This is a genomic window from Phenylobacterium sp., from assembly GCF_030654915.1.
Classification (GTDB): Bacteria; Pseudomonadota; Alphaproteobacteria; order Caulobacterales; family Caulobacteraceae; genus Phenylobacterium.
Genome location: NZ_JAURWM010000388.1, coordinates 1 through 57671 on the forward strand (window position 1 = coordinate 1; position 57671 = coordinate 57671).

At 64.5% G+C, this 57671-nt stretch carries 44 protein-coding genes and 1 pseudogene; 26 read left to right on the forward strand and 19 right to left on the reverse strand.

The window, feature by feature from the left end:
• The coding region (locus Q7T84_RS20165) for a LysR family transcriptional regulator (protein WP_304812692.1) at positions 1-656 on the reverse strand (656 nt) is incomplete at its 3' end.
• A 115-nt stretch (positions 657-771) separates the two neighbouring features.
• Between Q7T84_RS20165 and Q7T84_RS20170 the strand changes: the two genes are divergently transcribed.
• The 3 genes from Q7T84_RS20170 to Q7T84_RS20180 all read left to right on the forward strand — a co-directional run bounded on the left by Q7T84_RS20170 (position 772) and on the right by Q7T84_RS20180 (position 5247).
• A complete protein-coding gene (locus tag Q7T84_RS20170) occupies positions 772-1101 on the forward strand; it encodes a nuclear transport factor 2 family protein (protein WP_304812695.1) in 330 nt (109 codons plus the stop codon).
• Positions 1098-1886, forward strand: coding sequence for an SDR family oxidoreductase (locus tag Q7T84_RS20175; protein WP_304812698.1), 789 nt, complete (start codon positions 1098-1100; stop codon positions 1884-1886). Before Q7T84_RS20170 ends, Q7T84_RS20175 begins: the two co-directional genes overlap by 4 nt.
• Positions 1887-2997: 1111 nt before the next feature.
• Entirely contained in the window at positions 2998-5247 is a 2250-nt protein-coding gene (locus tag Q7T84_RS20180) for an S-layer family protein (protein WP_304812701.1), read from the forward strand.
• 201 nt (positions 5248-5448) lie between these two features.
• Here the strand turns inward: Q7T84_RS20180 and Q7T84_RS20185 are convergent, their stop codons facing one another.
• The gene (locus Q7T84_RS20185; protein WP_304812704.1) at positions 5449-6411 is read right to left on the reverse strand and encodes a class 1 fructose-bisphosphatase; all 963 of its coding nucleotides are present in this window, start codon (positions 6409-6411) and stop codon (positions 5449-5451) included.
• A gap of 279 nt (positions 6412-6690) precedes the next feature.
• Here Q7T84_RS20185 and Q7T84_RS20190 point away from each other — a divergent pair, with 279 nt between their 5' ends.
• The gene (locus Q7T84_RS20190) at positions 6691-7584 is read left to right on the forward strand and encodes a lipopolysaccharide assembly protein LapB (protein WP_304812707.1); all 894 of its coding nucleotides are present in this window, start codon (positions 6691-6693) and stop codon (positions 7582-7584) included.
• 116 nt (positions 7585-7700) lie between these two features.
• On the opposite strand, the gene Q7T84_RS20195 is transcribed toward Q7T84_RS20190, so the two are convergent.
• The 4 genes from Q7T84_RS20195 to Q7T84_RS20210 are packed head-to-tail and all read right to left on the reverse strand — an operon-like array spanning position 7701 to position 13983.
• Complete coding sequence (locus Q7T84_RS20195; protein WP_304812710.1) at positions 7701-8354, reverse strand: N-acetyltransferase; 654 nt, start codon at positions 8352-8354, stop codon at positions 7701-7703.
• Positions 8354-9796, reverse strand: coding sequence for an efflux transporter outer membrane subunit (locus tag Q7T84_RS20200; RefSeq protein ID WP_304812711.1), 1443 nt, complete (start codon positions 9794-9796; stop codon positions 8354-8356). Before Q7T84_RS20200 ends, Q7T84_RS20195 begins: the two co-directional genes overlap by 1 nt.
• Entirely contained in the window at positions 9793-12945 is a 3153-nt protein-coding gene (locus tag Q7T84_RS20205; protein ID WP_304812714.1) for a multidrug efflux RND transporter permease subunit, read from the reverse strand. Before Q7T84_RS20205 ends, Q7T84_RS20200 begins: the two co-directional genes overlap by 4 nt.
• 18 nt (positions 12946-12963) lie before the next feature.
• Positions 12964-13983 (reverse strand): efflux RND transporter periplasmic adaptor subunit, encoded by a 1020-nt coding sequence (locus tag Q7T84_RS20210; protein ID WP_304812717.1) that lies wholly within the window; start codon positions 13981-13983, stop codon positions 12964-12966.
• A gap of 255 nt (positions 13984-14238) precedes the next feature.
• On the opposite strand from Q7T84_RS20210, the gene Q7T84_RS20215 reads away from it, so the two are divergent.
• Positions 14239-14928, forward strand: a complete 690-nt coding sequence (locus Q7T84_RS20215) for a response regulator (RefSeq protein WP_304812720.1) — start codon at positions 14239-14241, stop codon at positions 14926-14928.
• A complete protein-coding gene (locus Q7T84_RS20220; RefSeq protein WP_304812723.1) occupies positions 14925-15980 on the forward strand; it encodes an ATP-binding protein in 1056 nt (351 codons plus the stop codon). Before Q7T84_RS20215 ends, Q7T84_RS20220 begins: the two co-directional genes overlap by 4 nt.
• A gap of 460 nt (positions 15981-16440) precedes the next feature.
• On the opposite strand, the gene Q7T84_RS20225 is transcribed toward Q7T84_RS20220, so the two are convergent.
• On the reverse strand, positions 16441-17007 hold the full coding sequence (locus Q7T84_RS20225) for a PEPxxWA-CTERM sorting domain-containing protein (protein WP_304812725.1): 567 nt from the start codon (positions 17005-17007) through the stop codon (positions 16441-16443).
• 402 nt (positions 17008-17409) lie between these two features.
• On the opposite strand from Q7T84_RS20225, the pseudogene Q7T84_RS20230 reads away from it, so the two are divergent.
• Positions 17410-18357 (forward strand): annotated as a pseudogene (locus Q7T84_RS20230) (rhodanese-related sulfurtransferase); the annotation flags it as partial.
• Between the two features lie 122 nt (positions 18358-18479).
• On the opposite strand, the gene Q7T84_RS20235 reads toward Q7T84_RS20230, so the two are convergent.
• Genes Q7T84_RS20235 through Q7T84_RS20255 form a run of 5 tightly spaced genes read right to left on the reverse strand, consistent with a single transcriptional unit; the run spans position 18480 to position 22760 of the window.
• Complete coding sequence (locus Q7T84_RS20235) at positions 18480-19370, reverse strand: transporter (protein ID WP_304812728.1); 891 nt, start codon at positions 19368-19370, stop codon at positions 18480-18482.
• 9 nt (positions 19371-19379) lie between these two features.
• Positions 19380-19817 carry a hypothetical protein gene (locus Q7T84_RS20240; RefSeq protein WP_304812838.1) on the reverse strand — a complete coding sequence of 146 codons (438 nt, stop codon included), beginning with the start codon at positions 19815-19817 and terminating at the stop codon, positions 19380-19382.
• Positions 19818-19822: 5 nt separating this feature from the next.
• On the reverse strand, positions 19823-21178 hold the full coding sequence (locus Q7T84_RS20245) for a Dyp-type peroxidase (protein WP_304812734.1): 1356 nt from the start codon (positions 21176-21178) through the stop codon (positions 19823-19825).
• Positions 21179-21187: 9 nt separating this feature from the next.
• Complete coding sequence (locus Q7T84_RS20250) at positions 21188-22195, reverse strand: hypothetical protein (protein ID WP_304812737.1); 1008 nt, start codon at positions 22193-22195, stop codon at positions 21188-21190.
• 7 nt (positions 22196-22202) lie between these two features.
• Positions 22203-22760 (reverse strand): hypothetical protein, encoded by a 558-nt coding sequence (locus tag Q7T84_RS20255; RefSeq protein ID WP_304812740.1) that lies wholly within the window; start codon positions 22758-22760, stop codon positions 22203-22205.
• Positions 22761-23109: 349 nt separating this feature from the next.
• On the opposite strand from Q7T84_RS20255, the gene Q7T84_RS20260 reads away from it, so the two are divergent.
• Complete coding sequence (locus Q7T84_RS20260; protein ID WP_304812743.1) at positions 23110-23949, forward strand: hypothetical protein; 840 nt, start codon at positions 23110-23112, stop codon at positions 23947-23949.
• A 33-nt stretch (positions 23950-23982) separates the two neighbouring features.
• Here Q7T84_RS20260 and Q7T84_RS20265 read toward each other — a convergent pair whose 3' ends face one another.
• Positions 23983-24840 carry a bile acid:sodium symporter family protein gene (locus tag Q7T84_RS20265; protein ID WP_304812746.1) on the reverse strand — a complete coding sequence of 286 codons (858 nt, stop codon included), beginning with the start codon at positions 24838-24840 and terminating at the stop codon, positions 23983-23985.
• A gap of 255 nt (positions 24841-25095) precedes the next feature.
• Between Q7T84_RS20265 and Q7T84_RS20270 the strand changes: the two genes are divergently transcribed.
• Positions 25096-26520, forward strand: coding sequence for an OprO/OprP family phosphate-selective porin (locus Q7T84_RS20270; protein ID WP_304812748.1), 1425 nt, complete (start codon positions 25096-25098; stop codon positions 26518-26520).
• 25 nt (positions 26521-26545) lie between these two features.
• On the opposite strand, the gene Q7T84_RS20275 is transcribed toward Q7T84_RS20270, so the two are convergent.
• The 3 genes from Q7T84_RS20275 to Q7T84_RS20285 all read right to left on the reverse strand — a co-directional run bounded on the left by Q7T84_RS20275 (position 26546) and on the right by Q7T84_RS20285 (position 29998).
• Positions 26546-27439, reverse strand: a complete 894-nt coding sequence (locus Q7T84_RS20275; RefSeq protein ID WP_304812750.1) for a hypothetical protein — start codon at positions 27437-27439, stop codon at positions 26546-26548.
• 12 nt (positions 27440-27451) lie between these two features.
• Entirely contained in the window at positions 27452-28240 is a 789-nt protein-coding gene (locus Q7T84_RS20280; protein WP_304812752.1) for a DUF2092 domain-containing protein, read from the reverse strand.
• A gap of 180 nt (positions 28241-28420) precedes the next feature.
• Positions 28421-29998: a hypothetical protein gene (locus Q7T84_RS20285; RefSeq protein ID WP_304812755.1), complete on the reverse strand. Its 1578-nt coding sequence runs from the start codon at positions 29996-29998 to the stop codon at positions 28421-28423.
• A gap of 476 nt (positions 29999-30474) precedes the next feature.
• Between Q7T84_RS20285 and Q7T84_RS20290 the strand changes: the two genes are divergently transcribed.
• The 4 genes from Q7T84_RS20290 (at position 30475) to Q7T84_RS20305 (ending at position 34478) form a co-directional block, all read left to right on the forward strand.
• Positions 30475-31776: a DcaP family trimeric outer membrane transporter gene (locus Q7T84_RS20290; protein WP_304812757.1), complete on the forward strand. Its 1302-nt coding sequence runs from the start codon at positions 30475-30477 to the stop codon at positions 31774-31776.
• A 23-nt stretch (positions 31777-31799) separates the two neighbouring features.
• Positions 31800-32834 carry a glutaminase A gene (glsA, locus tag Q7T84_RS20295; protein ID WP_304812759.1) on the forward strand — a complete coding sequence of 345 codons (1035 nt, stop codon included), beginning with the start codon at positions 31800-31802 and terminating at the stop codon, positions 32832-32834.
• A gap of 32 nt (positions 32835-32866) precedes the next feature.
• On the forward strand, positions 32867-33946 hold the full coding sequence (locus Q7T84_RS20300; RefSeq protein ID WP_304812761.1) for an amidohydrolase family protein: 1080 nt from the start codon (positions 32867-32869) through the stop codon (positions 33944-33946).
• Positions 33947-34064: 118 nt separating this feature from the next.
• Positions 34065-34478: a hypothetical protein gene (locus Q7T84_RS20305; protein WP_304812764.1), complete on the forward strand. Its 414-nt coding sequence runs from the start codon at positions 34065-34067 to the stop codon at positions 34476-34478.
• A gap of 180 nt (positions 34479-34658) precedes the next feature.
• Here the strand turns inward: Q7T84_RS20305 and Q7T84_RS20310 are convergent, their stop codons facing one another.
• Positions 34659-34991, reverse strand: coding sequence for a hypothetical protein (locus Q7T84_RS20310; RefSeq protein ID WP_304812767.1), 333 nt, complete (start codon positions 34989-34991; stop codon positions 34659-34661).
• A 168-nt stretch (positions 34992-35159) separates the two neighbouring features.
• On the opposite strand from Q7T84_RS20310, the gene Q7T84_RS20315 reads away from it, so the two are divergent.
• The 9 genes from Q7T84_RS20315 to Q7T84_RS20355 all read left to right on the forward strand — a co-directional run bounded on the left by Q7T84_RS20315 (position 35160) and on the right by Q7T84_RS20355 (position 45977).
• Positions 35160-35837 (forward strand): helix-turn-helix domain-containing protein, encoded by a 678-nt coding sequence (locus tag Q7T84_RS20315; protein WP_304812775.1) that lies wholly within the window; start codon positions 35160-35162, stop codon positions 35835-35837.
• Between the two features lie 189 nt (positions 35838-36026).
• Complete coding sequence (locus Q7T84_RS20320) at positions 36027-38156, forward strand: TonB-dependent siderophore receptor (protein WP_304812778.1); 2130 nt, start codon at positions 36027-36029, stop codon at positions 38154-38156.
• Positions 38066-39247 carry a PepSY domain-containing protein gene (locus Q7T84_RS20325; protein WP_304812780.1) on the forward strand — a complete coding sequence of 394 codons (1182 nt, stop codon included), beginning with the start codon at positions 38066-38068 and terminating at the stop codon, positions 39245-39247. The genes Q7T84_RS20320 and Q7T84_RS20325 overlap by 91 nt, the downstream gene beginning before the upstream one ends.
• Positions 39244-39429: a hypothetical protein gene (locus Q7T84_RS20330; protein WP_304812783.1), complete on the forward strand. Its 186-nt coding sequence runs from the start codon at positions 39244-39246 to the stop codon at positions 39427-39429. The genes Q7T84_RS20325 and Q7T84_RS20330 overlap by 4 nt, the downstream gene beginning before the upstream one ends.
• Before the next feature lie 293 nt (positions 39430-39722).
• Positions 39723-40442 (forward strand): IclR family transcriptional regulator, encoded by a 720-nt coding sequence (locus tag Q7T84_RS20335; RefSeq protein ID WP_304812786.1) that lies wholly within the window; start codon positions 39723-39725, stop codon positions 40440-40442.
• The gene (locus Q7T84_RS20340; RefSeq protein WP_304812789.1) at positions 40439-41830 is read left to right on the forward strand and encodes an MmgE/PrpD family protein; all 1392 of its coding nucleotides are present in this window, start codon (positions 40439-40441) and stop codon (positions 41828-41830) included. The genes Q7T84_RS20335 and Q7T84_RS20340 overlap by 4 nt, the downstream gene beginning before the upstream one ends.
• Before the next feature lie 22 nt (positions 41831-41852).
• Positions 41853-43391, forward strand: coding sequence for a carboxylesterase/lipase family protein (locus tag Q7T84_RS20345; RefSeq protein ID WP_304812791.1), 1539 nt, complete (start codon positions 41853-41855; stop codon positions 43389-43391).
• 27 nt (positions 43392-43418) lie between these two features.
• Positions 43419-44861: a serine hydrolase gene (locus tag Q7T84_RS20350; protein ID WP_304812792.1), complete on the forward strand. Its 1443-nt coding sequence runs from the start codon at positions 43419-43421 to the stop codon at positions 44859-44861.
• Positions 44862-44930: 69 nt separating this feature from the next.
• Positions 44931-45977: a serine hydrolase gene (locus Q7T84_RS20355; protein WP_304812794.1), complete on the forward strand. Its 1047-nt coding sequence runs from the start codon at positions 44931-44933 to the stop codon at positions 45975-45977.
• A 13-nt stretch (positions 45978-45990) separates the two neighbouring features.
• Here the strand turns inward: Q7T84_RS20355 and Q7T84_RS20360 are convergent, their stop codons facing one another.
• Positions 45991-46725 (reverse strand): IclR family transcriptional regulator, encoded by a 735-nt coding sequence (locus Q7T84_RS20360; protein WP_304812797.1) that lies wholly within the window; start codon positions 46723-46725, stop codon positions 45991-45993.
• Between the two features lie 165 nt (positions 46726-46890).
• On the opposite strand from Q7T84_RS20360, the gene Q7T84_RS20365 reads away from it, so the two are divergent.
• Together Q7T84_RS20365 and Q7T84_RS20370 are read left to right on the forward strand one after the other, a co-directional pair.
• On the forward strand, positions 46891-49866 hold the full coding sequence (locus Q7T84_RS20365; RefSeq protein ID WP_304812799.1) for a TonB-dependent siderophore receptor: 2976 nt from the start codon (positions 46891-46893) through the stop codon (positions 49864-49866).
• Between the two features lie 89 nt (positions 49867-49955).
• Positions 49956-51416 carry an MFS transporter gene (locus Q7T84_RS20370; protein WP_304812801.1) on the forward strand — a complete coding sequence of 487 codons (1461 nt, stop codon included), beginning with the start codon at positions 49956-49958 and terminating at the stop codon, positions 51414-51416.
• Positions 51417-52221: 805 nt separating this feature from the next.
• Here Q7T84_RS20370 and Q7T84_RS20375 read toward each other — a convergent pair.
• On the reverse strand, positions 52222-54708 hold the full coding sequence (locus Q7T84_RS20375) for a TonB-dependent siderophore receptor (protein ID WP_304812803.1): 2487 nt from the start codon (positions 54706-54708) through the stop codon (positions 52222-52224).
• A 715-nt stretch (positions 54709-55423) separates the two neighbouring features.
• Between Q7T84_RS20375 and Q7T84_RS20380 the strand changes: the two genes are divergently transcribed.
• On the forward strand, positions 55424-56983 hold the full coding sequence (locus tag Q7T84_RS20380) for a flavin monoamine oxidase family protein (RefSeq protein ID WP_304812806.1): 1560 nt from the start codon (positions 55424-55426) through the stop codon (positions 56981-56983).
• 54 nt (positions 56984-57037) lie between these two features.
• On the forward strand, positions 57038-57529 hold the full coding sequence (locus Q7T84_RS20385) for a RidA family protein (RefSeq protein ID WP_304812808.1): 492 nt from the start codon (positions 57038-57040) through the stop codon (positions 57527-57529).
• Positions 57530-57671 lie beyond the last annotated feature (142 nt).

Consider the following 57671-nt stretch of genomic DNA (forward strand, 5'->3'; position numbering starts at 1 on the left):
CCTGCGACGTCGATGTGCGCCGAACGCCCAGCCTTCTCGAAGGGCCAGCGATAGATCGCACCGTTGGGAAGCCGAACGCGGAGACAGACGTGGTGTGCGAGGTCCTCGGGCGTCTCGGGCGTCCCATGCGCTTTCAGATAGTCCGGCGCGCCGACCACGACGTTACGTCGCGCCATTCCCAGAGGCAGGGCGATCATGTCGATCGGCACGAGGTCGGCGCTGCGGACGCCGAAGTCGAAACCGCCTGCGACGATGTCGACCAGTCGACCCTCTGTGACGATGTCGATTTGAACCTGGGGATGGGCGCGCAAGAAAGGCAGGACGAGCCAGGAGAAGATCTCGCGCGCCGCCGTTGGAAAGGCGTTGATGCGCAAGTTGCCCGAAGGCGTGGCCTGCTGTGAGCGGGCAATGTTCATCGCCTCATGAATTTCGCCGACGGCCGGCGCCACCTTGGTGATGAACAGCTCGCCCGCCTCGGTCAGCGAAACGCTGCGCGTCGTCCGATTGAAGAGCCTTACGCCAAGCTGGCGCTCAAGCTTTCCCACGGCGTTGCTGAGCGCAGTCGTCGACATTCCCAGCTCCAGCGCCGCCGCGCGAAATTTCCCCCGCCGCGCGACCATCAGGACCGCGTCCAATTCAGTAATTCCAGCCGACATTGTCCCGAATCCCGTGATGTAACATCCTCAAGTGTCCTGATTATCGCGTGGCCCGTCCATCGCTACCTTGACTGGTGACGCAGCTGACAGCTGCACGCAGCAAGCAGGACAAACCATGTCGCTAGACCTTCCACCTCCCATCGCCGCCTATGTGGCCGCCAACGCCCGCCTCGACGTCGAGGCCATGCTTCAGACCTTCGCGCCGGACGCTATCTTCCGTGACAACGGCGCCGTCTTTCAGGGGCGCTCGGAAATCCGAGGGCTGCTGGAAAAGGAAGTGGTTCCCGTGAGGGCGATCTTCACGCCCGACTCCCTTCGGCGCCAAGGCGGCGAGGTAGTCGTCGAAGGCCCCGCCCATGGCGACTTTCCGGGCAGCCCGATCCGTTTCACCTATCGCTTCACCCTTGAAAGCGACGCGATCAAGACGCTGGAGGTCACGGCATGACGAGCAAGGCTGATCCGACCGAGTTTGCCGGCAAGCGCGTGCTCATCAGCGGCGGCACCAAGGGTCTTGGCCGCGCCACCGTCGACCGGTTCCTGGCCGGCGGCGCCCGCGTGATCACCTCCGCCCGCGGCGCCCTGGAGCCCATCGGCGGCGTCGAGTTCGTCCAGGCGGACCTGACGACGGCCGAGGGCGGGGAAGCCCTGGCGAAGGCGGCGATCGACCGCCTAGGCGGAGTTGATATTCTGGCTCACGTCCTCGGCGGCTCGACGACGCCAGGTGGCGGCTTCGCAATGCTGACGGACGATTACTGGCTATCCGAGCTGAACCTCAACCTTCTCGCCACGGTTCGCCTTGACCGCCTCCTGATCCCGCAGATGATCGAGCGGGGCGCTGGCGCGGTGGTGCATGTCACGTCCATCCAGTCGGTCCTGCCTCTCCCGGATGCGACCACGGCCTACGCCGCCGCCAAGGCTGCGCTCCGAACATACAGCAAGTCGATCTCCAAGGAGCTGGGTCCGAAAGGCGTGCGGGTCAACGCCGTCTCCCCCGGCTGGATCATGACCGAGGGGACGGATGTGTTCCTGAAGCGTCTGCAGGACGCCAACGGCGGCATGCTGGAGGACGCGCGTCAGCTCGTCCTGAAAGGCCTCGGCGGAATTTCAATCGGTCGCGGCGCCGAACCCCTCGAAGTCGCCGAAGCCATCGCCTTCTTAGCCTCGGACCGGGCTTCCTCAATCCATGGCGCCGAGCTGGTCGTTGACGGTGGGACCGTCCCGACAGTGTGATCGTAGGCAGTCCACGCCATGCCGGAGTTCGGTTGAACGTGGACAAGCGCCTGACCCCGCCGCGCCGAGCTTCACGCCTACTTTCGCTAAGAACGCGACTGTCCGGTCCCACCCTCCCCTGACATTTGGCGGGTCCGCTATGGGCGGTCCCGCCAAATCGTTCAGAGCTCCACCTGCTCTGAGATCGACAATGCGCCCTCTGCTTCGATCCCAAGGTAGCGCACCGTACTCTCCAAATTCCGATGCCCCAGGAGCAGCTGACAGGCGTCGGCCGGTCTTCTGCTGAATGACGGTAGAACGAGCCCGCAAGACTCCACCTGGCGCCACGTCGCTGACCCTCAGACGTACGAGATCGCAAGCTCGCAGCTTGGAATCGAGCGCGCAGTTGAACAGCGCCAAGTCGCGGCGACGCCGCGAGGTCTTCAGCTCCCGTCGGATAGCCCAGACGTGTTTCGGCTTGAGGGGCGCCTTTGGGCCGATCAGCCTGCCAGCGTTCCAAGGTCTGTTTGGAGTTCGAAAGAGATCAGGTTGGCTCATGGCCACCTCCTCTTGAGACAGCCCCACCATCCAAACGGCTGGAATTGGGTCAGTTGGGCGCCCCAAGGAGACCAAGGCTGCCGAGCGGCAAGCAGATCGCCGCGGTAGGCGTGGTCCTCACGCAGCGCTGAGGCGCGAGCCTGCGGCCTAGGCCGTTGGTTAGACACAGATTTGTTGCTTAGGATCGCGCCGTTTTGCTGCGAGATACTCGAGCAACGGGCTCGCTGGCGGCGGCCACGCTGGTCTTCCCTGCCGCCAAGCTTCCTTCAATACCCTTCAGCGCTCACACAGACAATACTTCTGTAAAGTATTCGGGATGAACATCTATCGCCATATAATTGTACTATTTGGGTAAATTTAATCAGTTCGTCATTCACGATATGTATTTCGGATAATCCACATCTAAACTAAATAATAAACCTACGCCGATCGATGCAAAATAATTCTCAAAATGAATTCGTAGAACGATTTCTAAAGTATTTTGAACCTATCAAATATTTCAATCCCAGATTTTGCGAGCGTGACGATGACTGTATTCTCCGTGTATTCCGCAAGCGCTTCTGGCATTGGGACCTTGGGCCAAGCGCTCAACGACTCCTTCAATGACGCCAATGGCGACGCCGACACCATCGGCTTGGACCCTAGCGTCGTCACAAGCATATCCGATTTGGGCGGAGCCACGCTCAGGAGCGCCGTCACCCTCGACGCTAGCACGGCCCAGTCCATCTCGGCCGACATCGCCGGAAGCGGCAGCCTTGCAAAGGCTGGGCAGGGAACCCTGACGCTATCCGGGGACAATACCTATGCCGGGACGACCACGGTGGCCGCGGGCGTGCTGCAGGTCTCTTCCGACGGCAATCTCGGCGCCGGGACCGTGACGATAGCCAGCGGCGCGACACTGCTCTTCGAGATCAGCGGCGGCGTCACGTTCGATAACACCCTAGCCGGAACCGGCACGCTGGAAGTCCTGGGGGCCTTTTCCCAATTGAGCCTGACGGGCGCGAACGGCAGCTCGCAGGTGGCGATCTACGCCAACTACGGCGCCAATATCGAGGCGGGCGACCAAGCGGATCTAGGTCACGGCGCGATCACGCTGCACGGCGGCTCCCTGAGCGTCACGAGCGGCTCCTTCGACAACAGCCTTACCGTGATCGACAACGGCGGGTTCAGCGCGATCATCTATGTTCAGGGCGACGTCGAGTTGGCCGGCGACATCATAGGTTCTGGCCTGCTGGCCGTTCGCGGGTCCGGAGCCCGGATCCTCAGCGGCGACAACTCCGCTTTCACCGGCCTCCTTCAGCTGCAGGACGGCGTCACGATCCTCGCCAATAACACCGCTGTAGGCGCTGGTACGCAGGCGGCCTCCATGTCGGACGCCACCTTGCGCCTGACCGACGGCATCGCCCTGACGCGAGCCATCGAGATCGATAGTCGCGGCGGAGCGATCGAGCTCCTCTCAGGGCAGGCCTCTTCGAGCGGCGCCATAGATATTCAGAGCTCGGCCACTATCACAGTGGATACCGGCGCGAGCTTGACGCTGAGCGGTGCTTTAAGCGGCGCCGGCATGCCTTCAATGTTCAGCTCCGGCGACCCTGTGGTGGACAAAACGGGCGCCGGCACACTGACGCTTTCGGGGATTTCGACCTACACCGTAGACACGCACGTCCTGGCGGGAACCCTGGTCGTCAATGGAACCATCGTCTCGGCGGTCAGCGTGGACAGCGGCGCCACTCTGGGCGGAACGGGAACGATCAACGCCGACGTGAGCGTCAATGGCACGCTGGCGGCGGGCCAATCGCCGGGGGTGCTGCACACGGGAAACCTCCTGCTGAATGGCGGCGCGACCTTCGCGGTTGAGATGGGCGGAACCGTCGTGGGCAACTATGACCAGATCGACGTCGCCGGGACCGTGACGGTGGGTGGAGCGCTCAGCCTCAGCCTAGTTAACAGCTTCAGTCCCACAAGCTCCGCCAGCTTCATCATCATCGACAATGATGGGACGACGGATCTGGTGACGGGAACCTTCACCAGCCTGGCGGAGGGCGCTACCGTCTCGGCGGGCGGCGTCAACTTTAAGATCAGCTATGTTGGCGGGGACGGCAATGACGTCGCGTTGACCTTTACAGGAACCCCAACGCCGCCGACACCCGAACCCGAACAGCCCGTCAACCTGCCGACCGACGCATCCGACGTTCTGACGACACCGGCCTGGGGCGGAATCGTCGCCGCCGGGCTGGGCGACGACAGAGTGACCGGAGACATCGGCGCCGACGACCTTCAAGGTAATCAGGGCAATGACACCCTGCATGCCGGCGGTGGCGCGGACACGGTGAGGGGCGGCCAGGGCGAGGATTTCGTCCACGGCAATCAAGGTGAGGACAAGCTGTTCGGTGACCTCGGCGGCGACACCCTTAGCGGGGGCAAAGGCCAGGATTGGCTGCAAGGCAACCAAGGCGACGATCTACTGCTCGGCGACCTGGGCGACGACACCATCCTTGGCGGCCAAGGCCATGATGTGATTCATGGAGGCGACGGGATCGACTACTTGTCGGGCGACCTAGGCAGTGACGTCCTGACCGGCGGCGCGGGCGCCGACATCTTCAACTTCTCGGGTGGGGCCGGTCATGACGTGATCACCGACTTCTCCCGCTCCCAAGGCGATCTAATACGCCTGTCGGCCGCCGACGCCGCCGACTTCGCCGCACTGGTGAACAAGATCAGCGCTCAGGGCGTCGACACCGTTATCACCCTGGGCGCGGAGGTCATCGTCATGACTGGAGTCGCCTCCAGCAGCCTGACGGCCTCAGACTTTGTATTCGTCTAGTTTCGAGGAAGCGACACCGGTCCAGGCGGCGGGGCGGCAGAAGGTCTCGCTCGTCCCGATTGCGCCATTTCCGGACATCGAGGAAGAGGCGAGAAGCGGACTCCCATCAAGGTCTGCTTGCTGCCGCCTCAAGGTCGACCGGAACCGACCCTTAGCGGACCTTCCGATTGTCCCGAGGTAGGATCTCCCTCGAACTCTCGGCTATGCGGCCAAGCGGGAAACCTCGGCCGCAGAGCCAAGCACCACACCGACGCGCTGGTGCAGGCTAGTCGGCTCGACATCCAAAAGCGGTCGCTGGCCGTCGCTGGCCGCCCCGCCCGCGCGCTCAACCAACAGCGCCATCGGGGCGCCCTCGTACAGAAGGCGCAGCTTTCCTGGCCGCGAGGGTTCGCGTGCGTCCCATGGATAGAGGAAGACGCCACCTCGCATCAGGATGCGGTGGACGTCTGCCACCATGGAACCCACCCAGCGCATATTGAAGTCCTTGCCCCGGGAGCCATCGCGCCCCTGCAGGCACTCGGCGATGTATTGTCGGACCGGCTCCGCCCAATGCCGCTGGTTCGACATGTTGATCGCGAACTCGCGCGTCTCGGTTGGCACGCGCAGGCGCTCGTGGGTAAGCCTCCATACGCCTTCCGCATCGAGCGTGAACGCCGCCACCTCGGCCGAGACCGTGATCACTAGAACCGTCTGCGGCCCATACACCGCGTAGCCAGCGGCGAGCTGATGACGCCCGGAGCGAAGGAAACTCTCCGTCGTCGGCGTCCCGTTGTCGGGCGCAGGGAGGATCGAGAATATGGTGCCGATCGACACGTTCACGTCGATGTTGCTGGACCCGTCCAGGGGATCGAACAGCACCAGCACGCCGCCGGATCGGCCGGTGAGTTCGACGTGCTCGCGTTCTTCGGACGCGTAGCCCGCGACGGACGCGCACCGTTCGAGAACTTGGCCCAGGATGTCGTCGGCGAGCACGTCCAGCTTCTTTTGCTCCTCGTCTTGGACGTTGGTCGCGCCGGCCGCGCCCAGATGATCGCCTACTGCGCCAAGCTGCACGGCCCTACTGATCTCCACACATGCCCGTCCAATGTGGAGTAGCGCTTCAGCGGTCGCCGGACTGCCCGGATGGGTGGCGAGGTAGGTTTCCAGTGTCGGGAGATCGGTCATTTGGCTGTTATACCGACCATGGTGCCGGAGACCACATTCCGCTTTCCACCCCGCACAGCCGTTCGGCGCGTCCGCTTCGGGGCGACCTGCCCGATGAGCCGCGAAGTGTCGGCTGGGCGCCAAGTCCTGACATCGGCTGCACGCCAACTTCCTAACTTCGAGCGCATCGGCAGCGCCGCTTCTTTCCAACGTTCTACAGCCCGGGGTTTGCGCGAAACTCCACCGCAACCCAAATCAAGATCAACTCAGGTCAGCCCTGCGCCCCCAAGGCACTGACAAATGAAAACGATCCGACTTGCCAGTCGCGGTCGCAACCGCTCCACTGCTCGCATGACAGTTGACAGTATTCGCGAACGCTCCAAACGCACGCTTGATCGTGCTCGTTCAAACTACGAGACGTCCCCGTCGTTGCCCAACACAGTTTGGTACGGACGGGTGCTGGCTTTCCGCTATGGGATAGACGACGCCATCGCTGTGTTCAGCGAGGGACTTCAGCGATATCCCGACTCCTTCGAGCTTCTTCGCCAGCGCGGACATCGCTTCCTGTCAGCTCGGCGGTTCGTCGAGGGGCGGGCTGACTTAGCGCGCGCTGCGGAACTCATCGAGGGACTACCGGAGTGGATCGAGCCGGACGGCGAGGGCAACGAGCTTCCAGTTCCCGCCACCAGCATCCAGTTCAACACCTTGTATCATCTGGCCCTGGCGCACTATCTCCTCAGAGAGTGGGACGCCGCCGAAGCCACGTATCGGCGGTGCCTTGGATGGGTGCGCCCCCAAGACTACGACGGGCTGACCGCCTGCAACGACTGGCTTTACATGACCCTCCGCCGCAAAGGCGATGTGGCTGCGGCAGCCGATGTGCTCACCGGCATCCCCGAAAACCTGCCGGACGAGGCGTTCGTGGAAGGCCCCTCCTATTACCGCCGCCTGCGCATGTATCGCGGCGAGCTTGAGCCTGAGGACCTGCTTAACCCGGAAAAGGGCTCTCAAGAAATCCATGATCGGGAAACTCTCTACGCGACCCAGGGGTACGGCGTAGGCAATTGGTATCTCTACAACCGCGAGACAGGCGCGGCTCAGGCGGTCTTTGAACAGATCCTCCATGGTCGCAGTCGCTTTGCATTCGGCTACATCGCGGCGGAGCGCGACCTGCGCGAAATAGCTGGCGCCTAGGAAGCGCGGGCGCGGTCAGGTCCACCACCGGCATGCCCGCCGCCTGCTCGCGCGGGATCCCGATGATCTGCTCTTCCGTGAACCTTGATCGTCACGGAGCAGTCGCTGGACGGCGGTCATTCCGCTTCGTCAAAGCCCTGCCTGGAGGGCCTCATAACCTTCTCGAACTGAAAAGCATCCCCGTCGCCGGGCAGATCGTCCTGTCCTCCCGGTTGGTTCGGGTCAGGGTGGTGCTTGTTGAAGAACTCGATGATCTTGAAGCCGCATTTGTTGACATAGAAATGGATGTTGCGCCTCTCGAAGTATGGCGTGTGCGTCTGCCACGTTATCGTCTCGGGAAATCGCTTCTCGATGGCGAGCCAAGCCTTGAGGCCGAGACCACGACCATGCTCACCGACCTTCAGGAAAAATAGATCAAGTGAGTTGTGATGGGTCTTGGCGTTGATCGTAACGACCGCCCCGCCCACCTTCTTGCCATCGCAGAGAATACGCAGCGTCACGGCGCCAGGTGCGTTGACTGCTCCATCCAAGACCTCGTCTGGCGGAATCGGCCCATCGTCCAGGCCGCCAAATTCGTCGACAACCGCCAGAGCGAAAGCTTCCTGTAGCTCCTTTTTGAAGGCCGCGATGTCGTTTGGGTGAGTGTCTTCGAGAGTTATCAATGCGTTTGTCATGCGGGGTTTCTTTCCCATCCTGAGGGAGATTTCGAGGGGGGGGCGGGTGCACGCATCGGGCGGAGGGTGATTGATCGGCGCGCCGCGATCGAACATCAGCTTTGATCGTTGATCGCAGCCTCGCGCAGTCCTCCACCAAGGGCTCTGAACAAGACGATGGCGCTCGCGTAGCGAGACTGCCTGAGCGTGACCAACGACTGGCGCGCCGCGTACAATTGCCGTTGCGCATCGAGCAGCTCAAGTCGGCTGTCGACGCCGGCCCTGAAGCGCTGGTCCGATAGGCTCAGACGTCGCTCCGCCGCCTCGACCGCAGCCGACTGACTAGCCACCTGACGCTCATAAGTCTCCCGTTGAGCCAGCCCGTCGGCGACTTCACGGAACGCCACCTGGATTGAGCGCTCATAGTTCGCCACAGCACTGTCGCCGCGGATCCGCGCTAGATCGAGCGAACCTTTCAAGCGTCCACCTTGGAAAATCGGCAGCGTGATTTGCGGCGTGTATGACCAGACGCCGCTCGTGGACTTGAGCAGTTGATTGAGTTCAGGGTGACCAAAGCCAAGCGCGCCCGTCAGAGTTAGCCGTGGGAAAAACGCCGCCCGCGCCGCTTCGATGTCCGCGTTCGCCCCACTGAGGCGGTGCTCGGCCTGTCGGATGTCCGGGCGTGCCTCAAGCAGGTCCGATGGCAATCCTACCGGAAGTATGGTGACGACGGGCGCCGCATCCAGCGGCAGTCCGGCCGGAAGATCGGCTGGAATCGGGCGACCGATCGCGAGGGTCAGCGCATTGGTGCTGGTGCTGAGCGTGCGCTGGGCCGCGGCCAAGTCGGCCTCCGCCGTGCGGACCTGCCCTAGCGCTTGAGCGACATCCAAGGCGCTGCCGCGACCCGCAGCCTTCAGCTGCTCGGCCATCGCAAGCGAACGGCGCCAGTCATCCAGCGTCGCTTCTGTCAGCGAAAGATTCTCCTGAGCAGCGCGCTGAGCGATGTAGGCGTCAGCCACCGTCGAGATCAGCGCGATGCGCGCGGCATCACGGCCCGCACCCGCCGCAAGATAGGCGGCGGATGCGCTTTCCGACTCGGCGCGTAGCCTGCCAAAGAGGTCGATCTCGAACGCGGTCAGATTCAGGCCAATTTGGGTTTGACCCAAGGTCCGAGCTTGTTGGCCTTCCTCGCTCCCGCCAATGCGACCAGCGGACTGCCCAGCGTCACGGTTCTTCGTGGCCTGAGCCTGAGCCTCAATCTGCGGCCAAAACACCGCGCGCTGCACACGGAGTTGCGCGCGGGCCGCCTCCGCATCCAGCACGGCGATACGTAGGTCGCGACTGTCGCTGAGTGCGATCTGGACCAGCGCCTGGAGACGCGGATCGATCAGTACGTCACGCCAGTCCAGCGCCGCTGCCGAGGTCCCATCAAACGTTGGCGACGCTAGCGGGAAGCTTGAGGCGACAATCCCGCTTTGCGCGGCTTTCGGCGCGGTCTGGCAAGCCGTGAGGAGCAGGGCGAGCGCCGAGATGCTCACGGTGATGATCCGGGGGTTCATGATGGCGGATCTCCCTTGGAAACATTTGCTAGCACCGGAGCTGAGCGGCCGATCCGCTGGCCAAGATGGTCGATGGCGGTGAGGGTGAAGACGAAGAAGACAGGGACGAAGAAGACGGCCAGCACGGTGGCGGTGATCATGCCGCCGAAGACGCCGGTCCCGATCGCTTGCTGCGTCGCGGCGCTTGCGCCGCTCGCGACCATGAGCGGCACGACGCCCAGGGTGAACGCCAGCGAGGTCATGATGATCGGCCGCAGTCTTCGGCGGCAGGCTTCGATGGTGGCCTCGATCAGGCCCTTGCCCTCTTCGAGCCGCAGCTTGCGGGCGAACTCCACGATGAGGATCGCATTCTTCGCGGACAGGCCGATGATCGTGATCAGGCCTACCTTGAAGAAAACGTCGTTGGGCATGCCGCGCAAGGTCACCGCCAACACCGCGCCGATGACACCGAGGGGTACGACCATCATCACCGATAGCGGGATGGACCAACTCTCATAGAGCGCCGCCAGCACGAGGAAGACGACGAGCATGGAGAAGGCGAGCAGCATGGGCGCCTGGTTGCCGCTCTGCTGCTCCTGCAACGAGGCCCCGGTCCAGGCGACGTTGAAGCCCTGCGGCAGCTGAGCGACCAAGCGCTCCATCTCCGCCATGGCCTGACCGCTTGAGACGCCCGCCGCCGGGCCGCCCGAAATGCTGGCTGCTGGGAAGCCATTATAGCGGACCAGTTGCATCGGCATGGTGCGCCATTGCGGCTGGACCACCTCGGCCAACGGCACCATGCCCCCTGCGCGGTTGCGGACGTAAAGGGCGAGCACGTCACTAACCTGCATGCGGGCCTTGGCGTCCGCCTGAACGATGACCTGTTGCATGCGGCCGTTGTTGGGGAAGTCATTGACGTAGCTGGAACCGAGCGCAGCGCTGATTGTGTTGTTGATCGCGTCGAACGACACGCCTAGCGCCTCCGCCTTGGCGCGGTCGATCCTTAGATCAACCGACGCACCCTCGGGCAGGCCGTCCGGATAGACACCGGCGAGCTTGGGGCTCTGGGCCGCCAGGGTCAGCAGCTTGTTGGTCGCTGTATTCAGCTCTTGGATGCTCTGGCCGCGCACCGCCTGAAGGCGCAGCTCGAAGCCCGCCGAGCTGCCAAGGGAGTCGATGGCCGGCGGCAGCAACGTCATCACCGTGCCGTCGCGGACGCTGGCCATGGCCTCAGCCGCAGCCGCCGCTTCGCCTTGAGACGTCGCGCCATTGCGCTTGTCCCAGTCCACGAGGTTGGTGAAGATCATCGCCGCATTTGGACCGGAGCCGCCGAACCCGAAACCCATCACGCTGGTGATGCCTTCGATGCCAGGACGCTTGCTCATCTCCCTCTCGTACTGAAGCGTAACGTGACGTGTCCGCTCCGCCGTCGCATCGGACGGCAGGGTGATCGACGTCATGAGCTGACCCTGATCCTCGTCCGGCAGGAAGGCAGACGGCAGCCGGATGAACGTGAACACAGTGAAGCCAAGGATGACGAGGAAGATCGCCATCACCGTGCCGGTCCGGCCAAGCAGCCGGGTAACGCAGCCCGTGTAACCGTAGGTTAGGCGATCAAAGCGACGGTTGAACCAGCCGAAGAAGCCCTTCTTATCCTGATGATGACCCGCGGTGATCGGCTTGAGCAGCATCGCGCACAGCGCCGGCGTCAGCGACAGCGCCAGAAACGCCGAGAACAGGATCGAGACGGCCATCGACAGAGTGAACTGTCGATAGATCACGCCGACCGTCCCGGCGGAGAACGCCATTGGGATGAAGACAGCGGCGAGTACGAGGGTGATGCCGATCACCGGGCTGGTGATCTCATTCATCGCCTTGATCGTGGCGTCCTTGGGCGAAAGGCCCTCACTCGCCATGATCCGCTCGACGTTCTCGACCACGACAATGGCGTCGTCGACGATGATGCCGATCGCCAGCACCATGCCGAACATGGTCAGGACGTTGATGGAGAAGCCGGTCAAGGTCATGATCGCCAGCGTCCCAAGTAGCGCGATCGGTGCAACGATGGCCGGGATCAGCGTGTAGCGGATGTTCTGCAGGAAGAGGAACATCACGAGGAACACGAGCACCATCGCCTCGATCAAGGTGTGCACCACCTTCTCAATGGAGACCTTCACGAACGGCGCATTGTTGAAAGGCACCGAGTAGCTCATGCCCGGCGGCATCGCCTTCTTCAGTTGCTCCATCCGGGCGATGACGCCATCGGAGACCGCCACCGAGTTCGCGCCGGGGCTCAGCTGGATCGCGGCCACCGCCGACGGCTTGCCGTTGTAATAGCTGGCGAACGCGTAGCTCTGCTGGCCAAGTTCGACGCGCGCGACATCGCCCAGGGTCAGCCGAGAACCATCGGGATTGGCGCGCAGGGTGATCGCGCGGAACTGGTCAGACGTTTCAAGTTGGCCCGAAGCGGTCAGCGGCACCGTCACCATCTGACCTACGGTTGTTGGCGCCTCGCCGACCTTGCCCGGCGAGATCGCCATGTTCTGCGCCGCGATCGCCGCCGTCAGATCGTCGATGGCGATGTTGTAAGCCGCCATCTTCTGCGGATCGATCCAGATACGCATCGCCCGTTCGGAGGCGAAGTTCTGTACCTTGCCGACACCAGGTACGCGCTTCAGTTCTTCGACGAGATTGCGACTGAGATAGTCGCCGAGCTCCTGCTCGTCGAAGGGGCCGTCAGAGTTGAGCGCGACCATCAGGAGGAAGTTCGACGATGCAGCGTCGACCATCAGTCCGTTCTGACGAACGACCTGCGGCAAACCCGCCTCGACGTTCTTCAGGCGGTTCTGTACGTCCACTTGCGCCAATTCGGGGTCGGTCCCCGGCTTGAAGGTGGCGGTGATCGAGGCCGAGCCCGAGGTATCGCTCGAACTTTCGAAGTAGAGCAGGTTCTTGACGCTCGACAGCTCGCGCTCGATCGGCGCGATCACGCTGTCGGACAAGGTCTGGGGCGTTGCGCCCGGGAAGGTCGCGCTAATGCTGACGCTGGGCGGAGCCACCGTTGGGAAGCGTTCGACCGGCAGTCGCGGCAGCGCCAGAAGACCGCCGATGATGATGAAGATCGACAGCACCCAGGCAAAGACCGGGCGCTCGATGAAGAAGCGAGCCATGGGACGATACCTCTGAAGTCAGCGATCGGTGATCGGCGGGGTCTTCCAGACGACGAGCTTGACCGGTGCGCCTGGAGCCATCTTGTCGCGGCCCTCGACCACGACACGCTCGCCGGCCTTGATGCCGGACAGCACGACGTAGCTGTTATCGACAACGTCACCGACCTGAACCGAGCGCGTTTCAGAGCTTCCGTCGCCGCGAATAACGACGAGCTGCGCTTGCTCACCCTGACGGAACACAGCCTGCTGCGGCACCTGTGGTAGGCTCGTCGCCGGACCGCGCGGCAGCCGCGCACGCACGAACATGCCCGGCAGCAAGCGGCCGGAGCGATTGTCGACCAGCACACGCGCCACGGCTTCGCCTGTGCTGGGATCGACCTGCAGGTCTGAGAAAAGCAGCCGCCCCCGTAGGTTCATCGGCGCGCCGTCCGCATCGAGGATTTCAACCGGCGCTTGGCTCTCACCGGCCGCGCGCAGCGCCAGAAGGCGCGCCACCGGCTGGCGTACGTCGATGTAGACCTGATCGATTTGATTGACCGTCGCCAACGGAGTGGTGTCGCCTGTGCCGACGAGCGCGCCCTCCGTGACCGACGCCGCGCCGATCCTCCCGGCGATCGGAGAGGTGATGGTGGCGAACGCAACGTCTAAGCGGCGACGCGCGGCTGTAGCCCGGCTGGCCGCGACATCGGCCTCGGCCTGCGCCAGATCCGCGGCGGCGTCGTCATAGACCTGCTGGCTCACCGCCTCGGTGGCCAGCAGCCCCCTCAAGCGGTCGACCTGAATCTCGGCGCGGGCGCGAACGGCCTGCGCGCGCTGAACCGCAGCGTCGGCGCTGTCGAGATCGGCTTGGAACGGTGAGGCGTTGATCTGGAAGAGCGGCTGGCCGGCGCGGACCTGACCGCCCTCGGTGAAAAGGCGACGCTGAACGATTCCGGCGACCTGCGGACGGATTTGCGCGGATCGGAACGCCACCACGCGCCCGGGAAGGTCGTCGGACAGCTGCAACGGAGAGGCCTTGACATAGGTGACCGAGACCACGGCCTCGGCGACGGGCGCCTCAGCCTTCTTACCGCAGCCCGCCAAGGCGACGGCCGCTAACGCCAACCCGACGGCCGGCGCCCAACCTAGATACCGTGCCATCATCGTCCTCCGACCCCATTGCGCTGGTGAGCGATGGCGTCTCGCATCCCTCGCTTGCCAGTCGGTGGGGGTTTGGTGGAGGCTTGGTGGAGATGACGGCCAGGGCTTCTAAAGCCACGCGAGCCGTGAGACGTCCTTGGCCAGGAGGCCACGATGAGCGCACTAGTCTTGATTGCGGAGGACGAGCCGAAGATCGCCCAGGTCCTCGATCTCTATCTCGTTCGAGAAGGGTTTCGAACCGTCGCAGCACATGATGGTCAAACTGCGCTCGACCTGCACCAGGCGCTCAAGCCAGACTTGATTTTGCTCGATGTGGGCCTGCCCAAGAAGAGCGGCTGGGAAGTGCTCGGCGAAGTGCGTCGCCGGGGGCCCACGCCGGTGATCATCATCACCGCGCTCGATCAGGACATCGACAAAGTGCAGGCCCTGCGCACCGGCGCGGACGACTACGTCGTCAAACCCTTCAACCCCGTGGAAGTCGTCGCCCGGGCGCATGCGCTGCTCCGCCGCAGCCACGGCGCGCCTACGCCGAACGTGCTCCGTGTCGGCCCCCTTGAAATTGATCTGGAGGGGCACCGTGTCCGAGCGCTGGTCGAGGGCGCATGGCGCACGCTTGACCTGACTCTCACCGAGTATCGGCTGCTGACACACCTGGCTCGGCCACCCGGCCGCGTCGCCTCGCGCAGCACGCTCGTGGATGCCTGTCTTATGGGACAGGACGTGCTTGAGAAGACCGTCGATAGCCATATGAGCAAGCTTCGAAACAAGCTGCGCGATGTCGGATGTGAGGCGCTGATCACCGGGGTGCGAAGCGTCGGCTATCGGATGGAGTCGCAGGTTTGAAGCGGCATGGCCTGAGCGGCAAGATCGGCCTCTACATGGCTGGCGTATCCATCGTCGGCGGGCTGCTGTCGACGATCGGCGCCTATTACGCCTACGCGTCTGTGGTCACCTTTTACCCATCATGGGCGCCAACGGAAGACCCCTGGGTTTGGACCTCTGTCGACTTCGCAATCCTGGGTGGAATACTGTTCGCCGGTCTCGTTGTGTCCAGCTCGGTCTCGGCCCTGCTGGCGCGCCGCTTGCTGGCGCCGCTCTCCGCGCTGGCTGACACTGCGCGCCAAATCACGAGAGGCGATCTTTCCGCGCGCGCATCGACGTCACGAATCGTTGTCGCGGAGACCGACCAACTGATCGATGACTTCAATGCGATGGCTGCCCGTATCGAGGCGAGCGCGAAGGAGCTAACCCTCTGGAATGCGTCGATCGCGCATGAACTGCGTACGCCGGTGACGATCCTGATCGGGCAGCTCAGCGCCGCGTCCGATGGCCTTCTCAAACTCGAACCGCCGTTGCTCGCCAGTCTCCTAGAGACCGCGGAGGGGCTCGCGCGCCTGATCGAAGACTTACGCGTCGTCAGCCTCGCCGACAGCCGGCAACTCGTTCTTCGGCAGGAAGATTGCGACCTCGCCGACGTGCTGGAAAGGCTGCGTCCACTCGTTGAACCTGCCTTGATCCAGGCGGGGTTCACCGCGCGTTGGCGCCTTCAATCAGCGGAGGTTCGCTGCGATCCCGCCCGTTTGCGCCAGGCGGCGCTGGCTCTGATCGACAACGCCAAAAAACATGCCACTCCAGGTCCTCTCGACATCATCACGGAGCGTGTCGGGTCGTCCGTCATCCTTCAGGTCAAAGATATCGGTCCGGGTCTGACGCCGGACCTCGCGTCGAAGATCTTCGATCCATTCTACCGCGCGGGGCCAGGACGCGAAGGCAGCGGCCTCGGCCTCGCCGTCGTTCGCACCATCGCCGAAGCCCATGGCGGCGGCGCGTCCTGCCGTATCGCGCCCGATGGCGGCGCTGAGTTCTCAATTACCCTTCATGCCAAATCTCACTAGCCAGCAACCGCGCGAGCGATCCACCCGTGGAGCGAAAGAATAGTAGTGGCCGGCCGCGCATTCAGCCGCCCGGAGCCCGGCTAACCTGGCGGGCAAGGGCTCTGCGGCGGGACATGCCGTTGAAACGGCATCAAGGTTCTACATGCAGACGTTCTGGATGTCTGACGTGGGTCGGCCGCTTCTTCATCAGCTAAAGTCTCGATCGAAGTCGTTGGCCCGCTGTTCCGCGTGAGCCCTGTTGGCGCCGTTTAGAAGCCGAATTTCCCCACTCGGAAGCAGCACGACCTCGACGATGTTCATTCCCGCCGCCTGATCGATGTTCGCACCCGCTACGTCGTCGGGTTTCTGATTACGTTGGAGCAAAACGGCTCGATCCTGGTCGACGCCGCGGATCTCTAGGCAGCAAAAAGGCCCGCCCCCGGTGAAGGGAGCGGGCCAATTCGTGGATGTCGAATCCCGGCTAGGCCGCGGTGAAAGCGGTCCGGCGGCGCGAGGTGCGAACTATCGAGCCGACGGCGCCAAAGCCGATGATCATCATCGCCCAGGTGGCCGGCTCGGGAACAGCGGCCCCGATCTCGAACGTCAAGTTGTCGATGCCAAAGTCGCCGCCGTTTCGGATGAACTCAATCGAGCGGATCCCAAAGCCCGAAAGGACATGCGGTCCCGTGATGGAGGATCCCGAAAAATCGCTCAGCGTCGCAATCAGATTGTGCGCGGCGTCATATGCATTGGCGGTCACGCTGGAGGAGCTGACATTGATAAAGCTAACTTGCGACTGCAACTGATCAAACGTCACACTCATCGACGAGCCGGTTAGCGAACCCGCAAAGGCGCCATAGTTCGGCGCTGGGCAACCGCCTCCGCAGCTCCGGAACGCTCCTCCGTTGAAGGTGACTCCCGCATAGCTCGTGGCGATGTCCGACGAGATTGGAAATCCTTCGAAATCCAGCGTGACCGTCGCCGCATGCGCGGCGTTGGCTGAAAGGAAGGCAGCACCGACCGCGCCGGCAATAGTATTGAGCTTCATGTTTCCCCCGCCGCGTGAGCGGCTCCACCTCTCCTGTCCCAAGTTGACACAGGAGCCTGACGCCTAGATCGCTTTGCAATCAATGGTCCACCCAATTCGCGCCTAAGATGAACAACGCTCTCTCGCGGTCCTTCTAACTATCAGGCGGCGGGCAGCGCCCAGAAGAGCGCCGCCCAACTCCAACCTAAGACTGTCGCAGGCGCGACACGCTCATATGAGCGTGTCGCTGCCATCACCCGGAGCAGGCGAAAGGACAGGTTTCGAATCCCAGGATTCTTTCCCGATCACACGCAAGGCGTTTCGCGCGACGGCTCGCGATAGGTCTCGCAGACGACCTCTGACCAAATTTTCCGGTCGGCGTTGCTTCCCCTTGAGCTGCTAACCTGACAACGCTGTCGCGAAATGACCGAGCACCACCAGCCTGTATGTGTCGCCGCCCTTTACCGGTTCTCGCCGTTCAGCGACTGCGAGCGGCTGCGCGATGGACTGGCGGTCGTCTGCGCCGACCACGGGATCAAAGGCACGCTGCTGCTGGCCCCGGAGGGGATCAACGGCACCATCGCGGGAACGCCAGACGGGATCGATGCGGCGCTGGCCTATATCCGCACCCTGCCCGGCTGCGAGCACCTATCGGTAAAGATCTCCCGCGCCGCGGTCATGCCATTCTACAGAATGAAGGTCCGCATCAAGCGCGAGATCGTCACCATGGGGCAGCCGCACATCGATCCCCTGGAAGCCGGACACTATTTATCGGCCGACGACTGGAACACCCTGATCAGCGATCCGGACACGCTCGTCATCGATACGCGAAATGATTACGAAGTCAGGATCGGCACCTTCGCAGGCGCCGTGAACCCAGGCACGCGTAGTTTTCGGGAGTTTCCAGACTGGTTCCGCGCTAACCGCGAGGCCCTGCTGGGTCAGCGGGCGTCGCCGAAAATCGCCATGTTCTGCACCGGTGGAATCCGCTGCGAGAAGGCGACCGCCTTCCTGAAGTCGGAAGGGTTGGACGCCGTCTATCACCTCGACGGCGGCATCTTGAAATACCTGGAGACGGCGAGCGAACCGACCAGCCTTTGGCAGGGCGAGTGCTTCGTCTTTGACCAGCGCGTTGCGCTCGGCCCTGGTCTTGCGCCGGGAAGCCATGTGCTGTGCCGCGCCTGCCGCATGCCTGTAACGCCGGAGGAGCGCGCCTCGCCGCTCTTTGAAGACGGCGTCAGCTGCCCCGCCTGCCATGGTGAGCGGGACGCGCAACAACGGACGGGTTACGCGGAGCGTCAGCGCCAGGTCGCTCTGGCCGCTTCACGCGGGCTCGACCACTTCGCCAGCGGGCCGCCGGCCAAGCCAGATCGCGAACTTCCGTCTGGCGCCAGCGGCGGAAGTGAAGCTCGGCGCCAAAGCGGACTCGGTTGGTCGACGCAGAGATGTGGTCGGGGATTACGACGGGCCTAGCGGTCGATAGCGACGGCATCTCAGAACGGCGCCACGAGCGCCGTGCGGAAAAACCAGCCGTCCGGGCCGCTGTCGCTGCGCTCGATCACATGCTGGTAGGTGAAGATCAGGCTCGTCCTCGACACGAACGGCAAGGCTGCGCTTAGTCCGGCCGACCAACCGTGCATGCCGTTGTCATCTGACCGTCCATCCGTCGAGGTTTCGCCGCCGAGGCGGTACAGCATGTCGGCCGACACCCAGACACGACGACTGAGATTGTGCGTCAGATGAGCCTCAACGCTGAACAGGGCGTTCTTGCCGCTGCGCTGGGCGCCGAACGGGTCGTTGTTGGTCCCGTAAAACGTAAGGGTTGGCAGAACTTCCAGGCTGGTCAGCGAAGGGTCGCGATACGACTTTCCCGCCGCGAACACGGTTGGCAGACCCAGCTGATAGGCCACGCGGTTCGAGCCGAGATTCACCGGCTTGCCGGCGCTATAGACGCCCGTTGGAAGATAGACGCGACCCAGTAGACCCATCCCGAAGCCTGGCTTGAACGCGGCGAAGTCCTCCGGCGACAAGGCCGGAGCCCCTATCAGCCCGATTGTCCCGCCAAGCTGCATGTCGCCAAAGCCGGTGCTCTTGGGCGCCTCGGTCGAGCGAACTTCGCCCATCGGCAAAATGAGAAACGGCGTCACAGGGCGGCTGGCCATCTCAAACGTCCGGGCGTAGCGGAAAACCAGAAGGTCGGTGTCGATGTCCGAGCCGGGGTCGATCGACCCCGGCTCTGGTTTCTCATTACCCCTTTTGTTGACGAGGAACGCCGTGAGGTTCTGGGCCCCCACCGGCGCGAGTTGGTAGACGCGGGGACCATCATCCTGCGCCGAGGCGGGGCCAGAGAGGCTGAGCAGGGCCAGCGCCGCCAAGCGCCTCATGGCCCAATCTCAGGCATAGTCGGGAGCGCCCCACGTCGAAACGCCGGGATCGCGATCCACAGCGCGCGCCGCAACGACCGCCGCTCCACCCAGCACACCGGCATAGGTGGGGAAGCTGAGGGGGACCCGCGCCAGTTGGTCCACGGTCACTCCACCGGCCATCGAGGTGACCTGCGCGCCCATGGCGCTAGATCCGATGACCCGCATCGAGGCGGGGAGCGACCAGGCGTCGCTGTCAACCCGAAACACGGAATCGGCGCCTTTCGGCTCACGCCGCCGGTGCACAGGATGAATTTGTCGACCCGGATGCGTCGTCCAGATGTGGTCTCCATCGCGGGCCGCCATGCCGCCGAACGCTCCGCTTGCCAGCAGTGTCGTTCGCGCGCCGAGCTCGGCGGCCCGAATTGACGCCGTGGCCCCGGCCGGGCCAGCGCCGATGACCGCCACGTCGGTCAAGCTGCACCTCCTGGTTCGCCCGGCAGGTCGGCGAGCCAGCGCAGGGCCTTGAGCCCGGGCATGAACCCGTACTCGCCTCCGCGCATGGTCACGAAGCTCGGCAGGCCCTTCATCCGCCTGGGGATTGGTCGGCGCGGGATCGAGTACGTCGCGGTTCCTTCGGCGGCGGCGACGGGATCCCTGGCGTCACCGAGGCCGAGAAACTCGCCGCCATTGACCCACTCGGACTGCACGAATTCGAACTGCCGCTTCAGATGAGAGCCGACGAAGGCGAACATCAGTCCTCGGTCGGCGCCGTCGTCCTCAAGGACGCCTTCCGGCAACAGCGGACCATAAGCCGTGCCCCGACGGATCATGCGGTGCAAGCGAACGACGCCGGCGACCTCCGCGTCCCGAGGGTTGCAGCGCCGGATATGGGAACCGGGCGGCGTGCGGTAGCCAGCCGCGTCGTCGCCGCGAAACATGAAGGTATTGTTGCGCGCGCCGTCTTGCCCCAACGCCGGGTCGTCATGCAGCGGACAAAGCGCCAACGGAGCGCCGCTGCGCCAACGCCCCATCATCTTGGCCGCCAGCAGGTCCTCCTCCTCGGGTCCATTCGCAGCGTCGCGCACATAGGTCCGGAACTGGGCCACCTTCTGATGCAGCTTGCGGAACGCGACATATGTGCCGTTGCGCCCCAGCAATTCGGGCGTCGGGGCGGGCGGCAAGCCGCCCATCTCGTCTGGATAGCCCAGCACCAGTTCGCCGGCCTTCAGGGGGCGTTCCAGCGGGTTGGAGCCGGGCACGCCGCTACCTTCGATGGCCGGATGGCTGATCCCGTCCTTGAAGCCGAATGGTTCCTTCTCATCCGGCGGCGCATAGCAATCTTGACGCCAGATCGGCGTCACCCCGGCCAGGTCGGCGAAGGCGTCGCGCGCGCGAACGAGCGCGGCTTCCAGCGCCTCTGAATCAGGGGCCACTCCCACCAGGATGACGTGAACGCCGGCGGTTCCAAACGGAGCTTCCCAATGTTCCGGCGCGCTTTCGCCGACGTCGCCCAGCGCGGCCGCCCGCGCCGCCATCCCCTGGCGAAACTCCCAGGCGAAGCTGTCCAAGGACGCCTGAGGGACACCCAGGGCCTTCAGACCCTCGAACGTGAGCGCAACGCTGACGAACGTATCGCGCCCCGGTCGGCCTGGCTCGGCCGCCGAGGTCACGATGTCGCTCAACCGCCGCAGCAACTCGCGCCCAGCGCGCGCCTCGTCAATTCGAAGCAGAATATAGGTCGCCGCATAGGGAGAGGGTCGCGGCCGCAGAACCCCGCTCTGGATATCGGCTAGGTCAAGCACCGGAACGTTCGGGTGATCAGCCATAGGCGCGCCTCACGACACCAGGTTCCTCCAGAACCGCTCCAGGCTCTCGTCAGCGCCGAAGAGGGTGCTGAAAACGGTGGAATCGCAAACCACCACGTCGCCGGCCCGGTCGCCCGCCGGGGGCGCCCAGACCAGGGTGTTGAACTCTGTCTCGCCGCTCAGCGTCATCGGGTGGGGCCGGGATAGATCGATGGCTTGCTTGGCCAAGACCCGCGCCGCGCCGTCGTCGCGCGTCAGGGCGTAGTGCGGCAAGTGCATGTGGAAGTTCAGGCTTTCGACGCCATCCAGAATACCCTTGGTGTCCAAGTCGCGGAACGCGTTGAGGGGTTTGATTTTGTCCCGGGTTCCTGCACGCACCGCCGGGCGCATGGCGTAGCGGTTCTCCACCGGGATACCGAGCGCATGCAGGATGGCCAGCGCATAGGCGCCGAACCGCTGCTGGCGGGGCACCAGCAGGTCGCCGTGGTGGGCGTACTCCATCGCCCTTTGCTCCATATCGTCCGTCGCGCCGACATCGTGATGAGGACCGATCACGAGACGCGTGCCCTCACGGCCGAGCCAGGCGCGAACCGCCTCGATTTCGGCGTCCGTCGGCATCTGGCCGGTCACGTTATGATCCAGGCCGAACACGAAAAGCGTGTCGGCGTCGTCCAGCACCCGACCGTCCAGCGGCTGGGCGAAGCCGGCCTGATCGACCCGCTGGAACACCGGTACGGCGTGGCCCGTGACCTCCCCCACCAGCTTTTGGAAAGGGACCCAGGCCCAGAAGAACAGCTCCAGAGCTCCTGCGACGCCCTGCTGAAACTGCAGCGGATCTGCGAAGCGCGGAACCTCGTAGGCCGGCCACAGCACCCGCCGCACCTCCGTCATCGTCGAGAAGCGGTTGTCCAGTTCGGTGATGTCGCGGTTGGCCTCGGCCGGATAGCTCCAGGCGATATAGACGCTCGCGCGCCGACGGCCGGGCGTCGGCGGCCGCGGCACATGGGTTTGATTGTAGGTGCGGGCGGGCTCGCTCATGGCTGGCCTACTGCAACTGATCGAGGGCGTCGGTCAGCGACGCCTTCAGCCTCAGGGCCTTCTTGATCTCGTCGGTCGGGACGTAGGGATACTCGGCGTATTCCATGAAGCTGGAAACCTGATGCGCCCGCACAAATTTGATGAACGAGGCGGGATTGGTTTTCCAGTCGGCGGGAAATCCCTCAAGATTTTCAAAGATCGTATCGACCCCGACCAACTTGAACAGTTCGACCGCATCGTCGGTGTACTTGTCGAAATCAGTGTCGAATATGCCCTGATACATGAAGTAGGTGTCGGTCCCGATCGGGAACAACAGCCAACGCAGATAGTGCAATTTCAAAGGCGCGAGCAGCGTTGGGTTGTCACGGATCGCCGCCTCGATCGTCGGCCCATACGCGCGGATCGTCGCCTCGCGGCCTGGTATGATCTTGGCCAGGATCGAGAAGCCGTAGTTGGCCGGGGTTTTTGGAAACAAGGGGCCATAGGGCCCGTCAATTTTCTCGAAGTATCCCTCCGGCGGAAGGGCCATCGCCGCTGGCGTCAGGAAGTCCTCGGAAGCAGTCATGACACCCTCGTCCGCACCGCGCGCCTGATCGGCTACATGGCCCTGACCTTACGGCGCGGCTTTGGGCTAGGCCCTCCAGCAAAACCCTCACCGGGTCAAACCAACCACCCGATATCGTCAGCCGCACCCTGCGGGCACATGCCCGCGTCCAGGGCCTTCAGGGTGGTGAAGCCGCGGCGCGACATCGGCCTTCGAAGAGCCCACTCTACGGAATCGCAACCCGCCGCCGGAGGGTTTCTCCCTATTGGTCTAGGGTGCGGCGACGCTAGCTTGCGATGAGCCATGGCCCCGTTCGGGCGCGCGCCAGTCGGCGAGGGCTCAAGACAAGCAAGGTCGAAAGAGCAAAACGATGGGGGACCGAGGCGGCCTGCTCGATCCGTTGTTCCACAACATGCCCCTGTGGCTGCTGGGGCTCGCCTGGTTCGGAGTTTGCTTGCTAGCGCGCGAAGCGGGCGTTCAGCTTTATCGCTGGCGCAAGGCGCGCAACCCGGCGATCGGAGAGAACAGCATCGCCGCACAGGCGCATATCGTCGCGGCGATCTTCGGCCTCCTGGCCTTCGTCATCGGCCTGACCTTCTCGATCGCCCTAGAGCGTTTCGACACCCGCCGGGGACTGGTGATCGAAGAGGCGAACGCGATCAGCACCGCCTACCTGCGTTCCAGCCTCCTCGACGATCCAAATCGCTCGCTCATGCAGAAGACGCTTCGGGACTATGCACAAACCCGCATCGCTCCTGAAGGAATATGGGATGAGCAGGCGGAAGCTCAGATGAAGCTCTCCCTGGCCCTGCGAACACAGCTCTGGGACCAGACTCGCACTGCGGTTTTCCCCGTCCGGGAAACGGACATGGCCTCCTACTTCCTTGAGACGATCAATGAAGTGCTCAATGTCGGCACACGTCGGCAAGTGGCCGCACGCGCGCATATTCCGACACGCATCATGGACGTGCTGTTCCTCTACATCGCGGTCGCGGCTTCGGTGTTGGGCTACATGCTGGGCGATCAACCCGGCGGCAACCGAGAGGCGACCGCGGTCCTGCTCTTTCTGTTCAGCATGATGATTATTACCATCGTCGATCTGGACCGTCCGCAGGCCGGGGCGCTGCAGGTGCCTCAGGTAGCGATGGAGGAGCTCGTGGCCACGCTACAGCGAGACGCACCGCCAGCCGCGGCGCGCCCGCCGCCCTAGTGGCCCCGCCCCCCGGGCATGAGGCCCACGTCGTTAGGCCTCCGCCCGCCCGACGCGCTTCCGCCAGAAGACATATGGCGCGGTCAGGGCGGCGTTGGTCAGCAAGAAGATCAGCACAGCGGCTGCGAGGTGCTTTTCCTCGGGGTAGTTGATATGCGCGATCGCCAGGGCGATGCCGGGATGGCGCGAGGCGGTGGCTATGGCCAGCACAGTGCGGTCGTCGGGCTCCGGGCCGCCCAGCAGATGCCCCACGATCAAGCCACAGACGACGAAGATCGCCATGGCGAGCAACGTGCCGTCACCTATCAGCTCAAACATGGCCCTCCATTGGGTGACCAGGATCAACGCCATCGCCGTCAGCAGCAGCCACCCGCCGATTTTCGAGAATAGGGGACGCAGTCGCGACGCCAGGCCCGGCGCCAGGCGCGCGATCAACGCCCCGGCCACCAGCGGAGCAAGGATGGACGTGGCGACGAGCCTGGCGACGAGGCCAGGGGGAGCACCAACTCGCATACCGAACGTCAGCTGGATCAGCTCCAATTCAAGTGGAATGGTGATGATGGCGACGAGCCCCATGGCGGCCAGCAGGCGGACGGCGTAGGCGGCGTCTCCACCTGCCTTGGTCTGCTTGCCCGGCAAGATCGGTGGCAGCGGGGCCAAGGCCAGCGCGACTAGCATCACGCCCACCGGCGATGGCAGATCGAACGCCAACACCAGCATCACCGCCACGAGCGGCATGACGACAATCATCGCCAGGAGTGATCGGGCAAGTCGCCCCGGACTGCGCAGCACACCGCTGAAGTCGCCAGGACGGACGCTCATGCCGATGGAGAAGACGATCGCGAAGATACTGATCTTGATCGCCAGGGCGAAGATTTCGGCCAGAGACATGAACATGTCCTCTCCGCATCAGGCACGCCCCGTGCGCGCGCCCTGCGCACATCGGCACGCGCTTTCTCATCGCGCCATCAGGTGGAGACCTCACCTCGCATATTTTAAGTCTGTTCAGCAGGTTAAGCGATATGAACGTGTGACGCTCGTCTCCATAGTCTAGGTCTGGACTATCCGGAATGGACCCGATTGCCGGGCGTCTAGGCAGAGAAGCCAATGGTCCGCGCGCGCTAAGCGCGTGAAGGGCGCGCCACATTGGATATTCTTGTCGCGACGAGCGCCGCATTGCTGGCGACAACGCAGGCCCCGCCGCCGGCCGACCCTGCGCCGCTGGAAATCGCCGCGCCTCCGGTGGAGCCCGACGCCTTTCGTCCACTCGATATCCTGTCGGTGCTGGACCTGGACTTCCGGCTGGGCGCGTGGACCTTTCACGGTTACCTGCAGTACGACGGAGCCGCCTATCATCAGGCCGCCGAGGGTCCACCCGAGACCGACTTTCGTCGCGGCGGCGTGCACCGAGGCGACCCGCTGCGAGCGCGGAACCTGAGCGACGGGTCCTATCTGCGACGGGCGCGGATAGGCTGGGAAGGCACACGGGGCCAGCACATCGCCTATCGCGCCATGTTCGAACTCGGCGGCGAAGACGACCCGACCGAGTCCCGCATCGCCGAGGTCTGGGCCAGCTACAACCGAGCGCCCTACACGATCCAGGCTGGAGCCTACGCCCCGCCGACCAATATGGAGGGCGCGACCAGTTCCGACAGCACCCTGTTTCTCGAACGGGCGACCGCCGCGGACTTGGCGCGTTCAGTCGGCGGCGGTGATGGCCGCATCGGAGTGACCGTCAAGCGCACGAATGCGACCTCCATGGCCGCGCTCAGTCTCACCGGCCCGCTCCTGGAAGATGCCGAGGACTACATGCCTCGCGCCGCTATCGTCGGCCGCTACACCCGCGCGATGGCATGGCGGAAGGACTACCTGCTGCACTTTGGGGTGAACGGAACCTACGTGCTCGTGCCCGGCCACAAGGCCCCCGAAGGACAGGTCAAAACCTTCCCCATCCGCTTCCTGAACACTCCTGAGATCGATGTCGACGACACGCCGCTGATCGACACCGGCGACATCGACGCCAGGCACACAACCGTCGTTGGCGCCGAATTCGCGGCCCAGCACAAGAACCTGTATTTGCAAGCCGAAGGCTTCTGGTTTGGCGTCCAGCGGCACGGGGCGGTGTCGGGGGACCCGAACTTCACCGGCTTCTATGTCCAGGGAAGCTGGATCCTCACGGGCGAGAGGCGCCGCTTCGACCGTTCGCGCCGAGCCTTCGCGTTTCCCAAACCCGACGCGCCGCTGGGCAAGGGCGGGCTCGGCGCCTGGGAGCTAGGCTTCCGGTACAGCGTCATGGACCTGAACTATCGCGCCGGCGTTCCAGGCGAGGTGGCCGACCCCGGCGGCGTTCGCGGCGGCCGGCAGGAAATCCTGGGCGCAGCCTTGCTGTGGTACCCCCGCCCACGGGTAAGGCTGATGCTGAACTATCTGCATGTGCGGGTCGATCGCTTGAACCCCGCCGGTCTGGCCGATCCGGATCCGTTCGGCCCGCCCCCTTCGACTCCGCCCATCGGTGTCCAGATAGGCCAGACCCTCGACATCATGGCCTTGCGGGTTCGCTACTCATTCTAGAGGCGGGCGCCGTGGTCGTTGAGGCCTACAGCGGCGGCGATCCTGCGCTGGGGGCGGGACCGGCGGCCGCACCTGACGGCGGCGGAGCCGCGGGCGGCGGTGGGGCCGCCGGATCGGGCACCGTCACATAGACCACGGTGTCGCCCTCGTAGCGCGGCTCATAGTACATGCCGCCGCACGAGTAATAGGAGTTGTAGTAGGCCGAGCAGCCGTATGGCAGGGCGTAGTACATTGAGCCGTAGATGGCGGCCGATGTAACCGCCGCCGCCGCACCGAAAGCGATGCCGGCGCCGATCGGATGGTCGTCCCAACCACCCCATCCCCAGTCGTTGTCGCCATCGATATTGATGTCGTTGCCGACATTGATGTCGCCGCTATTGATGTTGTTACGGCCGCCCTCCCCGCGCGCAGGCAGCTGCCCGGCGTCGGCGCGGCGTGTTCCGTCCCCGCGATTGCCCTGGTCTAGCCCGCCACCAGCCCCAGGCCGACCACCGGCGCCCGCATCAGGCCTGGCGCCGGCGCCTTGGCCCGCTGCGGGGCGACTTGCCGCCCCTTGGCCAAGATTGGCGCCCTGCCCCGCAGCGGGCCGAGTGGCGGCGGTCCCCTGTCCAAGATCGCCACGTTGCGCCGCCGAGAAATCTCCCGCCGGGCGGCTTGCAGCGCTGAGGCCAGAACCCTGGCGCGAGCCTTGGCCGCTGAAGCTCGTGCCGCGGTTGCTGGGTCGGGTTCCCATACTGCTACGACTGGCGCCGCCCATGGATCCACGGCTCATCGACGATCCGCGGCTCATGCTCGACATGCCGCCGCCGCGAACCCCGCCGCCGCCGCGCCCGCGGGCATAGCTGTCAAACGCCGCCGTGGTGACGATCAAGACGATCGTAGCAGCGAGAACGCCGCGATACTGGCCTGCCTGTGTCATGTCGCGTCCTCCTTAGCGAGCGGCCGTGAATTTGATCGGCTTGGCATCGCTTCCTGGGGAAAAGGCAAAGTCCTGTTGCGTCAGCCGCGGGTTCTCGACCCAGCTCAGCCGCGCGATATAGGTCGGCGCGCTCTCGTCGGTGCGGTCGATGATAACCAGCTTCTTGGGCAGCGGCCTGTCGCCCTTCGCGATCCAGATCTGCCAGTCCATGCCCTTTTCACGGAACGCGTAGTGATCGGTCGCCACCCCGTCGATGGTGGCGGGTCCGACGACAAACCCCGAGATCAGCTTGGCCTCGCGCGTCTCGCCATTGTTCCAATGGAACAGGTCCTCGAGCGGCAGCGATATGCCGAAGTTGTCGTAGATCTTGTCGAGGGTCGCAATGTTGGTGGGGGGCGCATCGACGGTCGCATAGTACTTCAGCTCCGGCGCGTAGACCGTGAAGTGCTTGCCGTCATAGACGAAGGTTCTGTTCTTGATGTCGCTCTTCATGTTGATGACGAAGCCGTTCGGTCGCCGCACCTTGTAGGTGGTGACGCCGTCGAGCTGCAGGCGTTGACCATCAACGGTCACGACCTCCAGTGACGTGTTGGCGGTGAGCCCGAAGGTCTTCAGGGTGTCGAGATAGGCGCCCATCCGCCTGAGCGCTTTCAGTGCGTCCTCTTCGACTTCCGTCGCGTGGGGCGGCAACGGCCCCTGGGCCGCCGGCGAGGGTTTCTGCTGCGCGAAAGCTGCGTCGGCCTGGAAGACCAGAAGCCCGACGGAACTCACAACGGCGGCAAGCGCCTGCGTGTTCTTCACGTTCTGAACTCCGTGCGTTACGGCGATTTCGTCAAATGCTGAAAAGTATTGATTGAAAGATGGGCGCCATTCGCCGCCGCTGACTATTGGTGGAAACCCTTAGGTTCGACCCCAATGCCGGCCCAAGACCTTCAGGAGCGGACACCCCGGAACACCCTTTCCGCCCCCGAGAAAGCAGCGTCAAAAGACCAGCGAGAAATCGGTGAGGAAGGTGAAGCCGTCACCACCAACCGGCACGGGATAGGCGCTGTAGCCGACGGGGGAGCGATTGACGTAGAGGCCCATGGCGTTGATCCGGAACTCCTTGCGGACGAATGGAAACCAGTTGACGCCGACGGCGACGTCGTAGGGGTCGCCGTACTCGCCGAAGATCTTGGACCCCGACACATAGAGCTGCAGTTGCTTGGGGATCAGCATCGCCGAGGCCTGGAGCTGGAAGCCGCTGTCGAAGAGGCTGCCGACAGGAACCTCACCGATGACGCTGAAATCGTCCAACCAGCGAGCGTAGTATTCGAATTCAAGCGAGTAACCGCGATACTTAACCCCAGCATTGAGATCCAGCATCTGGTAGCGCGCCTCGGTGATCCGTCCTGGTGTGTTGAACGCGTCGTTCCTGAACAGCAAAGTGCCGTCAGATAGCCGGAGCTGAGTATTCTCGATGCTCTCGGTGCCGGGCTGTGACTGCGGGGTCTCGGTGCTGCTGGTGTAGTGGATGCCAAACAGCGTCGCGACTTCCTGATGCTCCTCGAAGTCTCCAAAGCCGGCCAGCGGGCCGAACTCGCCCGTCGTCGGCATCCAGGCGAGCGCGCCTGAGACCGTATTGAGCTTGGCGTCGAGTTGGCCGGCGTTGACGCCCAGCGCGCTGAGGTTGTTGGCGAGCATCACACGGTACTCAAGGCCCTCGGCGATCTTGCCATCGGCCCAGATGCCCTGGGTGTACGACCCGCGGAAGAACTCGTCGGCGATGGGTCGGTTGTCGTTGCGCAGCCAGTACGGGAAGGTCCGATTGGTTGAACGCGTCGAGGGCACCGATTGCACCCCAGCGTAGACCTTAAGGGCGCTGTTGAACTGATAAGAGAGATTGCCCGCCCCCACGACCTGGGCGCTCTGGCCCTGGTTTGAGTTCGAGGTCCAGAAGTAGGCGTTGTAACCGAACCGCGGGTCGAACAGCCAACCCTTCATGGTGATCTGCACCTTGGAGAGCTGAATATCCTGCCGAGGTTGGACGGGGATGGTCCGTCCAAAGTGGTCGGTATAGCTGTCCTCAAGATCGGTCTGGTTCAGGTAGCGGGCGTAGCTGACCAAGGCGAAGGACGCTTCGCCCAAATCGCTCCTGACCAGCACAAACCCCTTGCCGGGTTCATACCTTCCCCAGGTCAGATCGGTCTCGGCCTGCTGGGTTGAGGCTGGTTGAACATCTCCAGCGGGCGCGGCCGCGATCGAAGTCGGAGCCGGGGAAGGAGCCGCAACAGAAGCCGCCGGTGGCGCGGCGGCGCCATGTAGCTCCACCTCCAGGGCCCTAATGCGGGCGTCCATGTCGCCCATCTGCCGCGCCATGTCCTGGCGGGAGGCCTTGATCTCGTTGAGCTGCTGTTCCACGCGCTGGCGCTGCGCGGCGTCGATTGAAGACCCGGTCTGGGCATGCGCCATCCCCGACCAGAGCGCGCCGACTGCGGCGGCGCAAAGCCAGAGTCCTAGCCGACCCGACGCATTCGTGCCGGGAAGCTCGCCGGCCACATGCTCTGAATGACGACTCATCCCCGGAAACGCTCCCGCCGCCTTGGTGAAGGTTGCGGGATAGTGGCTTGTCAAAAATGCTGGTGTCGATTGAGTTTGATCGAGATTGAGTAGTCTCTTAGATCAATGTAGGTACTTCACCTGAGACGAAGGCGCGAATTCGGCCCGACAACCCGGCGTATCGCAGGGAATTCCAGATGGACTCGGAATCACCGTCGGTGAAAATCCGCCTTCACATCAGTAATTCCCCCTATTGGTAGCTTGACCAATAAGGCTCAGCCTCCGCGATGTTTGGTGTCCTCGAGGACCCATCATCAGGAGAGATGTGCATGCGTCTTCGTACCTGGCCGCCACACCCTATTTCGCGCCGCACGACAGCGGCCCTAGCCAGCGCAGTGTCTGTCGCGGCGCTCTTGTCCGGTGGACAGGCTCTGGCGCAAGCGGCCCCGCCTCTTTCCGCTGCAGAAGCCGCGCAACTACAATCAGAATTGAAAGCCATGCGCGCCGACGCGGAGCGAGCGCGCGCCGAGGCCGTTGAGCGCGAACGAAAAGTCGCCGACCTGCAGAACCGGCTCAACGCCGCGACTGGCGCCCCCCCTGTGGCCGCCCCGCCTTCTTCCCTGGCGGGAGCGTCATCCTCGGGCGGCGAAGGTGGCGGGTCGTTCGAGATCTACGGTTTCGCCCAGGTCGACTACATCCAGGACTTCAAGCGGGTCGATCCGGCCTGGGACGCCACGCTGCGTCCCTCGAAGATCCCGACTGTCGACGGCATCTTTGGCGACGACGGCCAAGGCATCATCAGCGTCCGGCAATCGCGCTTTGGCGTTCGCGCCACGCAGCCAGTCGGCGGCCGCGACCTGTTCGTTCGCTTCGAGTTCGACCTGTTTGGCGTGGGCGGCGACGCCGGCCAGACCACGTTCCGCCTGCGCCACGCCTATGGCGAGTGGGGCCCGATCCTGGCAGGCCAGACCAACAGCCTCTTCATGGATGGCGACACCTTCCCCAACACCATCGACTACTGGGGTCCAAACGGGATGGTGTTCCTGCGCAATCCGCAGATCCGCTACACTTACAAGACGGGCGCGAACCAGTTCGCGATCGCTATCGAGCAGCCCAGCAACGATATCGATCCGGGCAATATCCGCCTGCTCGACTCCGACATCGCCGCCAGCCTCCAAGGCGACGAGGAGTTGCCGGATCTGACCGCACAATGGCGCTATACTGGCGACTGGGGTCACGTCCAGGCCGCCGGCATTCTTCGCCGCGTCGGGTTTGAAACCGCCGGAACGCCCAACAACGAACCGTCGGACAGCAAGGTCGGCTGGGGGATCAACCTGACCTCGAACATCAAGGTTTCCAAGAAGGACGTGATCCATCTGGGCGCCGTCTACGGCGAGGGCATCGCCAGCTACATGAACGACGGCGGCACCGATCTGGCGCCTGAGGCCGATCCAGCGGTCGCGCCGCCCATCGTCGGCCTTCCGCCCCCCGGCCTGCGCGGCGACGTCGTGCCGCTGCTGGGCCTGATGGCCTATTACGACCACTACTGGAACGACCAGTTCAGCTCGTCGATCGGCTATAGCCGCGTCCAGGTCGACAACACCAACTTCCAAGAACCGACCGCCTTCAAGACCGCTCAGTACGCCTCGGTGAACCTCCTCTACACGCCGTCCGACAAGATCCTGATGGGCGGCGAGTTCCTGTGGGGTAGCCGCGAAGACAAGGACGGGGCGGAGGGCGAAGATTACCGCGTGCAGTTCTCGTTCAAATACAACTTCTCAAGCAACGACTTCCGCTAAGCGGCGATCGAAAGGTGACACCTATGCCTGAAATTCGGAGTTCCCGCCGAGACTTGGCCAAGGGTTTGGCCTTCCTCGGCCTTGCCGCTTCAGCGCCGGCGGCGATGGCGCAAGGCGCCGCTGCATCGGGCGCGGTCGACGCCGCCGTCCGTGCGGCGCACGCCAAATACAGAGGCCTCAACGAAGGCAAGAACGCCGACTACATTCCGGCGCTCGCCAAGGTCCCCTCGACCTACTTCGGCATCGCCCTCACCACGCCCCAGGGCCAAACGGCGTCCGTCGGCGATATCGAGCCGAAATTCTCGATCCAGTCGATCTCCAAGGTGTTCACCATGGCTTTGGTGATGCAGCAGTCCGGCGACAAACTGATCGAGGACTCGGTCGGCGTCGACGCCACCGGCCAGGTGTTCAACTCCATCAACGCCGTCGAACAGTACCGTGGCAAGGAGATGAACCCCTTCGTCAATCCAGGCGCCATCGCGACGGTTGGCAACGTCACCGGCGCGAGCGCCGACGAGGTCTGGAGCAAGATCCTGGGCATCCACAGCGACTTCGCAGGACGCCAGCTCGACATCGACCAGGAGGTCTACAAGTCGGAGTCCGACACCAATCAGCGCAACCGCGCGATCAGCATGCTGATGTCGGCCTATGAACGCTTCAAAGGCGACCCGGCCCAGGCCGTGGACCTCTACACCCGAGCATGCTCGATCGCCGTGAGCGCCAAGGATCTCGGTGTCATGGCCGCAACCCTGGCCAACGGCGGCAAGAACCCGATCACCCGCAAGCAGGTGGTCGACAACCGCCACGTCGCGGGAATCCTGGCGGTGATGGCGACGGCGGGCATGTACGACGACAGCGGCAAGTGGCTGTTCCGTACCGGTCTGCCCGCCAAGAGCGGCGTCGGTGGCGGCCTCATCGCCGTCTCACCCGGCAAGTTCGGGATCGGCACCTTCTCGCCGCCCCTGGACGCCGCCGGCAACAGCGTGCGCGGTCAACGGGCGATCACTGAGATATCCAACACGCTGGGCGGAAATCCATATTCTGTCCGCCCGGTCTAGGCGGACCCATGACGCGGCGAGGGAAAACGATCGTGGCCTACCTAGCCCCCACCCTCGCCGCCGCCGCCGCGATCAGCCTGATGGCCGGGTCGGCCGCACAGGCTCAGTCCTGCGCTACGAAGGGCGACTTCAACGACTCCCACCTGCACATGACGAACTATGTCCAGGAGGGCGTCACGCCGGCCAAGTTGCTGGAGATCATGGGCGACCGGGTGCCGCGTGCGACACTGTTCGGCATCCCGCTGCAGCAGGAGTGGTCCCACACCCTGACCGGCGATTTCGCTCCGACCTACTATCTGGAGAGCGACGCCCCGCTCTACTACTACTCGTTCACCGACGCGGTGATCGCCGAGGCCTTCCTGGCGCTGCCGCCAGCCAAACGGGCGCGGTTCGATCCGATGATCACCGGCTTCAATCCCGCCGACATGTACGCCGCCGATCATGTGCGGCGGGTGCTCACCACCTATCCCGGCGTCTTTGAAGGCATCGGCGAGTTCTCGATCCACAAGGAATTCGTATCCTCGAAAACCGCGGGCGGACCCGCCAGCCTGATGGATCCGGCGCTGGACCGGCTGCTGGAATTCGCCGGCGAAGTCGGCCTAGTGGTGATCCTGCACAACGACATCGTCATGCCCTTCACCAAGAAAGACAAAGAGCGCGGCTATTTCGAGCAGGCCAAGGCTGTCCTGGCCCGCCATCCCAATACGACGATCATCTGGGCGCACACTGGGCTCGGACGCATAGTCCAGCCGCCCAGCCAGCACCTTCAGTTCCTGGAGGAAATCCTGTCCGACCCGAAGCTCAAGCACGTAAATTTCGACATCTCCTGGGACGAGGTGGCCAAGTACATCGTGCGCAATGACCAGACCATCGCGGCGACCGCCGATCTTCTCAATCGGCATCCCACTCGGTTTCTACTCGGCACGGACTGGGTAGGCCCCACCGATCCCGTGAAGTATTTTTCGCTGTACGACACCTATAAGCCGCTCTGGGCGAAGCTGACCCCGGAAGCCAGCGCCAATGTGAGACTCTGCAACCATGAGCGCCTGTTCGATCAGGCGCGCACGAGAGTTCGGGCCTGGGAAAAAACCAATGTCGCCGCGGCGAAGTAGCCTCACGCCGCCTTCATCTTCCGCCTCTGATCAATGAGGCCTGAACCTAGGTAATCGACCTGATAGCTCAGCTACGCTTCGGCTGGGACCGTGGTCGCAAGCTCGAAGATCCCGAGCCATGAAGCTTCCGATCTTGTTGTTCATTGGCGGCTTCGCCGCGCTGCAGGCGTCCGCCGCCTGGTCGCAATCGCCCCGCTTCCTTAGTTGCGACATTCCCTCGCCGATAGGCATTGAGGGATCGGCGAGCGATGCCCGCATCGGGCCGCGGATCTTCCGTATCACACCAGGAAGCTTCAGCGAGTGGAACTCGCGCGACCACGAGTTCGGGCCGAGCCTCTGCGAAGCCTTCACCTGCATCGCGGACGCCAAGCGCGTCGAGGGGACGATCTCGTCAGCTAGCATGACCTACAACATCGGCGTGGATCGGGCGACCGGCGGCGGCTCCTGGCGCGCGAAAGGCGCGTCCAACCTGCCGCGGATAGAGGGAAGCTGCAGCCTCATCGCCGATCCCAGCCCACCGCATCCCAAATAACATCAGCGGAAAAGCGCCGAGTCGTAGTCGCTAGGCAGCACTCCCTAGCGCTCGCTCAACGCCACCACCAACGTCATATCTGATTAGAGGCGGCGCCACTTCGCAGGACACCCAACGCTATCGGGAGCCGTGAAGCGTCGGATCAGGCGACAGCCGTTAGCCTTGACGGCCGCGCTGGTATCAGGCGAACGCGCGTCGCAGACGGTCCAACTGTTCTGGCGGCGGCGCCCAATCGCCCATCGCAGCTTCCGACGCTTCGCCCCCATGGGCGTCAATCAACCAAGAGTGGACGCCCCAATCACTCAAAAGTTTGCTGGCCAGTTCAGCGCCGCCCCGTCGCCCGGTGGGGGTTCCGGCGACAATCGCCAGCGTCGGCTTTGTCTGAGCTGCAAGCGCTAGCGCCATGCCAGCTGTCGAAACCGGACCTAGAGAATTCATGCCCTCAAACGAGAGCCGAGTCAGGATTTCAGAAGAATAATTCTGATCATCACAAATAACGAGAACAGTCTCCAAGACAGCCCCCTTCTTCACTGCTTCTATATTATTGATACCTCACATCATATCGTGAGCACCAAGCTAGCGCCACCGCTGAAGCCTGACAATTGCGTGAGGATTTGACGAAGGCACCACGGCCTAGTGCTACGCCGCGACAGCGAGGCCGGCATCACGGTCCGGGAACACATGGACGAAATGTGGCGGCAAGCGCCCGATCTAACGGTAGCGCACGGCCTGGCGTCGAGCCATTCCACAGCCGCGATGCTGGCGGCCGTGATCTGGGCTAACGGTCAGAGCCGTGCTGCGACTCGCACCGAACTGCGCGCGAGCCAGTTCCGCGCGATCTGCCGGCGCATCGACAAGCAGATCGCCGATCCAGGCCTCGGCCCAACCCCTCTAGCCCGCGACTTCTATGTGACGCGCCCCACACTCTACCGGATGTTCGAACCTCATGGCGGGATTGGGAAATACATCCTGGGCCGCCGGCTGACCGGCGTCTTCCGCGACCTTTCCGACCCGTCCCTGGCGCACAGGAAGGTGGCCGAGATCCTGCGCCAGCGGGGCTTCACCAACCACACGGCCGCCGGGCGTGCATTCCGCCGCGCCTACGGCATGACCCCGTCGGAATGCCGGTCCCAGGCGCGCGAGATGCGGCGCGCCGGCGGCGTCGCCGGCGCAAAGGCCTTCGACGTCCCGCTCGAAATGCCCACGAACATCACAGCGTTCCAACGCCATGCCGCGCAAGGCGACGGGGGCGTCGAGATAAATTGCGCAATGATTGAGAACTTTGCCGGTCACTCGGGCGGTTCAATCGCCAGGCGCCGATGTGCCGACCCTGAGTGCGCACGCAGCAGTGTAACGTAGCGGTCCTTGCCCTGCTCAACGCGGATCAGCGTGCGGACGCTGTGATGTCGCCGGGAACCTGGCCTGCCCGCCGACTTGAGAACGGTTGCCAGCGCGGCCAGCAAAGCTTATTGCGACGCATTCTTAATTTTTACGTGGCCGCTCATGCGCACTCCATCTCTTCGCCTGCTGGCGACTGTGTCTTGCGCCGTGTTGGCTCACGCTGCTCCGGCCTGGGCTCAACAAGCGCTGGATGAACCGACGACGGTGGCCGACATCGTGGTGACCGGTTCGCAGGTCGCCCTGCCGCCGGCCTATGCGGGCGGCCAGGTGGCGACGGGCGGCCGAGTCGGCCTGTTTGGCGCGCTGGACACGATGGACACCCCGTTCTCCTCGACCAGCTTCACCGAGGAACTGGTGCGCAACCAGCAGGCCCGCAGCGTCGCCGACGTCCTGCAGAACGACCCAGGCGTGCGCGTCTCCAAGGGCTTCGGTAATTTCCAGGAACTGTACGTCATCCGCGGCTTCCCGGTCTATTCGGACGACATGACCTACAACGGACTCTACGGCGTTCTGCCGCGCCAGTTCGTGGCGGCCGAACTGCTGGAGCGGGTCGAGGTCTTCCGGGGCGCGACGGCCTTTCTGAACGGCGCCGCGCCCGGCGGCAGCGGCGTGGGCGGGGCCGTCAACCTGGCGCCCAAGCGCGCGCGCAGCGAACCCCTCACGCGCCTGACCGCAGGATGGGAGGGCCGCGATGAGATCTACGCCGCGGCCGACGTTTCGCGCCGGTTTGGCGCGGGCGACGCCTGGGGACTGCGCCTGAACATCGCCGTCCGCGACGGCGAAAGCTCGGTCGAGGACGAGAACCGTGAAATGAGGGTGCTGGGCCTTGGCCTGGACCGGCGCGGCGAGCGCGCCCGCTTCTCGGCCGATCTGGGATGGCAGGACCACCGGATCGAGGCCCCCCGTCCGCAGGTGACCCCAGCAGGCGCCATACCCGCGCCGCCATCGGCCGACAGCAATTTCGCCCAGCCCTGGACCTACACCGACGAGACGCAGCTGTTCGGCGCCGTTCGCGGCGAATTCGACATCACCGACGCCGTGAGCATCTGGGGCGCCATGGGCGGCCGCGACGGCAAGGAACGCAACAGCCTGGCCAACCCCACGGCCCAGGCCGACGGAACCCTCAGCGCCAATCGGTTCGACAACGGACGGCGCGACCGGGTGTTCTCGGCCGATGTCGGGGTACGCGCCGACTTCGACACCGGTCGTGTGGGGCACCGCCTGGTGGCGTCCGCCGCCCAGGTCCAGTCGCGGGAGAGTAACTCCTACGCCTTCTCCGACTTCGCGGGCTTCGCCAGCGATCTATACAACCCAGTCGTGGTCTCGAGGCCGCCGGCCACGGCCCTGACCGCCGGCTCGCTGAACGACCCGACCGTCGTCGCGCGTGTCAAGACGACCAGCTTCGCCGTGGCGGACATGCTGTCGTTCCTGGAGGGCCGCGTCCTGGTGACGGTCGGAGCCCGCTATCAGGACATCGACACCCGATCCTACGACTACAACACCACGGCCCGCACCGGCGGCTACGCCAGCGACGCCGTCACCCCGGTCTTCGCCGCGGTTTACAAGCCGAGCGACAAGGTCTCGCTGTACGCCAACTATTCCGAGGCCCTGCTGCCGGGAAAGATCGCGCCGGGCACGATCAATAGTCAGCCGGTCGATAACGCGGGCGACGTCCTGAAGCCCTTCCGCGCCGAACAGGTCGAGATCGGCGTCAAATACGACGCGGGTTTGTTCGCCGGCACGTTGAGCGCCTTCCGCACCACCCTGCCCAGCGAGTATTTCGACACCGCGACGGGGATCTACAGCGCGGGCGGCGAGCAGGAGAACCGGGGCGTCGAGTTGACCGCCTTCGGCGAGCCGATCGCGGGCGTGCGTCTGCTGGGCGGCGCGACCTGGCTGGACGCCGAAGTGGTCAAGGCGCTGAACCCTTCGCTCGACGGCAAATCGCCGATCGGCGTCCCGGAATTCCAGGCCAATATGAACCTGGAGTGGGACGTCAGGGCCGTGGCTGGCCTGACATTGGAAGGCCGCGTGGTCTACACCGGCGCCCAACCCGCCAGCGCCGACAACAAGGTGGAGTTGGACTCCTGGACCCGTTTCGACGCGGGCGTCCGTTACGCCTTTGAAGCGGGCGGCCAGCCGACAACCGTGCAGGCGCGGGTCGAAAATATCGCGAACGAGGACCAATGGGTCGCGGTCGGCGGCTATCCAGGTTCGAACTACCTGACGCTCGGCGCGCCGCGCACCTTCCGCGTCTCGATTTCGACGGAGTTCTGACCCGAATGCAGACGCGGACCGTCCGCGCCTGGACCTGGGTCCACAAATGGTCGAGCCTGGTCTCGACCCTCTTCCTGCTGATGCTCTGCATCACCGGCCTGCCGCTGGTGTTCACGCACGAGATCGACGAGGTGCTGCTGCATCAGCAGTGGGAGCCCGCCAATCCGGCTGGACCTAAGCTCAGCCTGGATCAGGTCCTGGAGGTCGCCCTCTCGCGCCATCCCGGCGAGGTCGGGGCCTTCATGAGCTTCGACGAGGATCGCCCGGTGGTGAACGTCACCAGCGTCAATCCGAACGGACCCGCGGACGTCTATAACTTCCAGCCCATCGATCAAACCAGCGGAGAGGCCGCGCCGCTCGTCGCCGGTCACCCGGTGATGGAGTTTCTCCTCCAACTGCACACCGACATGTTCCTTGGCCTGCCAGGAATGTTGTTCCTGGGCGCCATGGGCCTGCTGCTGGTCGCGGCTCTGGTGTCGGGGGTGGTGCTCTACGCCCCCTTCATGAGGCGACTGCCGTTCGGCACGGTGCGCGCCGACAAGGCCGCGCGAACGCGCTGGCTCGACTACCACAATCTGCTTGGCGTGGTGACCTTGGCCTGGGTGCTGATGGTGGGGGTGACGGGCGTGGTCAACACGCTGGCGACGCCTGTCATCGCCTACTGGAAGGACACCGCGCTTAGCGAGCTAACCGCCGCCTATGACGCTCCGGTGGCGGCGGGCGAGCGCGCGCCGCTCGACGCGGCGGTCAAGCGCGCCAAAGCCGCGCTGCCCGGCATGACGTTGCAGTTCGTGGCGTTCCCCGGATCGTCCTACTCGACCGACCACCACTATGCGGTCTTCTTCCATGGCGACACGCCGCTGACGACCCACATGACCACGCCCGCCCTGATCGACGCGCGGACCGGCGAGCTGTCGGCGGTCGCGCCGATGCCTTGGTATGTGAAGACGCTGTCGCTATCCCAGCCCCTGCACTTCGGCGACTATGGCGGGCTGGGACTGAAGATCTTGTGGGCGCTGCTGGACATCGCCACCATTGTGATCCTGGTGTCCGGTCTCTACCTCTGGTTGGCCAAGCGTAAGAAGACATGAGCCGCAAGGATTTAAGCCTTCGGGCCATATTCGCCGCCCCGCTCTTGCTGTTCGTGCTCAGCATGATCGGCTTGGTCGGGGCCTTGCTGGGCGATGGGCTGTGGGACTGGGTCGGTCAGGGGCTCCTGGCCTCGACGATGATCGTCCTGGCCTGGGTTCTGGTCACCCGCCGGCGCCGGTAGCGGCAGCGCCGCGCCCTCCCCGTCCAGCCGCGACAGGACATTGGTGAGCCGGCCGTCACGATAGCTGCGCTCGCCAGCCGCCAAGATCGTCGGCTGGCCCAGGTTATCTCCGACCGGAAGGTCCAGGGCGGCCTGCGCCGCGTGCTTCTAGCCCAGAAGCGGCTGGGTGGCTTTCGGCCCGACGCAGCCTCGCTCAGAAGTTTGTTCCGCTGTACGGAATATTATTTCATCACTTGGAACGACAACCGCGCTTGCTGTAGGATTTGCGAAAGACCCATGGAGTCGACGCAGGTATGGACCGGGCGGTTTCCCGCAGCTTCGCTATCTTGGAGGCGCTGGCCCGATCGCATGGACCTGCGCGGTTGTCCGACCTCTCTGCGGCGACTGATCTCCAGAAGAGCACGGTCCACCGTATTCTCGCGACGCTCTCGGAGCTGGGATACGCTGACCAGGACGACTCCGGACGCTATCGCCCCACCCTTAGGTCCTGGGAGATCGGCATTGGCGTTGTCGCCGACCTCCCAATCTACCGCGTCGCCGCGGGCTTCCTTCAGACGCTTCACCGAACCACCGGAGAAACGGTCAGCCTGACGGTGCTGTCTGGAAGCGACGTCCTCTATCTTGAGAAGCTCACCGCCGCTCGGCCGGTGCGTTTCCTCACCCGGGTCGGAAGTCGCGTGCCGGCGCCGCTCACCGCGGGCGGCAAGGCGATCCTCTCGGTTCGCATCGACGCCCCTCAGATTATCGAAGAGGCCGCAGCCCATCGCGCCCTAGATATCCCCGCCCTGATGACGGAACTCGAAGAGTGCCGTCAGCGGGGATACGCGCTCTCCGGCTACAGCCCCGGCGTCACGAGCATCGGCGCAGCGGTTGCAGCCGGAGGCGCACCCCCGGACGCCGCCTTGTCCGTATCTGCGCCCAGCGAGAGGCTCGCCGGCAAGAAGCGCGAGGCGATCATCGAGGCGCTGCTGGAAACCCGGGCTCGCATGACCGAGGCCCTGGACCGGCCATGAGCCAGCCCGTGTTGGAAACGCCGGTCGGGGAGCGGCTGGCCAGCTATGTCAGCGGCGCTCTGGACGTCTGGCCTTGCGAGGCGCATCGCCAATTGGCCAAGCTCCACATCCTGGACACGCTTGCGGCCATTGTCGCATGCCGCGACTTGGAGCCCGCCGTCTTGGCCCGCGACTACGCCCTGTCGCTCAGCGGCGACGGCGGACCGAATGCAGCCACGATCCTAGGCACTCACGCGCGCGCCAGCATCGTCGATGCGGCGTTCGCCAGCGCCATGACCGGCCACGCCGCAGAGATCAACGACTTCATTCCATCGGCCTTCGTTCAGCCGGGCCCCGCGGTGCTTAGCGCAGCCCTCGGGATCGCCGAGACGCGGGGAGCTTCGGGCGCCGACCTGCTCCGCGCGGTCATGGCCGGCTATGAGCTGGCCGGGCGCATGCCCAAGGCTCTTGGCGTCGAGAACCTCCGCCGCGCGGGCGTCGCAAATCACGGCCTTGGGCCCCTGTTCGGCGCCGCCACAGCCGCCGCGATCCTGCTGCGCCTGCCCACCGACCGGATCGGCGACGTATTCACCTTTTGCGCTCAGCAGGCCTCCGGTTCCTGGCAATGGCTGCTCGACGTCGAACACATCGAAAAGGCGTTCGTCTTCGCCGGCATGGGCGCTCGCGACGGCCTTCATGCCGCGCTGATGGTGGCAGCCGGCTTCAGGGGCGTTCGGGACGCCCTAGACCATCCGGCCGGCTGGATGCGCAGCGCGATGTTCTCCGGCGGCGATGCGAACCGGGCCTACCTCGTCGACGACCTCGGCGAGCGCTCCGAACTGCCGCTCACCGCGTTCAAGCGCTATCCGGTCGGCGGCCCGACGCAGCCGGCGGTCGAGGCGCTCCTGGACCTGTCGACGGAGATCGCGGGCCAAGCGGTTCAAAGCGTACTCATCGAGATGCCGGGCCGCTGGCAGGCGTTCCGCGACGCCGCGATGCCCGCACTCAATCTGCGCTACCTCGCGGCGATCATCCTGATCGACGGGCGACTGGACTTCGTGAGCGCGCAGAGCCTTACGCGCATGGCGCAGGATGAGGCGGTCAAGGATCTAGTGGCGAAGATCGAGATCGCCCACGACCCTGCGCAGGAGGCCGCGCCCGGCTCGCCGAGGACGGAGTCCGCCCGCGTGCGGATCACCTTGGAAGACGGGCGAGAATTCTCGCGGTTTGTCCCCCATGTCCTGGGATTTCCGTCCCATCCGATGGACGCGGCCGATGTGGAATCCAAGGCCTTCAACCTGATGGAAGAGCACCTGGGGGCCGAGCGCGCGCGGGCCGTCATCGACGCGGTCCGAGGGATAGAGACCCTCCCCGACTGCAAACCGCTCATCGAACTCGTCGCACGCTGAACGTCCAGGAGCAGGCCCCGAGATGAGCGCATTTCCTCCCGAACCCATCACTGACGGACCTGTGGTCGAGACCGCGCAGGGCAAGGTGCGCGGGTTGCGCTCAGGATCAGTCTCGGTCTTCAAGGGCATGCGCTACGGCGCCGACACGTCCGGACCAAACCGGTTCCGCCCACCCCAGCCCCCGCCTACCTGGAGCGGCGTCCAGGACGCCCTGGCCTATGGCCCCCAGTCTCCACAGATGCGCGGGCCGCTGGCCGACAAGGGGCCGATGAGCGAGGACTGTCTTCGCGTCAACGTCTGGACGCCAGGAACCGAGCCGGCCCGGCGGCCGGTGATGGTCTGGTTCCACGGCGGCGGGTTCGAGGCGGGATCAGCGTCGCAGAAGGTCTATGACGGTTCGCGGCTGGCGGCTCGCGGCGACGTCGTGGTCGTCAGCCTCAACCACCGTCTCAATGTGTTCGGCCATTGCTTCTTGGGCGATCGCCTGGGCGAAGCCTACGCCGCGGCCGGCAATGTCGGATATCTGGACCTGATCGCGGCGTTGCGCTGGGTGCGTGAGAACATCGCTAGCTTTGGCGGCGACCCTGGCAACGTCACCATCTTCGGACAGTCCGGCGGCGGCCGGAAGGTTAGCCTCTGCTATGCGGGCGAAGACGCCAGCGGCCTGTTCCACCGCGGCGTCGTCCAGAGCGGCTCGCACCTGCGGGTCCAGGCGCCCGAGAAGGCGGCCCAGCTCACCGACGCCCTGCTGAGGACGCTCGACCTGGCGCCCAGCGACGCCGGCAAGCTGCTGGAGGCGCCTGTCGAGGCGCTGAGCGCGGCTCAGTTGAAGGTGATGCGCGAGACGCGGTCGCGGTTCTCGCCCGTGCTGGACGGCATTGCCTTCAAGACCCACCCTTTCCTTCCGGCGTCCCCGGCGATTTCGAACCATCTGCCGATGATGGTCGGCACGACACGCACCGAGCTCTCCAACCAGCTGGGCTATGAACCTGGCGCCTTCGACTTGGATATGGCCGAGCTGCGCCGACGTTTGCCGCGCTATGTGGGCGAGGACGAGGTGGACGCGGCGATCGCCGCGTTCCAGGCGACCAGCCCGGACGCCTCGCCTTCAGAGCTCTACTTCAAGATCGCCTCGGCTCGCGGCTACATCCTGGACCAGACCATCATGGCCGAACAGCGGGTGAAGGCCGGCGCGGCCCCGACCTATTCCTACCAACTGGTCTGGCGCTCTCCTGCCGAGGGCGGGCGGCGCATCAGTCAACACACCCTCGACCTGCCGTTCATGTTCGACAACGTCGCGGCCGCCACGCACCTCACGGGTCCCGAGAGCGAGGAGACCAGCCAGCTCGCGGACGCCATGGCGCAGACCTGGATCAGCTTTGCGCGCACCGGAGATCCCAACAACGCCGCCATTCCAAGCTGGCGAGCATACGACCTGACCGATCGGCCGGTGATGCTGTTCGATATCCCCCCAACACTTGCTGAAGATCCCTACGCCGGCGAGCGGACCTTTATGAGCCGCTACGACAGCCAACAGATGGGTCGCACCCTGCACCGGTAGGGCCGCGCGGTTGATTTGGACATGACGATGCTTAAGCCCTCACTGACGATATTCGCCATTGGATTGGCGTTGAGCGCCGCGCCAGCCTCCGCCCAGGAGGCGAGCGGACCACGCCCTGCGGTTCCGTCGGCCGAAGCCAGGACGGTTGCGGCCTCGCCCCGTCACGCCCTTGCGCAGGCGGCGGGCTTCCGCGCGCTCCACTACTGCACCGGCTTGTTCTCATCAGGGATGAGCGAGGCGCTCGTCGAAGCGACCGCGGGCGGCCGTAGCGCGCGGGCCGCCGCCTTGCCTATGAAGATCGACCGTGAAACGCGCACCGTGTCGGTCCGCTATCTGCCGGACATGGAGCCCCGCATCGCCGCCTGGCGTCCAAACCTCGGCTGCGTCCAGCTCCCGATCAGCGCGAAAATGGAGGCGGTCGGCGCTCTTGCGCCCTGGCCCGCGGACGTCCTAGCCCCAGATCTCGACGCTCGCCCCTGGCCGCTGGGCGATCAGAACGCAGTCGCAAGGCTGCGCAAACCGCAAGCCGCCCGGCTGGAGCAGGTCCTCGACCAAGCGTTCCTCGGTCAAACCGGCCCCTACAAGGGCTCGACCTGGGGCGTGGTGGTCATCAAGGACGGCAAGATCGTCGCCGAGCGCTATGGGCCCGGCTATGGGCCGCACGTCCTGTCCCGCACCAACTCCATGTGCAAGAGCCTCGCCGCCAGCCTAGTGGGGGTTGGCGTGCGCAAGGGCCTGATCGACCTTCAAAAGAAGGCGCCCTTGAGCGAGTGGACGCGGCCGGGAGATCCTCGCGGCGACATCACCGTCAATGACCTCCTGCACATGGCGAGCGGCCTCTACACCGAAGCTGCCGGCGATCCTCAGCAGTCCCTCTACAGATCAGGGGCCGCGGCCGCCGAGGTCTCGGCGCTGAACATGGTCGATGCACGCCCCGGATCGCGGTTCGTCTACGCCGGATCGGACACAATCTTGGCCGTTCGCGCGCTTCGCCAGGCGGTGGGAGATGATCACGCCTTCATCAGCTTCCCTCACCGCGAGCTCATGTGGAAGATCGGCATGACGCGGACGCTCATCGAGACCGATTGGAATGGCGACTTCCTGGCCTCGGGGCAGTGCTGGAGCACGGCGCGCGACTTCGGGCGCTTTGGCCTACTGCATCTGGCGGACGGCAAATGGAACGGCGAACAGATCTTGCCGGCCGGCTGGGCCAAGTATGTCTCAACGCCCGCGCCCGCCCAACCGCCCGCCCGCGCCACGCCAGGTCCTGCCTATGGCGCGCAGTTCTGGATCTATGGGGGGCTGGAGGGACTTGCGCTTGACGCCTACAGCCCGGGCGGCGCGCTTGGTCAGTACGCCATGATCATTCCTTCAAGGAACATCGTGGTGGTCCGCCGGGGCCTCGACCAGGGCGAAGGCTTCAAAATCGCCAAGTTCTCCTCAGACGTCGTCGCAGCTCTGGGGCGCTGAAATGGGGGCGCCGCGCAACCGATCGCCCGCGAGCGGCGGTGACTTGCTCACCTCTTCGGAGACCGCGGCGTGAGCGAGCAAGGCCCCGGCGCCGGCCCCTGGCGCAAGGGCGAACCAGAGGCGCACGGTCTTTCCGCCGAAGCCCTGAACCGCGCCGCCGATGCGCTCGCCGTCGCAGGCGAGCGACAGGGGTTCGTCGTCATCCGCAACGGCGTCCTGGTATATGAACGCTATTGGCGGAACGACTATCATCTGGCCTCGCCCGAATGGCGAAACGTGTCGTTCTCGTCGGGCAAGTCCTGGGGCTCGACGATGGTCGGCCTGGCCTACACAAAGGGCCTCCTGGGGCTCGACGATCTCGCCGCCCGCTATCGCCAACCGGCGGCGTCCGGCCTGAGGCCGGAAACGACAATCCGGCACCTGCTCACCATGACCAGCGGCGGCACCCTGAACGTCAAGCCGAGCTCTCGACCTCCGCGTCGGCTGGACGACCCAAGGCCGCCCGGCCCCGGGGTTGAGTACGCTTGGGAGAAGGTCGGCGAGAAGGGCTCACCGCCAGGCTACGGGGTCTCGCTTCCTGCCGGCCAAGCCTTCTACTACGACGGCGCGGCGGCCGATCATCTGGCGGACATCGTTGCGACCGCGGCCGGGGTGAGCAGCCATCGCTTCATGATGGAACAGATCGTCTCGCCGCTTGGCTGCGACAATTTCAACTATCAGCCCGAGGGCGTCGATCGGAACGACAACGTCCGTTTCGGCGGCTCGATCGTGCTGTCTTGCCGCGACATGGCCAGGCTCGGGCAGCTCTATCTGAACGGCGGCCGCTGGGACGGACGACAGCTCATCGATGCGGGCTACATCGGTCAGGCCGCCAGCCCGTCCCCGGCCAATCCCAGTTACGGCTTTCTGTGGTGGCTGAACGCCGCCGCTCGGGTTCCAGCTGCTCCAGCCACGATGTTCTTCGCCGCCGGCGCGCGGGGACAGTTCTGCTTTGTCCTGCCAGACCAGGAGATCGTCATAGCCACGATGGGGTTCGGCGCGGCTCAACTCTCGGCCGAGGCGGCCTGGGACGCGCTTGGCCCGGTGATTTCGCAGCTGCCGCCCAGCAGCGCCTGAGCGTTCTCAATGACTAGGGAGGACTGATCTCGCCGATCTCGGCGCAGGCCGTCAATAGCGCCTCGATCGCCTCCTGCAGATGCTCGCCGGTCATTCTGGACTCTCCATTCGACACGGTGATCGCTGCGATCGGTCGTCCGTCCGGGCCGGAAATGGCCGAGGCGACAGCCAGGACGCGGGCCGTCAGCCCGCCGCTCACCATCGCAAAGCCGTCACGGCGGACCTTCGGCAGGTCCTGCATGATCTCGTCGAGCGTCACATCGAGGTCCGGCCGCTCGGCCAGTCCGCGCGAGATGGCGGCCTGCGGCTCGCTCATGGCGCTGAGGAAAATCCGCCCCGAGGCCGTGACGGCCATTGGCGCGCGGGTGCCGTTGAGTGGGGTGTAGCGGAGCACCCGCGCTGGCGCGACCCGGTCCAGGAAAAGCACTTCATCGCCCACCGGCACGGTTAGCAAAACCGTATCGAGGGTCAATTGATGGAGCTTTTGCAGGTGCGGCGAAATCATCCGGCGCAGCGCGTTGGTCGAGATAATCGCCACGCCCAATTCCCACGCCTTGAGCGAAGCGAAATATCGCGCCGTCTCCTCGTCCTTCTGCACGTAGCCAAGCTCGATCAAGGTCCCGAGCAGGCGATGGACATTGCTCTTCTGGAAGCCGAGCGCCTCGGTCAGGGCGCTCAGCCGCATCGGCCGCTTGGCGCGCGACAACACTTCCAGAACAGCAAAACCCTTGGCGACAGTGGTGTCCATGGAGCCCCCCGAGGCGATGATACCAGCGCGTTCCAAATAGTGAAACACTCTGCCTGTTCCATATAATAGAACGATAATCTAACATATAGACGACCGGTTTAATCGATGCTTATGATTGCGTAACGGCGGTCAACAATGGCGGTCGATCAACATCAGGGGGGACTCATGCTGAAGTCCGACTGTCTGCGCGGCGCGTCAGCCGTGGCTATTCTGCTGGGCGCGGGTCTGACGGCGACCAGCGCCTTTGCCCAAACCGGCGAGATCGCCGAAGTCATCGTCACTGGCTCGTATATTCGCGGCACCCCCGAGGATGCGGCTCTGCCGGTGGACGTTCTTTCGGCCCAGGACCTGCAAAAGCAGGGCGCGCCCAGCATGGTCGACATCGTCAAGTCGATCCCCGGCGTCCAGAGCGTGCTCGGAGAAACCAACCAATTCGCCAGCCAAGCCACCACCGGCTCTGGGAACATCAATCTTCGCGGGCTTGGCGCGGTGCGCACCCTGGTGCTGATGAACGGCAGGCGTCTGGCCAGCTCGCCCGGCGGCTCTGGCGTGGACACCAATCTGCTGCCGACAGCCGCGATCGGCCGGATCGAGGTCTTGAAGGACGGCGCGGCCGCCACCTACGGTTCGGACGCGATCGGCGGCGTCGTCAACTTCATCACCCGCACCGATCTCAACGGCCTGGAGCTCAACGGCAGCTACACCGCGATCGACGGTTCGAACGGCGACTACTCCTTGAGCGCGAACTATGGGTGGGTCGGAGATCGCGGCGACGCGCTGCTGTCCGTCGGATACCGCCACCGCTCGGAGCTGGACACGCTCGAACGCGACTGGGCGGTGAACGACTATCTGGAAAACCCGAACGGCAGCTGGTCCGGGTTCGGCAATCCGGGCTCCTATGTCTCAGGAACCACCCGGATCATCGACCCCAACTGCACCGCTCTGGGCAACACCTTGGTGACCGCCGCGGCCGGAACCCAGAGCTGCTACTTCCAGTTCGGCCGTTTCAACAATCTGGTCGAGACCGAGGACCACTATCAGATCTACGGCCAGATCAATTGGGACCTGACCGACAAGATCAAGCTGCACGCCGAGGCGCTCTACGCCAGCCATGACGTGCCCCATGAGGGCACCTCGCCGTCGTATGGCCCCACCCAGGCGTTCGGCCCCGGCGCGGCCTCCGGCTCCTTCATCATTCCGCGTAGCAACCCTGGCCTTTGCGGAACCGCGGGCCTGGCGGCCTGCCTTCCCGGCAGCCTGTTCTCGCAGCTGACGCCGGCTCAACAGACGGCCGTCAACACGGCCGGCTTTACGGCGGCGAACATCCTGCTCTGGCGCCCCTACGGCGTGGGCGGCAACCCGCTGACCGGAGGCTCCAAGCCCGACCAGCGGTTCTTCGAGGGCTGGCGCTTCTCGGGCGGCCTCAGCGGCGAGTTCGACAACGGGATCGGCTGGGACGTGGCGGTGACCCACATGGTCAACCGCAGCGACATCGTCACCTACGACATTCCCGTTGCGCGGCTCTACTACGCCCTGAACGGCTTGGGCGGTCCCGGCTGTGACACCGACCCGGTGACGCCCGGCGTGCAGGGCGGCGTCGCCGGCGTCGGTTCCTGCCTCTACTACAATCCCTTCTCGAGCGGGATCGCCGCCAACGCCGCCAGCGGCGAGACAAATCCGAACTTCGTGGCCGGCTCGGCGGCGGCCAACGCCAACAGCCGGGCCATCGGCCAGTGGCTGTTCCAACCGTATGGCTACCAGTCGGAGACGACCCTAACGGTCGTCGATGCGGTGATGAACGGGCAGCTTTCCATCGATCTTGGAGGTGGCCAAATCGGATGGGCGGCCGGCGCGCAGTACCGCGACAACGGCTTCAAGCGCGACGTCAACAACATCAACAACATCGCGCTCAACCCCTGCCCCGAAGAGGGCGTCGTCAACTGCGCCACCGGCAAGGGCAACGGCGTCTTCGGCTTCCTCGGTCCGCTCTCCGAGCAGGACCTCGACGCCTCGGTCTACGCGGCCTTCGGCGAACTGCAGGTCCCCATCACCGAGAGCCTTTCCCTGCAACTGGCCGTGCGCCACGAAGAGCACGGCGGCGACGTCGGCTCGACCACCAACCCGAAGATCGCCCTGCGGTGGCAGGCCACCGACTGGTTGGCCTTCCGCGCCTCTGCGGGCACCACCTTCAGGGCGCCGACAACGTCGAACCTGCTGCCCGACGCCAACACCACCCAGGCCTTCATCACCCAGACCAGTGGCTATAGGGCGTTCGACACCACCGGAAATCCGGCCCTGAAGCCGGAGACCGCCGACACATTGAACATCGGGGCCCTTGTGCGGTTCGGCGATTTCAGCGCCACGCTCGACTACTGGTCGTTCGACTTCCAGGACACCATCGAGGCGGAGTCCGGAGCTGGTCTGCTGTCGACGATCTTCCCCAACGGGTCCTCGACGACCTTGCCCAACGGCTGCGCGAATCCAGCGCTCGCGCCGCTGGTCGCCCGGTTCGTCTTCCAGGGCGGGATCTGCTCGCCGGCCGCCATCCAGCGGGTGAAGCTGACCACGATCAACGGTACGGGCACCAAGACCTCCGGCGTCGATTTCGCGGCCAATTACCATGCCGGCGATGTCTGGGGCGGGTCGATGAACTTCGGTCTCGATGGATCTTTCTTGCTCAAGTACGACAGCGGCCCGGCTTTCATCGAAGGCATCCAGGTCGAGGCCGGCCAGAAACTGGCCGGAACCCATGGCGGCACGGCGGGCGGGACATCCTTCCCAGAGCTGCGCGCCAATCTGTTCGCCGAGTACGCCCGCGACATCCACAATCTGCGGGTGACGCTACGCTACATCGACAGCATGCAAGACGTGCGCGACGGGCGGTTCGGCGGGACCAACATCTTCGGGCCTAACGGGGCGGTGTTCGGCTACCTGCTGCCGCAAGGGGCTAAACTCGACGCCTTCATCACCACCGACGTCACCTACCGCGTCCATCTGCCGTGGGACACCACGGCCACAGCCACCATAGCCAACCTGTTCGACGCTGATCCGCCGTTCGCCAGGCGCGACCTCAGCTACGACCCGGCCACGGCCAATCCGCTCGGCCGGACCTACAAGCTGAGCGTCACCAAGCGCTTCTGATCGCCACCTCCGCCCCCTCCCCGGCGGACTAAACTGAGCGCCGCTTTCCGGAGCGGCGCTCGCTCTTTGTCCCGTGCTGGAGTTCCGCAGTGAGTAGCCCCAAGGTCGCCCCGCCCCTTCGTCTTGGGACGAAACTCCTCTACGCCAGCGGGGCGGTGGCCAACGTCATCAAGCAGCGCGGGATCTCGACCTTCCTGCTGCTGTTCTACAACCAGGTGGTCGGGCTCCCAGCGGCGACGGTTTCGACCGCGATCATGATCGCGCTGATCTTCGATGCTTTCGTCGATCCGCTGGTCGGGCAGATCTCAGACAACTTCCGATCTCGCTGGGGACGGCGCCATCCGTTCATCTATGCGGCGGCGGTCCCGGTCTCAGTCGCCTTCTTCATGATCTGGAACCCGCCCCAGGGCTGGGAAGGCGCCGAGCTCTTCACCTTCCTGCTGATCTGCCTGCTGTCGGTGCGTCTCTTCGACACCTTCTTCGAACTGCCTTCTGCCGCCCTGCTCCCGGAGCTGACCCGCGACTACAATGAGCGCACCCGCATCATCGCCTGGCGCTCCCTGTTCGGCGTGATCGGAGGCGTGGCCTCAACGCTGCTGGCCTATCAGGTCTTCCTGCGCGAGAACCCCGATGGCTCGGGCGGCGTCCTCGCCCGCGAGGGCTACTTCGGCTACAGCATCGCGACGGCCATCCTGATCTTCACCTTCATCATGATCTCGGGGCTCGCGACCCACCGCCAGATCCCCTATCTCGCCACTCCGCCAAGCCGGAAAATCACACTGGGCGCGATGCTCCGCGAGGTCGGTGCGACCTTGAACAACCGCTCCTTCATCGTCCTGACCTTGTCGGGAATGTTCCTCTATGTGGCGCTCGGAGCCAAAGGCGCGCTCGAGCTCTATTTCAGCCTTTATTTCTGGGGCTTCACCCAGGCTCAGCTCTCGCTGTTCACGATCTCGGCGATCTTCGCCAGCGTGATCGGCGTGATGATCGCTCCGTCCTTGGCCGCTCGCCTTGGAAAGAAGCGCACGTCCCTGATCACCTTCACCCTGGCCGTGATCGCCGGCATGGCGCCCATTGGCCTGAGGTTGGCCGGGGTCATGCCGCCGAACGGCTCGAGCGCGCTCTTCTGGATCATGTTCTTCGACTACATCGTCAACGGCGCGCTTTCGATGATCAACGGGGTGATGTTGAGCTCGATGATCGCCGACGTCGTCGAGGACTCCGAAGTCCGCACCGGCCGTCGCTCAGAGGGCTTGCTCAACTCGGCCGATAACCTGTTCAAGAAAATCGTCAGCGGCGTCGGCGTGTTCGTTTCCGGCTGGATCCTCACCCTGATCGTCTTTCCCAAGGGCGCTAAGCGCGGGGAAGTCGATCCCGAGATTCTGCAGGGGCTCGGCATGATGTATCTGCCGATCAACGGTGCATTCTACGTCGCCGCGATCCTTTGCCTGGTTCTCTACAACATCACTCAGCAGTCGCATGAAGAGAACCTGCGCAAGCTGGGCGAGCGCGAATTGGCCGCCGACCCCACCGGCGGCGGACCACCCTGAGCGCCTCCTTAAGGTGACCGCGCTCCTGAAGTCGGAAGGATTGGACGCCGTCTATCACCTCGACGGCGGCATCTTGAAATACCTGGAGACGGCCAGCGAACCGACCAGCCTTTGGCAGGGTGCAGGTCGGTGAAGTTAGGGATCCACAAGTGTTCAACTCGTCGGCGCCTACTTGGTCGCCGCCCGGGAAGGATCGGCGATGAGATCACACTTGCCCTCGGTTCGGGGCAGGTTAGACGCGCCCGTCGCGCGCCAGTAGCCTTTGCCGGTCTTATGGTCCACGCCGATAACGAAGGCCATGCTGGCCGTTGTTATCGAGCCCTCTGACCGCTGCGCGTTAGCGCTGCAGGCCGCTGTCTCGCAGAGATTCACACCAAACTCACGATCCCGAGAGTCCCACTCTTGCAGCATGTTGGGTGCGACCCGGAAAATTCGCGGACCCGCGCGAGAGGTCGTCTGAACGCCAGTGCTTCCCAGTTGCGCCGGTATCTCGCAGCTGAGGAAGTGCGGCGACTGTGACCAGACCGCAGGAGACTGGAGCGCCGCGCAAACTCCCACAAGCAACGAAAGCCAGATCTTCATGGTCGTGGACCCTTTCGGCCTAAAGCCAAGGTCGCAGTCACGGCCACGCAGAACAATCGGGTCGAATACCGAGGGACCGCTCAGCCTTGCCCCGAGCATGCTCGCCCCCCACCAAGATGTGGCGCTTGCGACGTAGGCGACGTCGTTGGGACGAGGCGCCTGGCCCAAGCGAGACCGAGCGGTCCATCTTGGACCGCCCGACCCGCTCGAGGGCTGAGAGAGCTTAGAAGTTGAAGGTGAGCTTGGAGTAGTAGTAGCCGCCGTTGATGCCGAAGGGCGAGAAGGTCGGATACTGTGTCACGTAGGCGCTGTTGTTGGTCTGAAGATACTCATCTCGCAGTTGCTGGTTCACCCTGTCCGGATAGGTGTTGAACAGGTTGTTGGCGCCGACGGCGAGCTTGATTTGGTCGGTGATCTTGTAGGCGACCTCCAGGTCGGTGATGAAGGTCGGGTCGATCTTGGTCTCGTAGTAGACGGCCCCAGTCCGGCTGGTGAGGCCCGACGAAGGGCCATAAAGCGCCTGGCGCAAGTTCACCGTCAGCTTGTCCCAGGTCCAGAACGCGCCGGCGACGAAGCGGTACTTCGGCGCGGCGTCTTCCAGGTTGGCGATGGTGGTCGGGCTGAACAACGAAGCGCCGGCGAGTTGCGCCGGCGGCGGCGCGATCTTGGTGACCTTGGTTTCGTTGTAGTTGGCGGTCAGCGACCATTGGACCGAGCCGTAGTCGGCGAAGTCCGATGAGGCCGTCAGGACCATTTCCGCGCCGCGGGTGCGGGTATCCAGGCCGTTGGTGAAGATGGTGATCCCGGTCTGGGTGACGGTCGGGTCCAGCACATTGCCGTTGGCAAGGATGGCGTCGCGGACGGCGGCGAGGTTCAGGGCGCCGCCCGAGCCGAACAGCGAGCCGGAGCCGACAATCCGGTCCTCGACGGTGATCTGATAGGCGTCGAAGGTGATGGTCACGCCGCCGCCCGGGTGCGCGACGAAGCCGGCGCTGAAGTTGGTCGACTTTTCGGGATCGAGGCCATCGATCCCGACCAATCGCGCGGCCGCCGAGTTCGGCGGAAGCTGCACGAAGGCCGCCGTCGGCGAGACATTGGTCGCCGAATAATAGGATTCCGCCAGGGTCGGGGCGCGGAAGCCAGTGCTCGCCGTGCCGCGGATGGCGAAGGTGTCGTTGAAGTCGTAGCGAGCCGTGCCTTTGACCACGGTGGTGTCGCCGAAGTCGCTGAAGTTCTCGTAGCGGATGGCGGCGTCGAGCTTCAGGGCTTCGATCGGAGACAGGGCGCCGTTGGCGTAGATGGCCCAGTTCTCGCGGCTATGGGCACCGGCGTCGGTGAGCGCAAAGCCCGGGTAGGACTGTGAGCCTTCCTTGTAGCGCGAAGCCGGATCGCCGGGTTTGATCTCATATTCCTCCTGCCGATACTCCGCGCCGAACGCCATGTTGAGCGGGCTGGCCATGCCGACATCGTATTCGCGCGAGACATCCAGCGTGGTGGTCCACTGGCTGGCCATGAAGTCGCCGGCGTGGAAGTCGCTGGGCGAGAAGCCGGGCGTGGTGGGCGTCGAGGTGTCGATATAGAGCGAGCGGTTGAACGAGTTGAGGACGTCGATGCCGATCTCGTCGCGGCCATAGGTGGTCGACAGGTCCCAGTTCCAGACTTCGCCGATCACACCGCGAAGACCGCCGCTGATGGCGTAGTCCGTCTCATCGAGCGCCATCTTCGGGCTGAAGCCGTAGGGGCGCGGCACCGTGCCGTCCCTGCCGACGACCAGGTTCGGCACGCGGTAGTTCTCGAACGCGGCGCCGTATTTCACGCCGTATGTGCCGAAGCTGTAGATCTCGAGGCTGTCTGAGATCTCGTAACCGGCGTTGAAGGCGAAGATGTTCAGCCGGTATTCCGCGTCGCCGGCGATGCGGTTCATGTACGGATATTCGTCGGTGGTCGCGATTTGTGGATAGCGCGAGAGTCGCGAAGTCGAGGTGAGGTTGTAGGGGGTGTCGAGCACCCGGGGATCAACGTCGCCGCGGAAGGTGTGGTCGTGCCAGCGGCTCTCGAACGTCATGTTCAGATAGGCGTTTTCGAAGGGCTCGACGCCCAGGTTGGCGGTGACGTCGCCGGTCAGGCCGCCGCCGTCCATGTACTTGCCGCCCGACAAGACGACAGAGCCGCCGTCGGGATCGTCCTTCAAGATGATGTTGATCACGCCGGCGATGGCGTCCGTGCCGTACTGAGCCGCCGCGCCGTCCTGCAGGACTTCGATGTGGCTGACCGCGCCCAGTGGAATGAAGTTGAGGTCAGCCGTCGCGCCGCCTTGGAACGGGCCGCCCAGCACCGCCAGGTTGCTGGTGCCGTGCCGGCGCTTACCGTTGATCAGCACCAGGGCATGGTTGGGGCTGAGCCCCCGCAGCTTGGCCGAGAGCGTCAGGTTGGCCGCGTCGCCCCCAAACGCCTGGGCGTTAAACGACGGAATGTTCTGGGCGATCGCCTGGATGAGGTCAGACTGCGCGACCCGCGCCAGCGCAGTCTCGTCGAGCACCTGGATCGGTGCCGGGCTGTCGATGGCCCGCAGGCCGGTGGTGCGGGTGCCGGTGACAATCAGCACATCAAGTTCGGCGGTGGCCGGCGCGGCGGCGGTCGTCTGCGCGTTCGCCAAGCTGGTCGAGAGTAGAGTCGCGAGAGAGACGCCCGCGAGCAGTCCAATACGCATTTTTCTTCTCATGTTTTATTGCCCCCACAACAAAGGCGGCCACGATCGGCCGCCGGACTCACAGTCCCGGCTAGAATTCAGAGGACTGGGTTCAAATAGGCGCGCGCGCCGGCGCCTCTCTGGGGCCGCTAACGGCCGCCAGGATCGGTTCATTCCGTCGATTGCATATTGAGGATGCGCATCCAGGCGCGAAAATCGCCAACGGGATGCCTTCAAATACTGTATTTACTAAAATCAACACGCCGATAACTCCCCCGCCCATGGAGATCGACCCGCCCTGTTTGTTTCCTCGAAAGATCTTATCGTTGTCTTTGCACACCTATCGACGTCGTCACGATTCTGACTGGCGTCGAAGACTGTCTTAGGCTCGTCACGAAACGATATGGGTGTCAATGATATGGATATCGTCGTTTCCGCGAGTCCCCAAAGGAGTCGAAAACTGAAGACATTGTGTTCGATATCTGAACACGAAGCCGGTTTCGGCAGCCGTTTTTTTGGTCACAAGGCCAGTGCGTGGGTAGATGCTTCATCCACCACCTCAAATCCTGCGGAATATTGAGGCTGTGGCGCCCCAAGTTTGACCAACCCGCGCCGATTGCAGTCGTTTTGAACGCTCACCGCTTGAACCCGGCCACGGTCACGCCGGTCATGAACGCCTTGTGGTCGTTTGGGGGTTTGAGCGATGGGGATTAGTCGGCGCTTATTACTGCATCGGATGGGTGCGGCTGGCGGCTATGGAGCCGCCTATTCGGCGATGCGGACCTTGGGCCTGATGGGGGCGGTGGCGTCGGTGGCGACACCCGCCATGGCCGCGGACGCAGGGCGCGGAAAGCGCGTGGTCATCCTGGGCGGCGGTATCGCCGGCCTGACTTCGGCCTACGAGCTGGAGCGGGCCGGCTACTCGGTGACGCTGCTGGAGGCGCGTGATCGTCTGGGAGGGCGTAACTGGACGCTGCGTGACGGTTCGAAGGTCGAGATGGTGGGCGAGCAGACCCAGACCGTCTCCTTCGCCGACGGCCTCTACATGAACGCCGGTCCGGCGCGGATTCCCAGCCACCACCAGGGCCTGCTCTCCTATTGCGAGAAGCTGGGCGTGCCGCTGGAGGTCGAGATCAATTCAAGCCGTAGCGCCTATCTCTGGGCCGAGGGCGGCAAGCGCCTGCAGATGCGCCAAGGGGTGAACGACACCCGCGGCTACATCTCAGAGCTGCTGGCCAAGGCGGTCAACAAGGGGGCGCTGGATCAGAACCTGACCCTGGAGGACAAGGAAAAGCTGCTGCCGTTCCTGAAGGCCTACGGGGACCTGACCGAGGACATGGCGTTCAAGGGCACCGAGCGCTCGGGCCTGTTGCAGGCGCCGGGCGCGGCCGACCAGTTCTCCAAGGCGCGCGATCCGGCCGCCTTCCGCGACCTGCTCAATCATCCGCAGCTCGGCGCGACCCTGTTCGAAGACAACATCAACATGCAGGCGACGATGTTCCAGCCGGTCGGCGGCATGGACCAGATCATCGTCGGCTTCGAACGCGCGATCCGCAGCCCGATCATCAAGAACGCCGAGATCACCCAGATCCGGGCCGACGGCAAGGGCGTGAAGATCACCTATCGCGACCGCGTGAGCGGCAAGACCCAGGTGGTTGAGGGCGACTATACGATCATCACCTTGCCGCTGGCCCTACTGGCCAAGATCGACAACAACTTCAGCAAGGACGTGAAGGCGGCGGTCGCCTCCGTGCCCAACGACTTCTCCAACAAGATCGGCTTCGATTCGCCGCGCTTCTGGGAGAAGGAGCAGATCTACGGCGGCATTTCCTTCGTCGGCGGGGACACCAGCCTGGTCTGGTACCCGTCCAACGGCCTGCACACCGCGCGCGGCATGTTGCTGGCCTGCTACGGCTCGGGACCGCGCGCAGAGGCCTTCGCCAAGCGCCCGCTGAGCGAGCAGATCGCCATCGCCCGGAACGTTGTGGGCAAGGTGCATCCGGGCCACGAGGGCAAGTTGACCAACCCGGTCGTCGTGAACTGGAGCAAGATCCCCTACAACATGGGTCCCTGGCCGCGCTGGGGCGAACATGGCGGCGTGCAGGAAGGTCACTTCGATTCGGCCGAGTATCGTCTGTTGAACCAGCCGCACGGCCGCGTTCACTTTTCGGGCGCCCATCTCAGCCAAACGCCGGGTTGGCAGGAAGGCGCGATCTTCTCGGCGCAACGGACCATCGCGGCGCTCAACGGTCAGGTCAAAGATCAGTCGCTGGTGGAATCACGCGCGGCGGCTTGATCCGCATCGATATCGCCGGCCCAGTACTCAAGCTCATTCATAGGAATCGATTTCATGCGAAACTTCATCCTGCCCGCCGCACTGCTCGCGCTGGCGGCGGCCACCCCGGCCAGCGCCCAGGTCAAGCGGATCGGCGCCCCCACCTCCCCCATTCTTCAGGCGGCGGTCGTGCCGGCGGGGACGGACATCATGTATGTCAGCGGGATCACGCCCCCGGCCCTGAACGCCGGGGCCCCGGCCGGGACGCCGGTCGAGTTCGGCGACACCAAGACCCAGACCATCGGCGTGCTGAAACGCATTGAGGACATACTGAAGGCCCAGGGCCTGACCCATGGCGACGTCTTCATGATGCGCGTGCTGTTGGTCGGCGATCCGGCCAAGGGCGGCAAGATGGACTTCGCTGGCATGATGGAGGGCTACAACCAGTTCTACGGAACCGCCGCCCAGCCCAACAAGACCGCGCGCATCACCAGCCAAGTCGCCGCCCTGGTCGCGCCGGGGATGATGGTCGAGATCGAGGTCCAGGCCGCCAAGCCAAAGACCTGACCTGACGCTTTGCGGGTGGCCGCGAAGGCGCCGGACGGGGCTGGTCGCCAGACGCCCCGTTCGGCGGCCAGGACTCATAGGCTGACGGGCGAGCAGATCGCTACCTGAAGCGGCCACAGCGCGCGATCGTCTTGAAGAGGCC

Excerpts from the sequence above, each read along its gene's own strand:
- Q7T84_RS20345 (WP_304812791.1), top strand. The coding sequence starts at position 41,853 with ATGAGCGCATTTCCTCCCGAACCCATCACTGACGGACCTGTGGTCGAG.
- Q7T84_RS20245 (WP_304812734.1), bottom strand. The coding sequence starts at position 21,178 with ATGGCTGATCACCCGAACGTTCCGGTGCTTGACCTAGCCGATATCCAG.
- Q7T84_RS20175 (WP_304812698.1), top strand. The coding sequence starts at position 1,098 with ATGACGAGCAAGGCTGATCCGACCGAGTTTGCCGGCAAGCGCGTGCTC.
- Q7T84_RS20260 (WP_304812743.1), top strand. The coding sequence starts at position 23,110 with ATGGGGGACCGAGGCGGCCTGCTCGATCCGTTGTTCCACAACATGCCC.
- Q7T84_RS20350 (WP_304812792.1), top strand. The coding sequence starts at position 43,419 with ATGCTTAAGCCCTCACTGACGATATTCGCCATTGGATTGGCGTTGAGC.
- Q7T84_RS20380 (WP_304812806.1), top strand. The coding sequence starts at position 55,424 with ATGGGTGCGGCTGGCGGCTATGGAGCCGCCTATTCGGCGATGCGGACC.
- Q7T84_RS20360 (WP_304812797.1), bottom strand. The coding sequence starts at position 46,725 with ATGGACACCACTGTCGCCAAGGGTTTTGCTGTTCTGGAAGTGTTGTCG.
- Q7T84_RS20205 (WP_304812714.1), bottom strand. The coding sequence starts at position 12,945 with ATGGCTCGCTTCTTCATCGAGCGCCCGGTCTTTGCCTGGGTGCTGTCG.
- Q7T84_RS20200 (WP_304812711.1), bottom strand. The coding sequence starts at position 9,796 with ATGAACCCCCGGATCATCACCGTGAGCATCTCGGCGCTCGCCCTGCTC.
- Q7T84_RS20385 (WP_304812808.1), top strand. The coding sequence starts at position 57,038 with ATGCGAAACTTCATCCTGCCCGCCGCACTGCTCGCGCTGGCGGCGGCC.
- Q7T84_RS20265 (WP_304812746.1), bottom strand. The coding sequence starts at position 24,840 with ATGTCTCTGGCCGAAATCTTCGCCCTGGCGATCAAGATCAGTATCTTC.
- Q7T84_RS20375 (WP_304812803.1), bottom strand. The coding sequence starts at position 54,708 with ATGCGTATTGGACTGCTCGCGGGCGTCTCTCTCGCGACTCTACTCTCG.
- Q7T84_RS20255 (WP_304812740.1), bottom strand. The coding sequence starts at position 22,760 with ATGACTGCTTCCGAGGACTTCCTGACGCCAGCGGCGATGGCCCTTCCG.
- Q7T84_RS20185 (WP_304812704.1), bottom strand. The coding sequence starts at position 6,411 with ATGACCGATCTCCCGACACTGGAAACCTACCTCGCCACCCATCCGGGC.
- Q7T84_RS20250 (WP_304812737.1), bottom strand. The coding sequence starts at position 22,195 with ATGAGCGAGCCCGCCCGCACCTACAATCAAACCCATGTGCCGCGGCCG.
- Q7T84_RS20170 (WP_304812695.1), top strand. The coding sequence starts at position 772 with ATGTCGCTAGACCTTCCACCTCCCATCGCCGCCTATGTGGCCGCCAAC.
- glsA (WP_304812759.1), top strand. The coding sequence starts at position 31,800 with ATGCCTGAAATTCGGAGTTCCCGCCGAGACTTGGCCAAGGGTTTGGCC.
- Q7T84_RS20190 (WP_304812707.1), top strand. The coding sequence starts at position 6,691 with ATGAAAACGATCCGACTTGCCAGTCGCGGTCGCAACCGCTCCACTGCT.
- Q7T84_RS20335 (WP_304812786.1), top strand. The coding sequence starts at position 39,723 with ATGGACCGGGCGGTTTCCCGCAGCTTCGCTATCTTGGAGGCGCTGGCC.
- Q7T84_RS20285 (WP_304812755.1), bottom strand. The coding sequence starts at position 29,998 with ATGAGTCGTCATTCAGAGCATGTGGCCGGCGAGCTTCCCGGCACGAAT.
- Q7T84_RS20215 (WP_304812720.1), top strand. The coding sequence starts at position 14,239 with ATGAGCGCACTAGTCTTGATTGCGGAGGACGAGCCGAAGATCGCCCAG.
- Q7T84_RS20365 (WP_304812799.1), top strand. The coding sequence starts at position 46,891 with ATGCTGAAGTCCGACTGTCTGCGCGGCGCGTCAGCCGTGGCTATTCTG.
- Q7T84_RS20305 (WP_304812764.1), top strand. The coding sequence starts at position 34,065 with ATGAAGCTTCCGATCTTGTTGTTCATTGGCGGCTTCGCCGCGCTGCAG.
- Q7T84_RS20340 (WP_304812789.1), top strand. The coding sequence starts at position 40,439 with ATGAGCCAGCCCGTGTTGGAAACGCCGGTCGGGGAGCGGCTGGCCAGC.
- Q7T84_RS20325 (WP_304812780.1), top strand. The coding sequence starts at position 38,066 with ATGGGTCGCGGTCGGCGGCTATCCAGGTTCGAACTACCTGACGCTCGG.
- Q7T84_RS20225 (WP_304812725.1), bottom strand. The coding sequence starts at position 17,007 with ATGAAGCTCAATACTATTGCCGGCGCGGTCGGTGCTGCCTTCCTTTCA.
- Q7T84_RS20275 (WP_304812750.1), bottom strand. The coding sequence starts at position 27,439 with ATGACACAGGCAGGCCAGTATCGCGGCGTTCTCGCTGCTACGATCGTC.
- Q7T84_RS20330 (WP_304812783.1), top strand. The coding sequence starts at position 39,244 with ATGAGCCGCAAGGATTTAAGCCTTCGGGCCATATTCGCCGCCCCGCTC.
- Q7T84_RS20235 (WP_304812728.1), bottom strand. The coding sequence starts at position 19,370 with ATGAGGCGCTTGGCGGCGCTGGCCCTGCTCAGCCTCTCTGGCCCCGCC.
- Q7T84_RS20290 (WP_304812757.1), top strand. The coding sequence starts at position 30,475 with ATGCGCGCCGACGCGGAGCGAGCGCGCGCCGAGGCCGTTGAGCGCGAA.
- Q7T84_RS20195 (WP_304812710.1), bottom strand. The coding sequence starts at position 8,354 with ATGTTCGATCGCGGCGCGCCGATCAATCACCCTCCGCCCGATGCGTGC.
- Q7T84_RS20315 (WP_304812775.1), top strand. The coding sequence starts at position 35,160 with ATGGACGAAATGTGGCGGCAAGCGCCCGATCTAACGGTAGCGCACGGC.